This is a genomic window from Devosia insulae DS-56, assembly GCF_000970465.2.
GTDB classification, from domain to species: Bacteria; Pseudomonadota; Alphaproteobacteria; order Rhizobiales; family Devosiaceae; genus Devosia_A; species Devosia_A insulae.
In genome coordinates this window covers 1-53,673 of record NZ_LAJE02000158.1, presented here as the reverse complement: position 1 = coordinate 53,673, position 53,673 = coordinate 1, and the positions used below count along the sequence as shown (strand labels likewise).

64 protein-coding genes and 1 other RNA gene (1 of these 65 only partly in view) are annotated in these 53,673 nt (G+C 65.2%); 34 read left to right on the top strand and 31 right to left on the bottom strand.

All coding sequences use genetic code 11. The annotated features are described in order from the left end of the window. From VW23_RS09820 to VW23_RS09805, 4 genes are all read right to left on the bottom strand, one after another. On the bottom strand, positions 1-322 hold the start of the coding sequence (locus tag VW23_RS09820; RefSeq protein ID WP_069909388.1) for a 5-(carboxyamino)imidazole ribonucleotide synthase. Its footprint begins 767 nt before the window's first position; only the first 322 of its 1,089 coding nucleotides appear in the window; it begins with the start codon at positions 320-322; its stop codon lies beyond the left edge, outside the window. Beyond that, positions 315-779 carry a 5-(carboxyamino)imidazole ribonucleotide mutase gene (purE, locus tag VW23_RS09815; RefSeq protein WP_069909410.1) on the bottom strand — a complete coding sequence of 155 codons (465 nt, stop codon included), beginning with the start codon at positions 777-779 and terminating at the stop codon, positions 315-317. The genes VW23_RS09820 and purE overlap by 8 nt, the downstream gene beginning before the upstream one ends. A 175-nt stretch (positions 780-954) precedes the next feature. After that, entirely contained in the window at positions 955-1,671 is a 717-nt protein-coding gene (locus VW23_RS09810) for a TetR/AcrR family transcriptional regulator (protein ID WP_069909387.1), read from the bottom strand. A 141-nt stretch (positions 1,672-1,812) separates the two neighbouring features. Beyond that, positions 1,813-2,028 carry a YdcH family protein gene (locus VW23_RS09805; protein WP_055883069.1) on the bottom strand — a complete coding sequence of 72 codons (216 nt, stop codon included), beginning with the start codon at positions 2,026-2,028 and terminating at the stop codon, positions 1,813-1,815. Between the two features lie 178 nt (positions 2,029-2,206). Between VW23_RS09805 and VW23_RS09800 the strand changes: the two genes are divergently transcribed. Beyond that, positions 2,207-2,377 (top strand): YdcH family protein, encoded by a 171-nt coding sequence (locus VW23_RS09800; protein WP_069909386.1) that lies wholly within the window; start codon positions 2,207-2,209, stop codon positions 2,375-2,377. A gap of 136 nt (positions 2,378-2,513) precedes the next feature. Here the strand turns inward: VW23_RS09800 and VW23_RS09795 are convergent, their stop codons facing one another. From VW23_RS09795 to VW23_RS09775, 5 genes are all read right to left on the bottom strand, one after another. Beyond that, on the bottom strand, positions 2,514-2,900 hold the full coding sequence (locus VW23_RS09795; protein WP_069909385.1) for a VOC family protein: 387 nt from the start codon (positions 2,898-2,900) through the stop codon (positions 2,514-2,516). 17 nt (positions 2,901-2,917) lie between these two features. Then, on the bottom strand, positions 2,918-3,688 hold the full coding sequence (locus tag VW23_RS09790) for a sulfite exporter TauE/SafE family protein (RefSeq protein WP_069909384.1): 771 nt from the start codon (positions 3,686-3,688) through the stop codon (positions 2,918-2,920). A 38-nt stretch (positions 3,689-3,726) separates the two neighbouring features. Next, a complete protein-coding gene (locus tag VW23_RS09785) occupies positions 3,727-5,616 on the bottom strand; it encodes a monovalent cation:proton antiporter-2 (CPA2) family protein (protein WP_069909383.1) in 1,890 nt (629 codons plus the stop codon). 23 nt (positions 5,617-5,639) lie between these two features. Continuing rightward, the gene (locus tag VW23_RS09780) at positions 5,640-6,362 is read right to left on the bottom strand and encodes a DUF1013 domain-containing protein (protein ID WP_069909382.1); all 723 of its coding nucleotides are present in this window, start codon (positions 6,360-6,362) and stop codon (positions 5,640-5,642) included. A 95-nt stretch (positions 6,363-6,457) separates the two neighbouring features. Beyond that, complete coding sequence (locus VW23_RS09775; protein WP_084645862.1) at positions 6,458-7,483, bottom strand: NAD(P)H-quinone oxidoreductase; 1,026 nt, start codon at positions 7,481-7,483, stop codon at positions 6,458-6,460. A 184-nt stretch (positions 7,484-7,667) separates the two neighbouring features. On the opposite strand from VW23_RS09775, the gene VW23_RS09770 reads away from it, so the two are divergent. The 3 genes from VW23_RS09770 to VW23_RS09760 all read left to right on the top strand — a co-directional run bounded on the left by VW23_RS09770 (position 7,668) and on the right by VW23_RS09760 (position 9,132). Next, positions 7,668-7,853, top strand: a complete 186-nt coding sequence (locus tag VW23_RS09770; RefSeq protein ID WP_055883079.1) for a DUF1192 domain-containing protein — start codon at positions 7,668-7,670, stop codon at positions 7,851-7,853. Positions 7,854-8,150: 297 nt separating this feature from the next. Beyond that, the gene (rcdA, locus tag VW23_RS09765) at positions 8,151-8,675 is read left to right on the top strand and encodes a protease adaptor protein RcdA (protein ID WP_069909380.1); all 525 of its coding nucleotides are present in this window, start codon (positions 8,151-8,153) and stop codon (positions 8,673-8,675) included. A 43-nt stretch (positions 8,676-8,718) separates the two neighbouring features. Beyond that, positions 8,719-9,132 (top strand): GFA family protein, encoded by a 414-nt coding sequence (locus tag VW23_RS09760; RefSeq protein WP_069909379.1) that lies wholly within the window; start codon positions 8,719-8,721, stop codon positions 9,130-9,132. A gap of 103 nt (positions 9,133-9,235) precedes the next feature. Here VW23_RS09760 and rpmE read toward each other — a convergent pair whose 3' ends face one another. Continuing rightward, positions 9,236-9,457, bottom strand: coding sequence for a 50S ribosomal protein L31 (gene rpmE / locus VW23_RS09755; protein ID WP_055046196.1), 222 nt, complete (start codon positions 9,455-9,457; stop codon positions 9,236-9,238). Positions 9,458-9,627: 170 nt separating this feature from the next. Between rpmE and VW23_RS09750 the strand changes: the two genes are divergently transcribed. After that, entirely contained in the window at positions 9,628-11,472 is a 1,845-nt protein-coding gene (locus VW23_RS09750; protein ID WP_244513481.1) for an ABC transporter transmembrane domain-containing protein, read from the top strand. Here the strand turns inward: VW23_RS09750 and VW23_RS09745 are convergent, their stop codons facing one another. Then, a complete protein-coding gene (locus VW23_RS09745; protein ID WP_069909408.1) occupies positions 11,473-12,444 on the bottom strand; it encodes an AraC family transcriptional regulator in 972 nt (323 codons plus the stop codon). It lies immediately after the preceding gene. Between the two features lie 80 nt (positions 12,445-12,524). Here VW23_RS09745 and VW23_RS09740 point away from each other — a divergent pair, with 80 nt between their 5' ends. Beyond that, a complete protein-coding gene (locus tag VW23_RS09740; RefSeq protein WP_084645858.1) occupies positions 12,525-13,385 on the top strand; it encodes an NAD(P)H-binding protein in 861 nt (286 codons plus the stop codon). On the opposite strand, the gene VW23_RS09735 is transcribed toward VW23_RS09740, so the two are convergent. The 14 genes from VW23_RS09735 to tkt all read right to left on the bottom strand — a co-directional run bounded on the left by VW23_RS09735 (position 13,369) and on the right by tkt (position 26,857). Beyond that, entirely contained in the window at positions 13,369-14,394 is a 1,026-nt protein-coding gene (locus VW23_RS09735; RefSeq protein ID WP_069909378.1) for a peptidoglycan -binding protein, read from the bottom strand. The genes VW23_RS09740 and VW23_RS09735 overlap by 17 nt on opposite strands. Next, positions 14,394-15,389, bottom strand: coding sequence for a hypothetical protein (locus tag VW23_RS09730; RefSeq protein WP_055883090.1), 996 nt, complete (start codon positions 15,387-15,389; stop codon positions 14,394-14,396). The genes VW23_RS09735 and VW23_RS09730 overlap by 1 nt, the downstream gene beginning before the upstream one ends. Positions 15,390-15,674: 285 nt before the next feature. Continuing rightward, a complete protein-coding gene (locus tag VW23_RS09725; protein ID WP_055883092.1) occupies positions 15,675-16,466 on the bottom strand; it encodes an inositol monophosphatase family protein in 792 nt (263 codons plus the stop codon). Positions 16,467-16,578: 112 nt separating this feature from the next. Continuing rightward, a complete protein-coding gene (locus VW23_RS09720) occupies positions 16,579-17,694 on the bottom strand; it encodes a tetratricopeptide repeat protein (protein ID WP_069909377.1) in 1,116 nt (371 codons plus the stop codon). After that, complete coding sequence (locus VW23_RS09715; protein WP_069909376.1) at positions 17,691-18,245, bottom strand: thiamine phosphate synthase; 555 nt, start codon at positions 18,243-18,245, stop codon at positions 17,691-17,693. Before VW23_RS09715 ends, VW23_RS09720 begins: the two co-directional genes overlap by 4 nt. A gap of 345 nt (positions 18,246-18,590) precedes the next feature. Further along, the gene (locus tag VW23_RS09710) at positions 18,591-19,616 is read right to left on the bottom strand and encodes a class I fructose-bisphosphate aldolase (protein ID WP_069909375.1); all 1,026 of its coding nucleotides are present in this window, start codon (positions 19,614-19,616) and stop codon (positions 18,591-18,593) included. Positions 19,617-19,713: 97 nt separating this feature from the next. Further along, positions 19,714-20,106, bottom strand: coding sequence for a type II toxin-antitoxin system VapC family toxin (locus VW23_RS09705; RefSeq protein WP_069909374.1), 393 nt, complete (start codon positions 20,104-20,106; stop codon positions 19,714-19,716). After that, complete coding sequence (locus tag VW23_RS09700; protein ID WP_069909373.1) at positions 20,103-20,372, bottom strand: antitoxin; 270 nt, start codon at positions 20,370-20,372, stop codon at positions 20,103-20,105. Before VW23_RS09700 ends, VW23_RS09705 begins: the two co-directional genes overlap by 4 nt. A 61-nt stretch (positions 20,373-20,433) precedes the next feature. Then, entirely contained in the window at positions 20,434-21,633 is a 1,200-nt protein-coding gene (locus VW23_RS09695) for a phosphoglycerate kinase (RefSeq protein WP_069909372.1), read from the bottom strand. A 96-nt stretch (positions 21,634-21,729) separates the two neighbouring features. After that, positions 21,730-22,017, bottom strand: a complete 288-nt coding sequence (locus VW23_RS09690; protein WP_069909371.1) for a hypothetical protein — start codon at positions 22,015-22,017, stop codon at positions 21,730-21,732. A gap of 157 nt (positions 22,018-22,174) precedes the next feature. After that, entirely contained in the window at positions 22,175-23,062 is an 888-nt protein-coding gene (locus VW23_RS09685) for a hypothetical protein (protein WP_069909370.1), read from the bottom strand. A gap of 196 nt (positions 23,063-23,258) precedes the next feature. Then, positions 23,259-23,804: a putative glycolipid-binding domain-containing protein gene (locus tag VW23_RS09680; RefSeq protein ID WP_069909369.1), complete on the bottom strand. Its 546-nt coding sequence runs from the start codon at positions 23,802-23,804 to the stop codon at positions 23,259-23,261. Between the two features lie 17 nt (positions 23,805-23,821). After that, on the bottom strand, positions 23,822-24,829 hold the full coding sequence (gene gap / locus VW23_RS09675) for a type I glyceraldehyde-3-phosphate dehydrogenase (protein WP_069909368.1): 1,008 nt from the start codon (positions 24,827-24,829) through the stop codon (positions 23,822-23,824). Positions 24,830-24,877: 48 nt separating this feature from the next. After that, positions 24,878-26,857 (bottom strand): transketolase, encoded by a 1,980-nt coding sequence (gene tkt / locus VW23_RS09670; protein ID WP_069909367.1) that lies wholly within the window; start codon positions 26,855-26,857, stop codon positions 24,878-24,880. A gap of 194 nt (positions 26,858-27,051) precedes the next feature. Here tkt and VW23_RS09665 point away from each other — a divergent pair, with 194 nt between their 5' ends. Then, entirely contained in the window at positions 27,052-27,354 is a 303-nt protein-coding gene (locus tag VW23_RS09665; protein WP_069909366.1) for a DUF4164 family protein, read from the top strand. 5 nt (positions 27,355-27,359) lie between these two features. Next, a complete protein-coding gene (locus VW23_RS09660; RefSeq protein ID WP_069909365.1) occupies positions 27,360-27,737 on the top strand; it encodes a cell division protein ZapA in 378 nt (125 codons plus the stop codon). On the opposite strand, the gene VW23_RS09655 is transcribed toward VW23_RS09660, so the two are convergent. Further along, positions 27,734-28,663, bottom strand: a complete 930-nt coding sequence (locus VW23_RS09655; RefSeq protein ID WP_069909364.1) for a lytic transglycosylase domain-containing protein — start codon at positions 28,661-28,663, stop codon at positions 27,734-27,736. The genes VW23_RS09660 and VW23_RS09655 overlap by 4 nt on opposite strands. A 96-nt stretch (positions 28,664-28,759) precedes the next feature. Between VW23_RS09655 and VW23_RS09650 the strand changes: the two genes are divergently transcribed. Both VW23_RS09650 and VW23_RS09645 read left to right on the top strand, forming a co-directional pair. Continuing rightward, a complete protein-coding gene (locus VW23_RS09650) occupies positions 28,760-29,026 on the top strand; it encodes a type II toxin-antitoxin system ParD family antitoxin (protein WP_069909363.1) in 267 nt (88 codons plus the stop codon). After that, positions 29,013-29,303, top strand: coding sequence for a type II toxin-antitoxin system RelE/ParE family toxin (locus tag VW23_RS09645; protein ID WP_069909362.1), 291 nt, complete (start codon positions 29,013-29,015; stop codon positions 29,301-29,303). Before VW23_RS09650 ends, VW23_RS09645 begins: the two co-directional genes overlap by 14 nt. On the opposite strand, the gene VW23_RS09640 is transcribed toward VW23_RS09645, so the two are convergent. Continuing rightward, entirely contained in the window at positions 29,300-31,006 is a 1,707-nt protein-coding gene (locus tag VW23_RS09640; RefSeq protein ID WP_069909361.1) for a cation:proton antiporter, read from the bottom strand. The genes VW23_RS09645 and VW23_RS09640 overlap by 4 nt on opposite strands. A gap of 96 nt (positions 31,007-31,102) precedes the next feature. Here VW23_RS09640 and ssrS point away from each other — a divergent pair. The 3 genes from ssrS to VW23_RS09625 all read left to right on the top strand — a co-directional run bounded on the left by ssrS (position 31,103) and on the right by VW23_RS09625 (position 32,745). Next, a non-coding RNA gene (ssrS, locus tag VW23_RS09635) (6S RNA) lies at positions 31,103-31,259 on the top strand. Between the two features lie 77 nt (positions 31,260-31,336). Next, positions 31,337-31,933 (top strand): 5-formyltetrahydrofolate cyclo-ligase, encoded by a 597-nt coding sequence (locus tag VW23_RS09630; protein WP_069909360.1) that lies wholly within the window; start codon positions 31,337-31,339, stop codon positions 31,931-31,933. Next, complete coding sequence (locus tag VW23_RS09625) at positions 31,930-32,745, top strand: TIGR00282 family metallophosphoesterase (protein WP_069909359.1); 816 nt, start codon at positions 31,930-31,932, stop codon at positions 32,743-32,745. The genes VW23_RS09630 and VW23_RS09625 overlap by 4 nt, the downstream gene beginning before the upstream one ends. A 3-nt stretch (positions 32,746-32,748) precedes the next feature. On the opposite strand, the gene VW23_RS09620 is transcribed toward VW23_RS09625, so the two are convergent. Then, positions 32,749-33,576: a hypothetical protein gene (locus tag VW23_RS09620; RefSeq protein ID WP_069909358.1), complete on the bottom strand. Its 828-nt coding sequence runs from the start codon at positions 33,574-33,576 to the stop codon at positions 32,749-32,751. 253 nt (positions 33,577-33,829) lie between these two features. Here VW23_RS09620 and VW23_RS09615 point away from each other — a divergent pair, with 253 nt between their 5' ends. Together VW23_RS09615 and VW23_RS09610 are read left to right on the top strand one after the other, a co-directional pair. Continuing rightward, complete coding sequence (locus tag VW23_RS09615) at positions 33,830-34,579, top strand: YebC/PmpR family DNA-binding transcriptional regulator (protein WP_069909357.1); 750 nt, start codon at positions 33,830-33,832, stop codon at positions 34,577-34,579. 320 nt (positions 34,580-34,899) lie between these two features. Beyond that, a complete protein-coding gene (locus VW23_RS09610) occupies positions 34,900-35,271 on the top strand; it encodes a VOC family protein (RefSeq protein ID WP_069909406.1) in 372 nt (123 codons plus the stop codon). On the opposite strand, the gene VW23_RS09605 is transcribed toward VW23_RS09610, so the two are convergent. After that, complete coding sequence (locus VW23_RS09605; RefSeq protein WP_069909356.1) at positions 35,268-36,041, bottom strand: GGDEF domain-containing protein; 774 nt, start codon at positions 36,039-36,041, stop codon at positions 35,268-35,270. The genes VW23_RS09610 and VW23_RS09605 overlap by 4 nt on opposite strands. 111 nt (positions 36,042-36,152) lie before the next feature. After that, entirely contained in the window at positions 36,153-36,929 is a 777-nt protein-coding gene (locus VW23_RS09600; protein WP_069909355.1) for a GGDEF domain-containing protein, read from the bottom strand. Positions 36,930-37,084: 155 nt separating this feature from the next. Here VW23_RS09600 and ruvC point away from each other — a divergent pair, with 155 nt between their 5' ends. Genes ruvC through VW23_RS09555 form a run of 9 tightly spaced genes read left to right on the top strand, consistent with a single transcriptional unit; the run spans position 37,085 to position 41,547 of the window. After that, positions 37,085-37,588 carry a crossover junction endodeoxyribonuclease RuvC gene (gene ruvC / locus VW23_RS09595; protein WP_069909354.1) on the top strand — a complete coding sequence of 168 codons (504 nt, stop codon included), beginning with the start codon at positions 37,085-37,087 and terminating at the stop codon, positions 37,586-37,588. Continuing rightward, entirely contained in the window at positions 37,585-38,199 is a 615-nt protein-coding gene (gene ruvA, locus VW23_RS09590; RefSeq protein ID WP_069909353.1) for a Holliday junction branch migration protein RuvA, read from the top strand. Before ruvC ends, ruvA begins: the two co-directional genes overlap by 4 nt. Continuing rightward, positions 38,196-38,630 carry a hypothetical protein gene (locus VW23_RS09585; RefSeq protein WP_069909352.1) on the top strand — a complete coding sequence of 145 codons (435 nt, stop codon included), beginning with the start codon at positions 38,196-38,198 and terminating at the stop codon, positions 38,628-38,630. Before ruvA ends, VW23_RS09585 begins: the two co-directional genes overlap by 4 nt. A 34-nt stretch (positions 38,631-38,664) precedes the next feature. After that, complete coding sequence (locus VW23_RS09580) at positions 38,665-39,003, top strand: hypothetical protein (RefSeq protein ID WP_084645854.1); 339 nt, start codon at positions 38,665-38,667, stop codon at positions 39,001-39,003. Next, positions 39,000-40,040 carry a Holliday junction branch migration DNA helicase RuvB gene (ruvB, locus tag VW23_RS09575; protein WP_069909351.1) on the top strand — a complete coding sequence of 347 codons (1,041 nt, stop codon included), beginning with the start codon at positions 39,000-39,002 and terminating at the stop codon, positions 40,038-40,040. Before VW23_RS09580 ends, ruvB begins: the two co-directional genes overlap by 4 nt. Beyond that, positions 40,037-40,471, top strand: a complete 435-nt coding sequence (locus VW23_RS09570; RefSeq protein WP_201788032.1) for a VOC family protein — start codon at positions 40,037-40,039, stop codon at positions 40,469-40,471. Before ruvB ends, VW23_RS09570 begins: the two co-directional genes overlap by 4 nt. Then, the gene (locus VW23_RS09565; RefSeq protein ID WP_069909350.1) at positions 40,461-40,664 is read left to right on the top strand and encodes a helix-hairpin-helix domain-containing protein; all 204 of its coding nucleotides are present in this window, start codon (positions 40,461-40,463) and stop codon (positions 40,662-40,664) included. Before VW23_RS09570 ends, VW23_RS09565 begins: the two co-directional genes overlap by 11 nt. Next, complete coding sequence (locus VW23_RS09560; RefSeq protein ID WP_069909349.1) at positions 40,661-41,158, top strand: NUDIX hydrolase; 498 nt, start codon at positions 40,661-40,663, stop codon at positions 41,156-41,158. The genes VW23_RS09565 and VW23_RS09560 overlap by 4 nt, the downstream gene beginning before the upstream one ends. After that, positions 41,155-41,547, top strand: a complete 393-nt coding sequence (locus VW23_RS09555; protein WP_069909348.1) for a YbgC/FadM family acyl-CoA thioesterase — start codon at positions 41,155-41,157, stop codon at positions 41,545-41,547. Before VW23_RS09560 ends, VW23_RS09555 begins: the two co-directional genes overlap by 4 nt. Positions 41,548-41,599: 52 nt before the next feature. Here the strand turns inward: VW23_RS09555 and VW23_RS09550 are convergent, their stop codons facing one another. Continuing rightward, positions 41,600-42,040 carry a CHRD domain-containing protein gene (locus VW23_RS09550; protein WP_069909347.1) on the bottom strand — a complete coding sequence of 147 codons (441 nt, stop codon included), beginning with the start codon at positions 42,038-42,040 and terminating at the stop codon, positions 41,600-41,602. Between the two features lie 328 nt (positions 42,041-42,368). Between VW23_RS09550 and tolQ the strand changes: the two genes are divergently transcribed. The 10 genes from tolQ (at position 42,369) to glmM (ending at position 53,619) form a co-directional block, all read left to right on the top strand. Then, complete coding sequence (gene tolQ / locus VW23_RS09545; RefSeq protein ID WP_069909403.1) at positions 42,369-43,073, top strand: protein TolQ; 705 nt, start codon at positions 42,369-42,371, stop codon at positions 43,071-43,073. Continuing rightward, complete coding sequence (gene tolR / locus VW23_RS09540; RefSeq protein WP_069909346.1) at positions 43,073-43,537, top strand: protein TolR; 465 nt, start codon at positions 43,073-43,075, stop codon at positions 43,535-43,537. The genes tolQ and tolR overlap by 1 nt, the downstream gene beginning before the upstream one ends. 4 nt (positions 43,538-43,541) lie before the next feature. Continuing rightward, a complete protein-coding gene (locus VW23_RS09535) occupies positions 43,542-44,624 on the top strand; it encodes a hypothetical protein (RefSeq protein ID WP_069909345.1) in 1,083 nt (360 codons plus the stop codon). Positions 44,625-44,659: 35 nt separating this feature from the next. Then, on the top strand, positions 44,660-45,967 hold the full coding sequence (tolB, locus tag VW23_RS09530; RefSeq protein WP_069909344.1) for a Tol-Pal system beta propeller repeat protein TolB: 1,308 nt from the start codon (positions 44,660-44,662) through the stop codon (positions 45,965-45,967). A gap of 289 nt (positions 45,968-46,256) precedes the next feature. Further along, positions 46,257-46,748, top strand: coding sequence for a peptidoglycan-associated lipoprotein Pal (gene pal, locus VW23_RS09525; RefSeq protein ID WP_055999663.1), 492 nt, complete (start codon positions 46,257-46,259; stop codon positions 46,746-46,748). 212 nt (positions 46,749-46,960) lie between these two features. Then, complete coding sequence (gene ybgF / locus VW23_RS09520; protein WP_176730369.1) at positions 46,961-48,019, top strand: tol-pal system protein YbgF; 1,059 nt, start codon at positions 46,961-46,963, stop codon at positions 48,017-48,019. After that, positions 48,004-49,029 carry a tRNA lysidine(34) synthetase TilS gene (gene tilS, locus VW23_RS09515; RefSeq protein WP_069909342.1) on the top strand — a complete coding sequence of 342 codons (1,026 nt, stop codon included), beginning with the start codon at positions 48,004-48,006 and terminating at the stop codon, positions 49,027-49,029. Before ybgF ends, tilS begins: the two co-directional genes overlap by 16 nt. A 144-nt stretch (positions 49,030-49,173) precedes the next feature. Further along, positions 49,174-51,108 carry an ATP-dependent zinc metalloprotease FtsH gene (gene ftsH, locus VW23_RS09510; RefSeq protein ID WP_069909341.1) on the top strand — a complete coding sequence of 645 codons (1,935 nt, stop codon included), beginning with the start codon at positions 49,174-49,176 and terminating at the stop codon, positions 51,106-51,108. A gap of 176 nt (positions 51,109-51,284) precedes the next feature. Beyond that, on the top strand, positions 51,285-52,232 hold the full coding sequence (locus VW23_RS28185) for a class I SAM-dependent methyltransferase (protein ID WP_084645852.1): 948 nt from the start codon (positions 51,285-51,287) through the stop codon (positions 52,230-52,232). A gap of 43 nt (positions 52,233-52,275) precedes the next feature. Next, positions 52,276-53,619, top strand: coding sequence for a phosphoglucosamine mutase (gene glmM, locus VW23_RS09500; protein ID WP_069909339.1), 1,344 nt, complete (start codon positions 52,276-52,278; stop codon positions 53,617-53,619). Positions 53,620-53,673 lie beyond the last annotated feature (54 nt).

Genomic DNA, 53,673 nt, shown 5'->3' with positions numbered 1-53,673 from the left:
CCTGCGACACGGCCAGCGCATTGGCGCCGGGGCGCAGCGGCTTCAAATTGGCGAGGAAGGCGGCAGTCTTGGCCGGGACGTTCTCGAATTCATAGGTGACGACATCGACACCGGCGGCAAAAGCGGCGAGCGCCGCTTCGTCGTCATAGGCGGCGACGGTTTTCAGCGGCGTGACGTCGAAGGCCGGGCTGTCGGGATCCGGGCAGTAGATATGGGTCTTCATCCCCAGCCGGGCGGCGGCGAGCGCCAGCATGCGGCCGAGCTGGCCGCCGCCGAGGATACCGATGGTGCTGCCCTGTGGCAGCGGCGAGACGTCAGACATCGTCGGATGGAAACTCGGGGATGGAAGCGGTCTGGTCGGCGCGGAAATCGTCGAGTGCTGAAGCAATCTCGGGGTCGGAGAGCGCGAGGATGGCGGCGGCCAGCAGGGCGGCGTTGATGGCGCGGGCGCGGCCGATGGCCAGCGTGCCCACCGGGATACCGGGCGGCATCTGGACGATCGAGAGCAGGCTATCCTCACCGCCGAGCGCCGCGGTCTGCGCCGGCACGCCGAGCACGGGCAGGGGGGTCAGCGCGGCCACCATGCCGGGTAGATGCGCGGCACCACCGGCCGAGGCGATGATCACCTGAAAGCCCTCGGCCTTGGCACCCCTCGCGAATTCGTACATGCGGTCGGGCGTGCGATGCGCCGAGATGATGCGCGCTTCGTAGTCGATCTTCAGCGCGTCGAGCGTCTCGGCGGCATGGCGCAGGTTCGGCCAGTCCGACTGGCTGCCCATGATGATGGCGACGGGTGGCGAGGTCGGCACTTAGGTCCCCCGGAAGGCGCGGCTCATGCCTAGTTTTGTCGCGCAGTCGAACCGCAAAGCTTGCAACTTTTGCTGACTACGCTCCGAATTCTCACCCATATGTAAGAGCTCCGCTGAGCGCAAGCGGCTAGCCCTCGTGCTTTACTCAGGCAGCCGTCGGCGGCCGGTCGAGGGCACAGGCCAACGCATCGAGGGCGCTGCGGTCGGCCAGCTCGATCGAGCCCTCCGGCAGCCCAAGGATACGGTCGATGACGGTGCCCAGATACTCCATCTTGTCGAGCAGGCGCTGCGACAGCCGCTCGAAATGCAGCCGGTCGCGGGTCTGGTAGAGCTCGACGATCAGTTCCCGGTTCGAGGTCATCAGGTGCATGATGGTCTCGGCGGCGCTTTCCGGATCGGGCGTATCGAAGGTCTGCTCGGCAACCCCCTCAACGATAATGCGGGTCAGGATCGGCCGCACCACTTCGGTGACGGCGCGCTGGGTGCGCTCGAACAGTTGCAGGTTCTCGGCCCGGAACATCGGCTCGAACGTGGCGCGCAGTTCCGCCGCGGTCTCGGTCTTGTGACGGCGCATGGTGCCGAGAAAGCCGGCGAGCTTGGAGAAGGCATCGAGGGTCGGGTCGGAGAGTTCCGCTTCGGTCAGCGCTGCGGTCTGGCGCGCATAGCGGCAGGCGAGGGCCTCGACCAGGTCCTCCTTCGATTCGAAGTGGTGGTAGAAGGCGCCCTTCGAGACGCCGACGGCGGCGATGATCTGGCTGACCGAGGTCGAGTCGTAGCCGTTGCCGGCAAACAATCGCTGCGCCGCATCAAGGATTTCGTCGCGCCGCGCAGGGGCGCTCTTCACAATTCGAGGAAACGGCATTCCGCCCTCCCAAGGACAGTCGCACGCGTCAAAACCGAGGACCGACCAGCGGTCGGTCAGGTTGTGTAGCATGGTCGGCGATGAAAGGGGAGCGCGGCGCGCCGACGCAGGTGGGTGCTGATCCCGGCAGTCTGCGAATCGTCAGGCGATGATGTCAGGCAGCAGGATGTTCTCGAGCTGTACGATGCGATCCTTGAGGGTGAGCTTCCGCTTCTTCATGCGCTGAATCAGCATCTGGTCGGAGTAGCCGGACGATGAGAGGGTGTGAATGGCGGCGTCGAGGTCGGCATGTTCCTGGCGTTTTGCAGCCAGTTCCAGACCCAGCGCGGCTTCTTGTTCCTTGGTGAGCGGCAGCATCGCAGCGGTTGACGAGGTCCCTCAGCGAGGCGAAATGCCTGTGCGAAAAGGGTTAGCCGATCGGTCGGAGATTTGCACCTGATTTTGCACCGGCGACGATGTGTTGCAGTCTTGCACATCGACAGCGCGTGAAATTTTTGTGACGATCACTGCGTCGAAAAGCTGGAGAGGAGTTGTCATGACGACTGAAGGCCACGTCGAATCGCTCGAGCGGCGTCACCGGGAATTGGACCGGAAGATCGAGGATGAAATGAGCCACCCCAGCCACGATGATTTGTACGTCGCGGCACTGAAGCGCAAGAAACTGGAGATCAAGGACGAGCTGACGCGAATGCTCAGCGAGGCCTGAGGAAACAAACAGAATCCCATGCAGTTGTGAGGGCCACGGCAAGCGCCGCGGCCTTTTTTCATTTTGGGGAGCGAATGGCGAGTAGCGAGTAGCGAGTGGTTGGAGCGCTACTCGCTATTCGCCACTCACTGTTCGCTCATTTGAAATCGTTGATCTCGAACCAGTAGCCGTTCGGATCCTCTACGAACACGGCGCGCATGCCGTCGGGGCGGGTGTTTACCGCGCCCGGGTTGCCCTGCATGTCGGAGAACGGCGTGCCCCGTGCCCTGAGGTGCTCCAGCACGGCCTCGAAATCGGGAGCGGAGAGGGCGAAGTGGGTGCGCTTTTCCACATGGGTGCGGCTGATGTCGCCGGCCTGGATATGGAAGCGCTGGCTGTTGCCGAATTCGAACCAGCGGATATGAGTGCCGCCCATCGGATCGGGCACCTCGCGGATCTGCAGCACCTCGGTGAGGAACTTCGCCGTCTCGTCGAGGTCGCGAACCAGCAGCGCGATGTGGTCGAGGCGATAGTCGATGCTCATATTCTGCTTCTTGTGCCTCAGGCCACAGCGGCAGGGAAGAACACCCCGACCGCGCCATCATAAATCAGTTTCAGCGACAGCAGGAACACCAGCCAATACGTAAGCTGATAAAACCGCTTCACCGAAATCCGCCGCACCAGCCAGACGCCGACGATCACCCCGGCAATGGCGAGCGGGGCGAGAATCGCGGCCCGTTCCAGATTGGCAACGTTGAGCTGGCCGAGGAAGAAGTAGGGGACCAGCTTGGCCGTGTTGACGATGGCGAAGAAGAACGCGGTGGTGCCTGAAAAGATCACCGGCGTCAGCTTCTGCGGCAGCACGTAGATCTGGAAGGGCGGCCCACCGGTGTGACTGATGAAGCTGGTGAAGCCGGCCGCGCCGCCCCAGAACGTACCCCATGGCCGCGACGGCGGCAGCCCCTCGAGCTTCTTGCGCAGCGGCAGCAGCGCATCGAGGATGAACAGCAGCGTCAGAATACCGACGAACAGCAGCACCATGGCGTCGGAGACAAAGCTCCACAGCACCCAGCCGACGACGGTCCCCACGAAGGCGCCAGGCAGCATGATCCTGAGGATGCGCCAGTCGGCATCCTTGCGGTAGGTCCAGACGGCGATGGCGTCCATGACCAGCAGCAAAGGCAGCATCATCCCGGCGGCGTCGCGCGCCGGCATCACCAGGCTGAGGAGCGGCACCCCGACGAGCCCGAGACTGCCCACCAGCCCGGATTTGCTCAGGGCGACAATGAAGACCGCGAGGACTGCGACGGTCCAGAAATAGAGATCGGGCATGGGGAAAGGGGGTGACCGGTGGGGAAGAAGACTGGGCGCTACTCGGAGGCCCGTGGCGCCTTGTTGTCAATATCGCCTTCAGCAGAATGCCCCGGTTCCGGCTGCTGTTCGCGATCCGCCTTCATCACCGCGTCGAGCATTTCAGTGGAGCGGCGGACAAAGCCGATATAGGCGGCCTGGTCGTGCCGCACGACGTAGCTCTCGCGCAGCATGCGGGTGTCGTGCTGCTCGAACGCCTCAGCCACCCGGTGGGCCTCCGCTGCGTCGCGGCCGAGGGCGAGCAGCGCCTCTTCGCCGAGCTTGATGGCGGCGCGGAAGGTCTCGCGCTCGATCACCTGCACGCCGAGCGCCATCAGATCGTGGGCATGCGAGCGGTCGACGGCGCGGGCCGCGACAATGACGTTGGGGTAGTTACGGCGGATCAGCTCGGCGATCCCGAGGATGCGCTCGGCGCCGGCGACGGCAATGACGATCATCCGCGCCTTGTCGGCACCGGCCGCGCGGAGGATCTCGAGGCGGCCGCCATCGCCATAGAACACCTTGACGCCGAAGCGCTTGACCAGCTCGATCTGCGCCGGATCGTCGTCGATCAGCGTCATCTCGAAACCCTGGGCGCGCAGCAGCCGGGTGACGATCTGGCCGAAGCGGCCATAACCGAGGACGATCACCCGGTCATGCGGGTTGGGCACGTCGGGACCGGGCGGCAGCTCGGTTTCGTCGCTGCCATTGCGGTTGAGCCGCGGCGCCCAGAGCCGATCGTAGAGGAAGATCAGGAACGGCGTCGTTGCCATCGAGAGCGCCACCACCACGGTCAGCAGCTCCACCTCGGGCCCCGAGAGGTTGCCGGCAGTGCGGGCGAACTGCAGCACGACGAAGGCGAACTCGCCGGCCTGGCTGAGCAGCACCGCGAGCAGCAGCCGCTCGGCGACGTGCATCTTGAAGAAGGTGGCAAGGACGAACAGCACCAGCATCTTGAGGCTGATCAGTGCCACGACCAAGGCCAGCACGAGCAGCGGGTTCTCGATCACCACGTTGAAGGCGATCGACATGCCCACGGTGATGAAGAACAGCCCCAGCAGCAGGCCCTTGAATGGCTGCAGGTTGCTCTCGAGCTCGTGCCGGTACTCGCTGTCGGCCAACAGCACGCCACCGAAGAAAGCGCCAAGCGCCGGCGACAGCCCAAAACTCTCGGTGACCAGCGCGGCGCCGATCACCAGCGCCAGCGCGAAAGCGGTGAACGCTTCGGGGACGCGGGTGCGGGCGAGCCAGCTCATCAGTGGCCGGATGACGAAGCGCGAACCGAGCAGCGCCGCGGCAAAGGCGCCGACCACCACCAGGGCGATCCACCAGTCGATCGGGTTGTCCACCGCCTCGAGCACGTTCTCGCCGATCGCCTCGATGGGCGAGCCGCCCATGGCGCTGAGCAGCGGGATGATGGCGAGGATCGGGATCACCGCCACGTCCTGCACCAAGAGGATCGCCAGCGAAGCGCGACCGGTGTCGGTCTTGGTGATGTTGCGCTGATCCACCGACTGCATGGCGATGGCAGTGGAGCTCATCGCCAGCGCCAGGCCCACCACCACGGCGTCGGCCCAGACGAAGCCGATCAGCCGCGCCAGCACGGTGACGACGATGGTGGTCGCCGCCATCTGGGTGAGGCCGAGGCCGAACACCTTGTTGCGCATGCGCCAGAGTTCGCTGCCATCGACCTCGAGGCCGATCAGGAACAGCATCATGACGATGCCGAATTCGGCGATCTGGTGGATCAGGTCGGTGTCGGAAACCAGCGCCAGCCCGTAGGGGCCGATCAGCACACCGGCGGCGAGGTAGCCGAGGATGGTGCCGAGCCCGGCCCACTTGAACAGCGGGACGAGCAATACCGTGGCGGCGAGAAGAACAAAGATGGCGAGCAGCAGGTTGATTTCCATCTCTGCTGCCCGCGCTCGACGTCTTACTCTTCGGAATCGCCCTTCAGCGACTTCAGCTTGGCGAACACCGAGTCCGCGTCCAGCTCTTCTTCGCGCTCGGGGCGGCGTTCGGTGTGCTCGTCGTCCTCGGCATGGTCCATGCCGGCACGGCCATGGGCGCCGGCCAGCGCTTCCTCAGCGGTCAGCAGCATGGTGCCCTGTTCGGCGATATCGCCCGGCGCAGCGCCCTTCGAGGCACGGCTCACTTCCAGATCGAGGTCGATCTGGCTGGCGAGGCCGAGCGTCACCGGGTCCATTGGGGTGATGTTGGCATTGTTCCAATGGGTGCCTTCACGCACCGCGTCGATGGTCGACTTGGTGGTGCCGACGAGGCGCATGATCTGCGCGTCCTTCATCTCGGGGTGGTTGCGCAGCAGCCACTTGATGGCGTTGGGGCGCTCGTTGCGGCGCGAGATCGGGGTGTAACGCGGGCCCTTGCGCTTGGGCGCGGCGACGCGGACCTTGGGGTCCGAGATCTTCATGCGGTAGCTCGGGTCGCCTTCGGCCTTCTCGATCTCCTCGCGGGTCAGCTGGCCGTTCTGGATCGGGTTGACGCCCATGATGCCGCTGGCCACGTCGCCGTCAGCGACGCCCTGCACTTCAAGCGGGTGCAACCCGCAAAAAGCGGCGATCTGCTCGAACGAGAGCGCGGTGTTGTCGACCAGCCAGACGGCGGTTGCCTTGGGCATCAGTAGGGGCGTGGCCATGATAAATCTCTCCTTGAGGCGCGGCCGGGTTCTTCCGGTCCGCCCCGCCTCGTCGTCATCCTGAGGGGGAATAATGCGCCTATATACCTGCGGGCTCAGGCCGATTCAATCGGATTGTCGCTATCTTCAGCAGTCTCGCCCCATGGCGTAACGAGGATCAGCTTGCCGTAATTGCCGGGTTGCTCCAGTTCGACATGACCGCGAGCCGCCTCGGCGAGCGGCAGGGCCCGGATCCGCGGGCGGACGATGCGGCCATCGGCAAGCGCCGGCCAGGCCGATTTTGCGAGGCTGCGGGCGATTGCCGCCTTTACCTCGCGGCTCTGTGGCCTGAGCGTCGAGCCCGAGAGCGTCAGCTGCTTCATCAGGATCAGGCTGGCATTGATCTCGGATTTCGGCCCGCCGAGCGTCGAGACGATGACGATGTGGCCAAAGCGGGCCGCAGCTCGGATATTCTTTTCCAGCGTATCGCCGCCGACAATGTCGACGATGCGGTCGGCGCCTTTGCCGCCAGTGATCGACAGCGTCCGGGCGACGAAATCCTCGCTCGAGCGGTCGATGGTTTCGGCGGCGCCAAGCGCACGGGCATAGGAGGCTTTCTCCGGGCCGGAGACGATAGCGATGGGATTGGCGCCGTGCAGCCGGGCGATCTGGATCGCCGCCCCGCCAATGCCGCCGGCCGCGCCATGGATCAGCACCTGCATGCCCGGCGCCAGCCCGGCCCGCATGACCAGCGTCTGCTCGATGGTGAAGAAGGTCTCAGGCAGCGCCGCACCTGCGAGCATCGACCAGCCGGTGGGAACCGGCAGCACCTGCCCGGATGGCACCGCGACGTACTCGGCATAGCCTCCGCCATGAGTCAGCGCCACCACCGGATCGCCGAGCGACCAGCCGCGCACACCCCGGCCGATTGCCGCGATCTCGCCGCCGACCTCGAGACCGGGCAGCGGCGAGGCATCGGGCGGCGGGTTGTAAGTGCCGCGGCGCTGGCCGAGATCGGGCGCGTTGAGCCCGGCGGCCGCGACACGGATCAACACCTCGCCCGGTCCCGGTTGCGGCACTGGCAGGCGCACCGGCTGCAGCACCTCGGGGCCGCCGAACTCGGTGATGGAAATAGCGGTCATTTCTTGCGGGATTGGCATGGCCTTTAGCTAGGACCATGCTGCGGGCGCTGGCAATCGGCTAATCGTTGGGGGACGTCGAAGCCGACGCCCTGGGGAGACGTCAAAGGTGACGCTCCGGAGTCTCAGGGTTGCACGCCTCGGCAGGAGGTCTAAAATTCGGAAAAACCCAAGCCGGGAGAACATCATGTTCGACGACGACGCAGTCAAAAAGCCGAGAGGGCACGAGGTCGGCATGCTGATCGACACGATGTCGGTCGAGGAACTCGAGGAGCGGATTGGCCTGTTGAAGGCCGAGATCGCTCGCCTCGAGCAGGCAATCGCGGCGCGCAACAAAACCCGCTCGGAGGCGGAATCGCTGTTCAAGCTGTGAGGCGCCGCCGGGCGTCGCGCTGGTGACGGAATGGCAAGGTTAAGAAAGCGAGTCTCGTTAACCTCAAATTAACACATTGCCGTTAACTTAGATCGTATCCAGTTCTCTGGATTTTGCAGAGTGGTTTCTCCCTCTGTTTGACGCCTCCCTGTTAACTTTCGAGAGCCGTTTCGACGGCTCTTTTCTTTTGTGCCGTTGCCAATGGTCCGTTAAGCCAACGGCAAGGGGGCGAGCGCATAACGGGGTATCCGGCAGCAGGCGCCGGTCGCAATTTTCCGTTACCCGGGCAGCAACAGCGTGGACGACAGCAGGCAGAAGCAGAAGCCGGTGGCCATCGGGCCGCGCATCGTTGCGTCGGGCGGGTTCGACATGCTCTATCGCGAGGGCATGGTGCTGATCGAGGAGGTCGCCTCCTATCTCGACGGCGATGGCCGCGCGGAGAGTCGCGGCCTGCCGCGCGAAGCTTCGTTCCTCTATGCCTCCGAAAGCATGCGCCTCACCACCAGGCTGATGCAGCTTGCCTCATGGTTGCTGCTGCAGCGCGCTGTAAATGAAGGCGAGCTCACTGCCGAGAATGCCCGCACCGAAAAGGAGAAGGTTCGCTTCTCCGCCACGCCAAGCGATCGCGGCGGCCCCGGCTACACCGAGCTGCCGGATCGGCTCCGCGAGTTCATCGCCAAGGGCGATCGGCTGTTCGACCGGGTGCAGCAGTTCGACAAGCTCGAGCGCGGCGGCGTGCCGGAATATGCCCCAAGCGGCGAAGGCGGCATTGCCGATCAGCTGGCGCGGCTCAAGGCAGCATTCGGCCGGTTGAAGGAATAGGCCGCCAGTCGCTACCATCGGTCGATCTGACCGGGGTGGGACAATGACCGAGACATTGACAGGTGGGTGCCTCTGCGGCGCCGTTCGCTACACCTACCAGGGTGAAGTCGGCGCCGCCGGCTATTGCCATTGCGAGGATTGCCGCAGGGTTTCGGGCAGCGCCTTCGGCGTCAGCGTGCGGGTTGCTGCCGCCGGCTTCAGCATTAGCAAAGGCACGCCCAAGAGTTTCGTCAAGGCAGGCGACAGTGGCCGGCCAGTGGCGCGCTTTTTCTGCGGCGATTGCGGCTCGCCGCTCTACACCCTGCCACCTCTGCACCCCGAGGTGGTGTTCATCAAGGCCGGCAGCCTCGATGATCCCAGTGTGGTCAAGCCCAACCGCCAGGCCTGGATGCGCTCGCGCGTCGACTGGGCCGAGATCGATCCGTCGCTCACGGCGTACGAGACGAACCGGGTGTGAGGATCGTCGTGGCCTCGCCACGCTGGAGGATGCTGCACCTTCCAGGCGCAACAAAAAGCCCGGCGCAATGGCCGGGCTTTGGTCGTCGTCGGTGCCGTCAGGCTTAGAAGCCGAGGCCCTTAAACTTGTCCTTGAAGCGGGTGACGCGGCCACCGCGGTCCATCAGGTTGCCCTGCACGCCGGTCCAGGCCGGGTGGGTGGTCGGGTCGATGTCGAGCTGCAGGGTGTCGCCTTCCTTGCCGTAGGTCGAACGGGTCTGGTAGGTCGTGCCGTTGGTCATCGCCACGGTGATCATGTGGTAGTCGGGATGGATGTCGTTCTTCATGGCGCTGCCTCAAATCAAACGGGCGCCACGGCGCCCGGACGAAACGATTGATACGGATTGGCCGGGTACATAGAGAAAATCCCGCCCCTCTGCAAGCGAAAGCCGCGCGTTGTCGCGGGGCTGGCAATTCGGTTGCGGCGCGCGCGCTGCCTGCCTATATCGAGGGCACTTTGAAAAGCACCACGCGCAGCACCACCGGGGCGGCCCCGACCAGCAGGCTCGGCAGCAAGGGCGAAGCCCTGAGGACCGGGCCGCAGGACATCAAGCCGATCCGCCGGCTGATGCCGTTCGTACTGCGCTATCCGTGGCGCCTGACCTTCACCATCGGTTTCCTCCTCGTCTCGACCCTGTCGTCGCTGGTGATCCCGGCGCTGGCCGGCAAGATCATCGACAAGGGCTTCGTCGAGCAGAACCTGTCGATGGTCGGCCAGTACGGCATGATCGCCATCGGCGTGGCGCTGGTGATGGCGCTGGCCAGCGCCGGCCGCTTCTATTTCATTTCGGTGCTCGGCGAGCGCGTGCTCACCGACCTCCGCCGCAAGGTGTTCGACCACCTGTTGACCCTCGATTCGGCGTTCTTCGACCTGCACCGGGTGGGTGAACTCACCTCGCGGCTCAATGGCGACGTGGCGACAATCCGCGGCGCCATCGGCACGAGCCTCTCGATCATGCTGCGCGGCGCGGTGACGCTGATCGGCGCGGTGACGCTGATGTTCCTCACCAGCCCATACCTGGCGCTGACCATCGTCATCGTCGGGCCGGCCATCCTCATCCCGGTGATGCTCTATGCCCGCCGGCTGCGGCGGATGTCGCGGCGCACCCAGGATGCACTGGCCGACATGTCGGCGATGGCCACCGAGGCGCTGGGCGCCAGCAAGACCATCAAGAGCTTCGTGCAGGAGCCCGAGCAGTCGAGGCTCTACGGCTCGCGCGCCGAGGAATCGTTCGAGGCGGAAGTCAGCCGGGTGGGGGCGCGCGCCGCGCTGCTTGGCGGGCTGCTGTTTCTCTCCACCTCGGCGCTGGTGGTGCTGGTCTGGTGGGGCGCCAATGCGGTGTTCACCGGCGTCGTTACGGTCGGCGAGCTGGCGCAGTTCATGATCTACGCGCTGATGGCCAGCAATGCGCTGACCAACCTCTCCGAGATCATGGGCCTGCTGCACACGGTGTCGGGCGCCACCGAACGGCTGGTCGAGATCCTCGACACCGAGCCGGCGATCAAGCCGCCGGCCAACCCACAGGCGTTGCCGGTGCCGGCGCTCGGCACGGTCGCTTTCGAGGATGTCGGCTTCGCCTACGAGACCCGCGACAGCGAGACGGTGATCTCGGGCATGAGTTTTTCGATCGCGCATGGCGAGACGGTGGCGCTGGTCGGCGCGTCGGGCGCCGGCAAGTCGACGCTGTTCGCGCTGGTGCAGCGCTTCTATGACGTCACCGCCGGGCGTATCCTCGTCGATGGCCTCGATGTGCGGGATGTCGAGCCCGAGCAGCTCCGCCGCCGCTTCGCCTATGTCGAGCAGGAGCCGACGATCTTTGCCGGCACCATCGCCGACAATATCCGTTTCGGCCGGCCCGAAGCGACGTTCGCCGAGATCGAGGCCGCCGCCAGGGCGGCGCTGGTGCATGACTATGTCGCCGAGCTCAGCAATGGCTACGATTCGATCGTCGGCGAGCGCGGGGTGATGCTGTCGGGCGGACAGAAGCAGCGGCTGGCGATCGCCCGGGCCCTGCTCAAGGACGCGCCGATCCTGCTGCTGGACGAAGCCACCTCGGCTCTCGACGCCGAAAGCGAGCGGCTGGTGCAGCTGGCGCTGCAGCGCCTGATGACCGGGCGCACCACGCTGGTGATCGCCCACCGCCTCGCCACTATCCGCGACGCCGACCGCATCCTGGTGCTCGAGAAGGGCCGGCTGATCGACCAGGGCACGCACGACCAGTTGGTGCGGAAGGGCGGCAAGTACGCCGAACTGGCCAAGCTGCAGTTCCGCGCCGAGCTGCAGCGCGAAGTGGCGGAATAGTCAGCCGCTCTGCCGCGGCAGCGTGTTGCGGTTGGCGGCGCGCAACTGGCCGGGCGCGATGTTGCGGATACGCTTGAAAGCCTTGGCGAAGGCGAACTCGTTCTCGTAGCCGACCCGCGGCGCCACGGCCGCGATGCGGTGCCCCTGTTCGAGCAGGCTCGCCGCGACGGTCATCCGCCAGCGGGTGACATAGCTGAGCGGTGCTTCGCCGACCGCTTCGGAGAAGCGCCGGGCAAACACGGCGCGCGACAGCTTTGCCCTCGTGGCCAGCATGGCGACGGTCCAGGGATGCGCGGGATCGTCGTGGATGGCGCGCAAGGCTGGTGCTACCTGCGGATTGGCCAGAGCACCGAACCAACTGGACGACTGTGAACGACGCTGCGCTTCGAGCCAGGTGCGAAGCGTGTAGACGAAGATCAGGTCGACCAGCCGGTCGACGACCATAGCGGTACCCGACCCCCGGCTTTCCGCTTCGGCGGCGAGCAGCGCAATGGCGGCTTCAAGACCGGTCCCGCGGGTCTGGCTACCGGTGAGGTGGACGAGGCTGGGCAGGCCGCGGAGCAGCGGATTGGTGCCTGCAGCCGAGAAGGAATAGGAGCCGCAGAGCAGCACGGTGGTTTCGCCGTCCGTGCCAGCAGGGAACTCGATCGCCTCGCCCGGAGCGAGGCCGCCCAGCAGGCTCTCGAACTCGACGGCAGGCGTCTCAGGTGTATCACCCAGCGTGTGGCCGGAGCCGTGCGGGAACAGCACGATGTCGCCGGGCCCCAGGGCGACCGGGGTGTCACTGCCATCGACGCGGGCCCAGCAATGGCCGCTGACCACCACATGGAAACCGGCCCGGTGGCTGGTCTGGCCGGCATGCAGGGCCCACGGCGCGCGCAATTCGTTGCGTGAGGAGAGGACGCTGCCCAGCTGCACCGCATCCAGCACCTCGCTCAGCACATCGGCACGGGAATCGAGACGTTTGAACATGATATCGAGTGTTTCAACCATCGAAGAGATCGGATGAGAGCCGTAGGTCATGGCGCAGTCAAGGTCAAGGAAAGCTGCAAATGACACGCTCTGTTCTGGTTCTCGGTGCCACCGGCAAATCTGGTCGCCGTCTCGTCCCGTTGCTCAGGGAGCAGGAGGTGAAGGTCCGGGCCGCGAGCCGCCGCGGCATTGCCGGTACGGCCTATTTCGATTGGGACAAGCCCGACACATTTGAAGCAGCCCTGGCCGGCGTCGACGCGGTCTATCTGACGCCGCCAGAGCTGGTGGTGGACCCGACCGGGCACACTGGGCCGTTTCTTGCCGCCGCCGCTCAGGCAGGGGTCGAGCGGGTCGTCGCCGTAACTTCGATGGGGGTGGCGTTTCCCAACGAAGGGCCGGGGACGGGACGATATGAGCTCGAGCAGCAGGTGATGGCTTCCGGCCTCGAATGGACCATCCTCAGGCCATCGGGCTTCAACCAGAATTTCTCTGAGGACTTCTTTCTCCCCGGTATCCTCGGAGCCGACATGATCGCGACCGCCACCGGCGACGGCGCCGTCGGGTTCGTCGATGCCGAGGATATCGCCGCGGCGGCGGCAGCCGCGCTGCTCGACGAGGGACACACCGGCAAAATCTACGATGTGACGGGGCCCGAGGCGATGAGCTTTGCCGAGGCGGCAGCGATCATTGGGCAGGCCGCCGGACGGAGCATCGCGCACCGGCAGATCACCGGCGAAGAGTTCACGCAGCTCCTGGTCGGGGCGGGGTTGGCGCCGGACTACGCGGCGATCGTCGTCGGCAACCAGCTGGCGATCCGCGACGGATTTGGTTCGGCGATCAGCGATACGGTCCCGCGCCTTACCGGCCGGCCGGCGCGCACCTTTGCCGACTATGCCGCGAAGGCGGCGCCGAGCTGGGCGCGGCCTATTCCGTCAGCTTGAACTCGATGCGGCGGTTGCGGCGATAGGCTTCGTCGCTGTCGCCGGGATCGATCGGCGAGAATTCGCCGAAGCCGGCGGGGACGAGCCGGTTGGCCGGGACGCCCTGGGTGATCAGGTACTTGGCCACCGAAATGGCACGCGCCGCCGAGAGCTCCCAGTTCGAGGGGAATTCGGGCGTGTTGATCGGCCGCTTGTCGGTGTGCCCGTCGATGCGCAGCACCCAGTTTACATCGGCTGGGATCTGCGCCTGCAGCTCCTTGATGGCGGCGCCGAGCTTGGCCAATTCGGTCTGGCCTTCGGGCGAGATGGCCGCCTCGCCGGCGTCGAACAGCACTTCGGACTGGAAGACGAAGCGGTCGCCGACGACACGCACATCGGCGCGGCCTTCCAGCACCTGGCGCAGCTTGCCGAAGAAATCCGAGCGGTAGCGGCTCAAATCCTGCACGCGCTGGGCCAGCGCCAGGTTCAGCCGGCGGCCGAGATCGGCGATCTGGGTGCGGTTCTCGGTGTCGGTGGCCTCGGAGGCCTGCAGCGCCTGTTCAAGGGCGGCAAGCTGGGTGCGGAGCGCCGCGAGCTGCTGGTTGAGCAGCGCCACCTGCGCCGCTGCTTCGCGCGACAGGTCCTGCTGCGCCGTGAGATCGGATTCGAGTTGGGCGATAGTGGCATCCTTGCCGTCGCCGCCGGCGCCGAGGCCGGCCAGTTGCGCCGCCATCTGGTCGCGCTCGCTGGTGGCCGAGGTCAGCGTCGCCGAGAGCGTGGCGATGGTTGATTCGAGGTCGCTCGAGTTCACCTTCTCGAGCTGCAGCAGTTCGGTCAGTTCTGCGATCTGCGCGTTGAGCCGGCTCATCGCCGTGTCCTTGCCGCTGATTTCCTGGCCAAGGAAGAACTGGCTCAGCATGAACAGCGAGAGGAGGAAGATGATGACGAGCAACAGGCTCGACAGGGCGTCGACGAAGCCCGGCCAGTAATTGGTGACTTGCGAGCGGCGGGAGCGGGTGGAGCTCGCCATCAGTTCGGCCGCCGGTCGGATTCACCCTCGCGCAGCATGGCTTCCATCAGTTCGCGGAGCTTCTTGTTGGTTTCGCCCTGCTGGATGATGTGGCCGCGCAGGTCTTCCTGCTCGGCCTTGATGTGCTTGACCAGCCCATCGATGCCGCGGGCCAGCTCGGCCATGGCGCGGATGGCGTTCTGCGACGAGCCGGAATTCTGCAGGGTCGAGCCGAACTGCGCCAGCATCGCCGACATTTCATCACCGGAGACGCCGAGGCCGGTGGCCTGCATCTGGGTGACGGGGTGGTCGAGTTCGGTCATCGAGGTCATCCAGTCCTCGAGGTCGGTGTAGAAGGCGTTCTGCGCCTGGCTCGCCTGCAGGTCGAGGAAGCCGAGGATCAGCGAGCCGGACAGGCCAAGCAGCGAGGCGGAGAAGGCCGTGCCCATGCCGCCGAGCGGCGCGGCGAGGCCTTCCTTGAGGTTCGAGAACAGCGTCGCCGTGTCGCCGGCTGTGGCGTCCAGCGCCTGGATGGTCGAGGCGACGTGGGTCACCGTCTCGAGCAGGCCGTAAAAGGTGCCGAGGAGGCCGAGAAAAACCAGCAGGCCGGTCAGGTAGCGCGAGGTGTCCTTGGCTTCATCGAGGCGGTTGCCGACGGAATCGAGGATCGAGCGCATCGAAGACGGGGTGATCACCGCTTCGCCAAGCCGATCGCGCAACAGGTTCGCCACTGGCGCGAGCAAGCGCGGCTGCACCGCCGGCATGCGGCCTTCCTGCAGGGCGTTGACCCAGTTGATTTCGGGGAACAGCCGGATGACCTGGCGGAAACTGAGGATGATGCCGATGAAAAGCGTCAGCAGAATCAGCGAGTTGATGAAGGGGTTGGCCCAGAAGAAGATCAGCAGCTGGTTGGCGAGGATGGCGGCGACCAGCGCCACCAGCACCAGGAAGATGACGATCTTGACCAGATAGACCGCGGGGCTCGCCAGGCGATACGGGTCGTAAGTTTGCGACATGTCGCGGCCCCATGCTCAATGAAATCGGCCTGACAATAGTGCGCTTCGGCGAATCCGCGCAACGGTCGGCGACCCGCCATGCGGGTTAACCCCATGAAATCCCGACAATGCGACTGGAGGGTGACGGGTCGACCTGTCGTCCACCAGCGTCATTCCCGCGAAGGCGGGAACCTGGTGGGATGCTGCGGCACTCGCTGAGGCTGAGAGATCGCACTGGACACAACACCTTCGCGGGGATGACGCCGGTGGGTTGGACCGACGGATGCGCTTCGCTTCCGCTGCGGCTCAGTTTACGGCTTTGACGATCTTCAGCAGCTGGCTCTGGATGGTCTCGTTGCCGGCGATGACCTGGCCGTTCCAGACCGAGCCGGTGGTGCCGGCGTAATCGGTCATGGTGCCGCCGGCTTCGCGCAGCATCAGCAAGCCCGGCGCCACATCCCAGGGGGCGAGGCCGGCTTCCCAGTAGCCGTCGAAGCGGCCGGCGGCGAGCCAGGCAAGATCTGTCGAGGCCGAGCCGGTGCGGCGGATGCCGGAGACGGCGGGAACGACGTGCGCCAGTTGCTTCAGCTGCAGCAGGTCCAGCGCGCGACCGCGTGAGTTGATGCCGGTGACGACAACGGCGTCGGCGAGATGCTTGCGATTGGCGACGCGCAGGCGCTTGCGGTCGTTCAGCCAGGCGCCGCCGCCCTTTTCGGCAGTGAACAGCTCTTCCATCGCCGGGTTGTAGATCACCGAGGCGACAATCTCATTATTGCGCTCGAGCGCGATGGCGCAGGCGAACATCGGGATGCCGTGAAGGAAATTGGTGGTGCCATCGAGCGGGTCGACGATCCAGCGGTGCTGGCCATCGCTGCCCTTCACCTCGGTACCTTCCTCGCCGAGGAAGGAGTAGGTAGGGCGGGCCTTCTGCAACTCGTTGAAGACAATCTCTTCGGCGCGCTTGTCGGCGTTGGAGACGAAATCGGCCGGGCCCTTCACCGACACCTGCAGGTTCTCGACCTCGCCGAAATCCTTGGCGAGCGAGCGGCCGGCTTTGGTAGCGGCCTGGACCATGACGTTGAGAAGCGCCGAGCGCATGGGGAAAACTCCGCGCGAGAAACTGGAAACGTGGGAAGGGCCGCTATGTGCCCGAGAACGCCTGCAAGTGCAAGGTTGCTGTGGCTGCGTCGGCACAAGACGCCGAGTGGGCTCAGTTCGCCGGCTGCGCCGATGACTCCGTGGCAGGCGTCGGGGCAGTGTTTGCCGCGACCTTGGTCGGCGGCGGTGACGGCCAGAAGCGGGCGCGCTCCTCGGCCCGGGTGAGCTGCTCGGGCTTGATCGCGGCAAGCATCTTATCGAGCTGCGGATCCTTCAGCCCCTGCCGCCGCGCCAGGGCGCGGTACATGGCAGCATCCTCCAGATTGGCGGTCACGCCGGCGCCGGCAGCCAGCAGCTTGGCATAGCGGTTCTGCGCGACCGGGTTGCCGCCATCGGCGGCGCGCGCATACCAGCTGGCGGCGGCCGCCCGGTCCACCGGCACGCCTTTGCCGAGATAGAGAATGGTGGCGTATTCGACCTGCGCCGCGGCCAGCCCGTCTTCGGCAGCGAGCCGGAACTGCTCGGCGGCGGCTTTGGCGTCGGGGGCGATGCCGGCGCCTTCCGCCAGCATGCCGGCATAGTCGTAGCGGGCTTCGGTGATACCGGAATTGGCGGCTTCGCCGATCAGCGCCGCGGCCTTGGTGAGGCTCGGCTCGGCATAGACGCCTTCGACATGCAGCAGCCCGAGATTGTATTTGGCCGCCATGTTGCCGGCGTCGGCCGCGGTCTTGAACAGCTCGGAGGCGCGTTTGCGATCCTTCGGAACACCGCGGCCTTCCTGGCACAGCATGCCGAGCTCGAAGGTGGCGAGCGCATCGCCATGCGCGCTGGCCATACCGTACCAACTGGCGGCGGCGGCGAAATCCTCGGGCACGCCAAGGCCCTTGGCATAGATCTCGGCAATCAGCGTCTGCGCGTGCGCGTCGCCCTTTTCGGCGCGCGGCAGCGCCAGGTCGAGCGCGGTGAGGAAGAAGCCGCGCTGGTAGGCGCCATAGGCCGGATCGACCCGCTCGCCGAAGATGGAATCGCTGATGGTCAGGGCGTCGGGAGCCGGCTGGTTCAGGAACTCCTCAGGCACCGGCCCGATCGGCAGGTCTTCCATCCCCAGATTGTCCGGGAACTGCATGTCCTTGGGACGCAGGTCCTCGAAATCGGTGCGGCCGGCCTGCGCCAGCGCCGGCAGCGCCAGGCCGGCAAGCAGCAGCGCAAGCCCAAGGCGGCGCATCATTTTGCCGGCTCCGGCAGGGTCAGCGGCAGGCCGATGAACTCGCAGTCGCCGGCATCGTAGTTGGCGGGGCCGGCCTCAGGGTCTGACAGCACGCTCGGGATCTCCATGGTCTCAGCCCACCACTGCGCCATTTCGCGCTCAGGGGCGGATATGGAACCGGAAAGCGGCCCAAATAGGATGTAGTCGACCCCCGCCTCGCCTTTCAGCATGGCATCGTCGCGCGAGTGGATGTCACCGGCGCCGACGATCAGTTTCGGCTTCAGCGCGGCGACGGCTTCCCGCACCGCCTTGATGCCGCCAGGGACGTGCAGGCCATCGGCGCCAAGCAGCCGCACCAGTCCGGGCTCGCCCTCCACCAGCACGGCGGCGCCTTTCGCCTGCGCCAGCGGCACGATGCGCTTGGCGAGGTCCTTGTAGGCGTTCTCGCCCAGGTTGCCGCGCGGCAGCAACAGGGCGGCGACATCGTCGCGCTCCAGCGTCGTGGTCAGCGCGGCTACGAGCTGGTCGGGGTGAGTATCGGTGGGTGCGATGAGGAAGATTTCGGCTGACATGGCGGTGTTATAGCGGCCCCATCGCCGATGTGGAGCCGGATTCTGGCCGCAGCTGGGCAAGGGGTTACCGAAGCCGAAAAGAAAAAGGGGCGCGTGGAACGCGCTTAGTGGTCACCGAAGGGCGAGGTGCCGCTACACCCAAGCGACCCCACCCACCGGCGTCATCCCCGCGCAGGCGGGGAACCAGTGGGATGTTTCAGCCTCAGCGGGAACAGGAGCATCCCACTAGGTTCCCGCCTGCGCGGGAATGACGTCCGTGTTTGGTGAGGTGTTGAGGCGAAACACCCAGCTTGCAAGAAAAGGGGCGCCAAGGCGCCCCCAGTCGTCGGGAAGTTCGTTTGGAGGTCAGGCTGCCAGATCGAGTTCCGGCTTGTACTGGCCGAGCGCCGCCAGGGCGTTCATTTTGGCGCGGTGGGTGAAGGCTTTCTGCGCGGCCTTAACGTTCTGGTCCTCGCCGTTCCAGGTCACCAGCGCCGAAGTCTGCAGCGCCCGCCCATAGGAGAAGGTGAGGGCCCAGGGCAGGCCGCCGAGCTGGTTCATCGCCGACAGGTGCGCCGTCGCCTCCTCGTCGGACTGGCCGCCCGACAGGAAGGCGATGCCCGGCACGGCGGCCGGCACGAAGCGGCGGAGCGTCTCGACGGTGCGCTGCGCCACCTCCTCGGTGCTGACGCGGTCGCGCGAGCGAAGGCCCGGGGTCACCATGTTGGGCTTGAGCAGCATGCCCGAGAGGTCGACGCCGGCGAGCCGCAATTCCTTGAACACCGCCTCGAGCGTCTCACCGGTCACATCCTCGCAGCGCTGGATCGAGTGATCGCCCGGCTCGCCATCGGCCAGTACTTCCGGCTCAACCACCGGCACGATGCCGGCTTCCTGGCAATACATGGCGTAGCGGGCCAGCGCATGGGCGTTGGCACGGATGCCGTTGCGGGAGGGAGCATAGGAGGTGATGGCGATGACGCCGCGCCACTTGGCGAAGCCGGCGCCGAGCTTGGCATAGTGAGCGAGCCGCTGGCGCAGCCCATCGAGTCCCTCGGTGATCTTTTCGTCCTTGCTGCCGGGCATCGGCAGCGCGCCGCGATCGACCTTGATGCCGGGGATCACGTCGGTGGCATTGAACAGCTCGCGGAAGGGCGTCCCGTCCTTGGCCTTCTGCTCCAGCGTCTCCTCGGTGAGGATGACGCCGGAGATGTAGTCGGTCATCGCCTCGGTGGAGCGGAACAGCATCTCGCGATAATCGCGGCGGGTTTCCAGCGTCACCGGCAGGCCGATCAGCGCGAAGCGCTTGGCGATGGTGCCTTCGGATTCATCGGCGGCAAGGATGCCCTTGCCGCTGGCGACGAGCTTTTTGGCGATTGCATTGAGCGAGGCCATGGGCGGGAGGGTCTCCGTTTGTGCAATGGAGATACAATGCCAGACCCGCCCGCGCAGTGCGATTGGACGTTCAGGTATCAGACGAAGGGTTGAGCGTTCAGGCTTCCCAGTTCTCGACGCGCAGATCGGGAACGCGAAGGAACTCACGGGTGTTGCGGGTCACGAGGGTGAGGTCGCGGGCGAGCGCCTGGCCGGCGATGAGGGTGTCGATCGGACCGATCGGCGTTCCCAGCCGCTGCAGATATGCGCGCACTTCGGCTGCTCGCTGCGCATCGTGCGTTTCGAATGGCAGGGTCTCAAACGGCAGGCGATCGATGTTGCGCAGCGTCTCGTTGGTTCGTGTGCCCTTGTAGGCGCCAAAGAACAATTCGTGCATCACGAGCGTCGACAACAGGATACTTCCAACGCCCATGCGCCGCACTCTCTGAACGACCAATTGGTGGTTGGCAGAGAGTGCGATGACCGCGTTGCTATCCAGCAAATGGCTCACTTGAAGAAGTCGTCACGTTCAGGCCGTTCTTCAAACGGCCCTTCGTCCTCCTCAATTGCCGCGACCACATCAGGGTCGAACGGCTGCAGCTTATCCAGCCAGGCCCACTCGTCGTTTGTGTCATCTTCAGCCTTTGGAAGTTCGAGGATGACTGAATTGCCCTCGCGGCGAATGCTGACCTCGTCGCTGTCGAAGCGGAACTCCTTGGGGAGCCGCACCGCCTGAGAGCGGCCAGTCCAGAAGACCTTTGCTTTCGCAGTACTCATCGGCACCTCCATCGGTGATATATATCACCTGATATATATCACGGCCGGGGCGGCAGCAAGATCAGCGTTTCAGCGCCTCGACGCCGGGCAGGGGCTTGCCTTCCATCCATTCGAGGAAAGCGCCGCCGGCGGTGGAGACATAGGTGAACTGGTCCTTCACCCCGGCATGGGCGAGGGCGGAGACAGTATCGCCGCCGCCTGCCACCGAGACCACCTTGCCGGCCTTGGTGCGGGCCGCAACATACTGGGCGATCTCGACCGTGCCGTGGTCGAAGGGTTGCAGCTCGAAGGCGCCGAGCGGGCCGTTCCAGACGACGGTCTTGGCCTCATCGATGGCACCCTTGATGCGCTCGATCGAGCCCGGGCCGACATCGAGGATCATGCCTTCGGGATCCATCGCGTCGACGCCGTAGAAGCGGTGCGGGGCGTTGGCCTCGAAGTGCCAGGCGACGGTGGCGTCGATGGGCAGGATGATCGCGCAATGTGCGGCTTCCGCCTTGTCGCGGATATCATTGGCGGTTTCCGCCAGATCCTTCTCGGCCAGCGACTTGCCGACGCCCAGCCCCCCGGCATGGAGGAAGGTGTTGGCCATGGCGCCGCCGATCACCAGCCCGTCGACCTTCTTGATCAGGTTGCCGAGCAGGTCGAGCTTGGTCGACACCTTGGCGCCGCCGACGATGGCGATCACCGGACGTTCGGGGTTCCCGAGGCCCGCTTCGAGCGCCTTCAGTTCGGCTTCCATAGCGCGGCCGGCGGCCGAGGGCAGGAGGTGCGCGATCGCCTCGGTCGAGGCATGGGCGCGGTGTGCGGCGGAGAAGGCGTCATTGACGAAGATGTCGCCGAGCTCGGCCATGCGGGCGGCGAGCGCCGGATCGTTGTCCTCCTCGCCCGGATGGAAGCGGGTGTTCTCGAGCACGAGGATCGAGCCCGGAGGGGCCTCGTCGATCGCCTGTTTCGCCTTCGACACATCGGTCCAGTCGGTGGCGATGAAGCCGACCGGGTGGCCGGTCTCGTCGGCGACGGCCGGCACCACCAGCTCAAGCGAGAATTCCGGGTCGACCTTGCCCTTGGGGCGGCCGAAATGGCTGAGGATGATGGCCTTGCCGTCGACCTTGATGATTTCGCGAATGGTCGGCACCAGGCGCTCGATGCGGGTGGCGTCCGTCACCTTGCCGTCGGCGACCGGCACGTTGAGGTCGGCACGCACCAGCACGCGCTTACCCGAAAGGTCGAAATCGTCGAGGGTCTTGAAAGCCGGCATGGAACGCATCCGCTGCTAGGGAGAGGTGCCGCTGCTATAGCAAGGATTGCAGCAAGGGCAACAGCGGGGCTGTTGCGGCAAGAGCAACAGCCGGGCTCAGAGGCCGACGAGACCTGCCAGCGTGCCCGACAGGGCGAACAGCAGCGCGCCCAGCCCGATATGGCGCACCGCGAAGTAGAGGTTGGTGTTGAAGGTGAAGCGAGCGAAGCCCTCGCTCGGCCAGTGCCGCGGCCCGATGCGGCGGCGCAGCGCCCGGTCGGCCAGCACCACGTAAAGCCCGAAGGCGGCCAACGGGATCAGGAACCAGGTCGCGTCGTGCCGCACCCCCAGGGCAAGGCTACCCACGACATTGGCGACAACGAGAAGCCGTTCGATATCACGCACCGGCCGATCTCCGGATCAGGGATCAACTGGTCATGGATAATAGCGCGCCGACATAACGCTTTGGCGACGAAGAGGTTAACCGTGGATGACAGCCGTGCGGCCCAAAGCAAAGGGGCGCCCGTGGGGCGCCCCTGAGGTCCATAGGCCGACCGCTGAATCAGGGGCCGCCGATGCCGCCGAAGCCTCCGAAGAGGCTGCTCACACCCTGCACCGGACGGAGCGAAGCACCACTGCGATCACGATCGATCAGGGAGTCCTCGCCGAGCGCAAAGCGGGCACCGACCAGGAGGCGGTGATCGCCTATTGTGGGTTCGCCGCCGCCCATCGGTACGTCGAACGAGGAGGTCGAGTAGTCGTATGTCGCGAACAGTGAAACCGGGAGCGACTCGAGCTTGTATTCAATACCCGCACCGATGCTCACGGTGTCGAACGCCGCCGACAAGAGTTCGAGTTCCAGTGTGCTAAAGCCGGCACGCGCTTCGATCCGCAGATTGGGCGTCAGGAAGTAGCGTGCCTCGGCATTGGCGAACCAGCCGCTGAGGCCGATCGACATGGGACCGCTGCCTGAGTCGAATTGCTGCATGCCGGCCTGGCCGTACAGCGTGAGGTTGTCGAAGTACACCTGGGCTTCACCGCCGACATAGGCGCGATCGATGGTGCCTGCGCTGAGAGAGTCGTAGCTCACGTCGTCGCGACCGATCTGCACGAAGCCACCGACGAGGAACTTGTCGGCTTCGCGATAGAAGCCGTGCAGTGCTCCATCGAAGCTGTTCGTCGTTACGTCGTTGCCCGCTTCATCGAGCGTGCGCGAGGCGAACTGGATGTCGCCCTGGATGCCAAGCACCGGGGTGAGCATGATGGCCCCGCTGAGCAGTGCTTCGATGGCGTAACCATCGATGCTGTCGCTGCCGCCCGGGAACTCGATCTCGGTGCCGGCCGGTCCCGCGCCGATAGAGATGAAGCCGGTGGGGTCGGCCAAGGCTGGGGTGGCAAACGGGGCCGCAAGCAAAGCTGCGGCGCCAAGCGCAATGGCCTGGTTTTTCATGGTGGTTCTCCCGACGTGACGCAGCTGCTGACTGCTGAGGCTGGCATCCGGACCGATCCTGAGGATCGACCTTGGCAATGAATCGGATGTATCGAGAGTATGCGGCAGGCAATCGCCTGGCTCAACCCGCAAAATCGCCGGCAGTGTAAATAACCCATTGATAACACAAACGTTCTGGACCGGCAGTTATTGCCGGTCACACCCGGCTGAACAGCGTCGGGTAGTCCACCACGAACCCGTCTCCATCCACCGTCAGCACCTGCTCGAAGCTGCCGTCGGCGGCCTGGTAACGGTAGTGGGCGCGATCGAGCCGGGTGTAGATCTGGCCGTCGCGGAACGGCTCGAGACTGTCGAGCGGTATCCAGGCCATGGCGAATGGCTGCGGCACGCCATCGGCAAACTTCGCGCGACGGATCGGCAGGGTGTTGGTGAAGGGCGTGCCGGAGATGTCGATATCGACGCAGCCCTCGAGCTCGGGGGCGCGCTGGCCATTGCGCTTCCAGTCGCCGAGCCCGTTCGAGTTGAGCCGCAGCACGCGTCCATCCTGCAGGCGGAGGGTGAGGGAACGGAAGGTCCAGTCGAGAGCGAGCTGGATGTCGTACTGGGCGCCGTAGGCAAAGCCCTCGAACTCGCCGATCAGCACGCTGCGCACGTTGATGCCGTCGGGGGTCTCCCAGATACGGCAGTGTTCGAGCCCGACCTCACCGACTGGCTGCCAGCGAAGGTCGAGCTCGAGAGGCACTTAGAGGGTCTTGCTTGTCATAGAGTTTTGGCGAAGACGGCCGTGATATCGGCCATGCGGTTCGAGAAGCCCCACTCGTTGTCGTACCAACCCATGATGTTGACGAAGTTGTCGCCAATCACCTTGGTCTGGTCGAGCAGGATCGTGCACGAATGCGGATCGTGGTTGAGGTCGCTCGACACCAGCGGATGGGTGGTGAAGGTCATGATGCCCTTGAGCGGGCCATTGGCGGCGGCGATCAGCGCGTCGTTGACTTCCTGCGGCGTGGTGTTGCGCTTGGCGAGGAACTTCAGATCGACCAGCGAGACATTCGGGGTCGGCACGCGGACCGAGATGCCGTCCAGCTTACCCTTCAGCTCGGGCAGCACCAGGCCGATCGCCTTGGCGGCGCCGGTCGAGGTCGGGATCTGGCTCAGCGCCGCGGCGCGGCCGCGGTAGAGATCCTTGTGCATGGTGTCGAGCGTCGGCTGGTCGCCGGTGTAGCTGTGCACCGTGGTCATCATGCCCTTCTCGATGCCGACCAGGTCATTCATGATCTTGGCCATCGGGGCGAGGCAGTTGGTGGTGCACGAGCCGTTCGAGATCACCACGTGCTCTTTGCCGAGCAGGGCGTGGTTGATGCCGTAAACGACGGTCAGGTCGGCGTTCTCGGCCGGGGCCGAAACGATCACCTTCTTGGCGCCGGCGGCGAGGTGTGCGGCGGCCTTGTCGCGGCTGGTGAAGATGCCGGTGCACTCGAGCACGATCTCGACACCCAGCTCCTTGTGCGGCAGCTGCGCCGGATCCTTGACCGCGGTGACCTTGAACTTCTGGTTGCCGGCGGTGATCACATCACCATCGACCTTCACCTCGAACGGAAACTTGCCGTGCACGCTGTCATAGCGCAGCAGGTGGGCATTGGTTTCGACCGGACCGAGATCGTTGACGGCGACGACCTCGATGTCGTTGCGACCGCTTTCGACGATGGAGCGCAGGATATTGCGACCGATGCGGCCAAAGCCATTGATTGCGACGCGTACAGCCATGATGGCTCCTTCAGGGACTTCTAGGGAGAGAGAAGAAGAGCGCGGTTCTTACAACTGCGCCATGACAGCTTCAACTATGGCTTTCGACGTAATGCCAAAGTGCTCATACAGCGCCTCGGCCGGGGCGCTGGCGCCGAACGAGTGCATGCCGATGAACCGGCCCTTGTCGCCGAGCAGCTTCAGCCAGCTCATCTCGATGCCGGCTTCGATCGCCACCTTGGCCTTGGGCTTGCCGATGACGCTGTCGCGGTATTCCTGCGACTGGGCGTAGAACAACTCCTGGCTCGGGACCGAGACGACCTTGGCGGAGATGCCCTGTGCCTTCAGCAGCTCGAGGCTCTGCACGGCGATGGTCACTTCCGAGCCCGTGGCGAAGATCACCGCGTCGGCGTTCTGGTCGCCGGCGATGACATAGGCGCCCTTGGCCGACGGATTGCCGGTGACGGTTTCGGTGCGCAGCGCCGGCAGGTTCTGGCGGCTGAGCGCCAGGATCGAGGGCTGCTCGGCTTCGATGGCCAGCTGCCAGCATTCGAGCGTTTCGACCGCATCGGCCGGGCGGAAGACCAGCAGGTTCGGGATGGCGCGCAGCGTCGAGAGATGCTCGACCGGCTGATGGGTCGGGCCATCTTCGCCCAGCCCGATCGAGTCATGGGTCATCACGTAGATGACCTTCTGGCTCATGATCGCCGAGAGGCGGATGGCCGGGCGCGCATAGTCGGTGAACACCAGGAAAGTGCCGCCATAGGGGATGAGGCCCTTATGCAGCGCGATGCCGTTCATCGCCGCCGCCATCTCGTGCTCGCGGATACCGTAGCGCATGTAGCGGCCGGCACGGTCGGTGGCGGTGAAGGGTAGCGTCTCGGGCGTGTTGGTGAGGTTCGAGCCGGTCAGATCAGCCGAACCGCCGATGGTCTCGGGCAGCACCTTGTTGATCACCTCGAGCGCCAGCTGGCTCGATTTGCGGGTGGCAACCTTCGGCTTGTCGGCGACCAGCTTGGCCTTGAAGGCCTCGATGGTCTCGTTCCAGTTGGCAGGCAGCTTACCGGCGATGCGGCGCTCGAACTCGGCGCGCAGTTCGGGCTTGGCCGAGGCGAGGCGGCCTTCCCAATCGCCACGGGCGTTCTCGGAGCGGGTGCCGGCAGCGCGCCAGGCGTTGAGCGTGTGGCTCGGGATCTCGAACGCCGGGTAGTCGATGCCGAGCTGCTGCTTGGCGCCGGCGAGTTCAGCCGCGCCGAGCGGCGAGCCGTGCACGCCGTGCGAATCCGCCTTGGTCGGGGCGCCGAAGCCGATGATGGTCTTGGCGGCGATCAGGGTCGGCTTGTCTTTGGACTTCTTGGCGTCGAGCAGCGCCTTCTCGACCTGGGCCTGGTCGAGACCGTCGATCTCGATAGTGTTCCAGCCGCACGCCTTGAAGCGGGCGATCTGGTCGGTCGAGTCGGCGTTGGAAACCCGGCCGTCGATGGTGATGTTGTTGTTGTCCCAGATGACCACGAGCTTGTTGAGCTTCAGGTGTCCGGCGAGCGAGATCGCCTCCTGGCTCACGCCTTCCATCAGGCAGCCGTCACCGGCGATCACCCAGGTATAGTGGTCGACGAGGTCGGAGCCGAACTCGGCGGCGAGCTTGGCTTCGGCAACGGCGAAGCCGACCGAGTTGGCAATGCCCTGGCCGAGCGGGCCGGTGGTGGTCTCGATGCCCGGGGCGAAATGGTACTCCGGGTGGCCGGCGGTTTTCGAACCGAGCTGGCGGAACTGCTTCAGCTGGTCGATCGTCATGTCCTCGTAGCCGAGCAGGTACAGCGAAGCGTAGAGCAGCATGGAGCCGTGGCCGGCGGAGAGAATGAAGCGATCGCGATCGGCCCACCAGGGGTGCTTCGGATCGAACTTCATCACCTTGGTGAACAGCACCGTGGCGATGTCGGCCACGCCCATCGGCAGGCCGGGGTGACCGGAATTGGCTTTCTCCACCGCATCCATGGCGAGGGAACGGATGGCATTGGCCATCTCATTGGCTTGGGCGGAGTTGGTCATCAGGGGTGCTCTCGGCTAAGGGACAGAAGCCCGGAAATCCGGGCGCCTCGAACCCTCCTGCCGAGGCGGGTTGACGCTTAGCAGGTTCCTTTGACCTGTCAATGTCGCCTCCCGCAGGGGGGCGTTGCCATGCCGCGCAAGCTTTGCGCTATAGTACCAAGTGGAATCGCCCTTTTTCCACGACGGGGGTCGGGATGGCCGAGCAGCACGCCGAGGATGGATACGAAGCCGCCGCCAGCCGGCTCGACAAGGCGTTCGCGCGGCTCGAGGCGAGCGTACGCAGCCTCAATGGCCGGGTGCGGGCGCATAGCCGGATCGAATCCGATACACAGAAGCTGGTGAGCGAGCGGCAGCGCCTGGCGCAGGAGCTCGACAAGGTCAGCGCCAAGGCCAAGCGCCTCGACGACAGCTCGGCGGAAGTGGCGCGGCGGCTCGTCGTCGCCATGGAGTCGGTGCGCGAGGTGCTGGCGCAAGACGGTTCGGCGAAACAGGGATAGCTGAGATGCCCGAGGTCAATGTCGACATCAACGGCCGCAAGTACCGCATGGCCTGCGAAGAAGGCCAGGAGCAACATCTGCTTGGGCTCGCCGACCGCTTCAACCAGCATATCGACCAGTTCAAGGGCACGTTCGGCGAGATCGGCGACAACCGGCTGACGGTGATGGCCGGGATCGCGGTGCTCGACGAGCTGGCCGAGGCCGAACGCCGCATCACCGAACTGAAGCAGGATGTCGCCAACCTCACCCAGGTCGGCGAGGCGTTGACGCATGAGGCCGAGGAACTGGAACGCAAGTTCGCCAAGCGGCTCAACGAAGCGGCACGCAAGATCGAGGCCATATCGAGCGCCATCGACGAGACCGGCGCGGCAGCCGGGGCTTAGTTTTTTCTCACGATGCAGGAGCCGCCGGCCGCCAGTAGCTTGGCGCAGAGCGCATCGGCCTCGGCACGGTTGTCGCGGCCGATCATGGCGTAGTGCCTGAGCCGCGGTCCGAAATTGGGGTTGCGGGCCATCAGCAGCATCAGCTTCTCGCTGCCCAGGACCTTGGGGTAGTTCGCCTGCACCCGCTCGAAGCGCCGGATGACGACACCCTGCGAGAAGTTCTGCGCCAGCAGGACGCCCCACGGCTTCCACTCGCTTGGCTGCCGGTCGAGGCTGGGCACCTGCTCGGCCTCCGCCATCTTCACGCAGGCATCGATGAAGGGCTCGTCCTTGCCGATGGCGTAATCGACATCGGGCGGGACCTCGGCCAGCCAGGCATCCGGATCGCGGCCGGTGACGATCTCGACGTAGAAGCGGGTCTCGGCCGGCAGATAGTTGACACCCTTGAGGTAACCCGAGGTCCGTCCCTCGCCGCTGTTATAGGCGGCGGCCGCCAGCCCCAGGTTGCCGAACTTGTCAGTGAGAAAGCGCAGATACGTCGCCGATTTGGCCAGTGCCTCGCTTGGGTCGAACGCGTTGCGGAGCCCGCGGAGGCGGGCTGTCGAGGGAATGAACTGGGCGATCCCCTGCGCTCCGGCGGTGCTGAGAGCGAATGGATCGAAGCGGCTCTCCTGCCAGATCAGCCGGGCGAAATACCCAGCCGGCAGTTGCTCGCGCCAGGCGAACAGCTGGATTGCGCCGCAGGTATCGCGGAAGAACGTGTCCTGCCGGATGCACACCGCCGTCCAGGACGGTGCGGAGGGATCGGCGGCATAACAGGAGCGGGGCTTGGCCGATTCCGCGTCGCTTTCGACAGCGTGCACCGCGCCGCTCAAGGCCGCGATCGCCAGTGCCAGGCCGAGGCTGATCAGGAGTCTGCCACGCATAGGGGAAACTAGGCTGTGCTGCCGGGTTCCGGCAAGCGTCGGAGAATTGGCAAAGTTTGCCAATCTTTGCTAGATTGACGTCAAAGGAGCTTTGCCATGGCCACCATGAACATCTCACTGCCCGACAAGATGAAGCAATGGGTTGAGGAGCAGGTCGCGACCGGCCGGTATGCGAATGCCAGCGATCTGATGCGCGACGTCATCCGGGAGCGGCAGGAGAAGTCGGCTGCCATTGCGCGGCTGCAGGCCGAGATCGACAAGGGCCGCGCCAGCGGGATCAGCGACAAGTCAGTGGATGAGATTTTTGCTGAGGCCCGGAAGAAGGCGATAGCTGCTCTCAAGGCGCGCGATGCCGCCGCCTAGGATATCTCCTGCAGCGCAACAGGACATTGACGAGATCTACCTCTACGGCGTCCTGACCTACGGCCCGAAGCAGGCGGATAGCTACACCAACAGTTTGCGCGGCGCGGTACTTCTCATTGCCGAGCATCCCTTCATGGGAAGAGAGCGCGATGAAGTTCGGCCGCCGATCCGGCTGTGGCACCACGAGGCCCACCACCTGTTCTACGATCTGATCGATGGAACCGTCGTCGTGCAGCGTGTGCTGCATCATTCGGCCGACTGGACCGAGCTGTTCTAGCCGCTGAACCGCCCGGGTTCCCAATTCGCCAGCACGGCCTGCTGCAGGTCGATCTCTTCCATGATTTCGCGCAGCACTTCGTCGTCGAGCTTGCGCTCGTCGCGGGCGGCGACCAGGGCGGTGCGGCGGGCTTCCAGCACGGCGCGGCCGAGTTCCAGCACCATGGAGTCGTGCTCGCTATGTGACTGACGCTCCGCCGCGTCCTCGACGCTGGCGCGCTTCAACATCTGTTCGGCGGCGGCGCGGGCCCTCGCGTCGGTCTGGCCATCGCGGAAAGCGGTGATGGCGGCGCGGCCGGCGGCGTCGGCGATGTCGCGGGCGACAGCGTGCTGGCTGGCGCGATACTTGTCTTCAGCCGGGTCGGAAATGCCGAGCACGCTGATCAGCCAGGGGAGAGTGAGGCCCTGCACCAGCAGTGTGCCGATGGTCACCGCGAAGGCGACGAACTGGATGACCTCGCGGCCGGGAAAGGCGTCACCGGCGAGCGTCGTCAGCGGAATACCGGCAGCGGCGGCGAGGGTGACCACGCCGCGCATGCCGGTCCACGAGATCACCAGGTTCTCCTGCCAAGTGAACGGTTCGGGAACATCGTAGCCGCCCTGCCGCAGCACTTCGCGGCGGCGCTCGAAGCGACCATCGCGCCGGCCGAGCCGCCCCAGCCGTGGCGGTGGTTCCTCGCCGGCCTGCATGCGGGCGATGGACTCACGCACCCGGCGGGTCTGCCAGCGCGAGACGAAGCCGGTGCCGAATACCCAGGCGATGCGGACGAGGATCACCGCCACGAGAACGAGCAGCGACAGGCCGAGCAGCTCGATCAGGCTGAAGCCGGTGGCCGTCGCTTCCTCGATGACGAACTTCATCTGCAGGCCGATATAGGCGAAGACGAATGCCTCGAGCAGGGCATCGGCAGTGCGCCAGAACTGCCGCTCCTGGATACGCGCGGCATAGCCGGTTTCGGTGGAATTGTGCCCGAGCGAAAAGCCCGCCGCGACCACGGCGAGGACGCCTGAGGCGCCGACCTCCTCGGCCACCAGGTAGGCCGCGAACGGCACCAGCACGGAGAGCACGGTGACCAGCGAGGCGTTGGTCATGCGCAGCCGGGTGCGGTGGATGATGGCGCCGATCACCATGCCGATGACGATGCCGACGACCACGGCGTAAATGAAATAGAGAAAGCCATTGTCGATGAACAGGTGCCGGCCGGTTACCGTCGCCGTGGCGAAGGCGAAGAGGGTCAGCGCCGCTGCGTCGTTGATCAGGCTCTCGCCTTTCAGCACGGTCATCATCCGGCTGGGGAGTCCGAGTTTGCGGCCGACCGCCACGGCGGTCACCGCGTCGGGTGGCGAGACGACCGCCGCCAGCACCGTCGCCACCGCCAGCGTCATGCCGGGAATGATCGAAGCGGAAACCGCACCGACGACGAAGGTGGTCACCAGCACGAGGATGACGCCCAGGTTGATGATCGAGGGCAGCCGCCGGATGAAGCTGATGAACGAGAACTCGGTAGCGGCCGAAAAGAGCAAAGGCGGCAGCACCACGGTGAGGATGATCTCGGGCTCGAGCTCCAGCCGCGGCAGGCCGGGAATGAACGAGGCGGCGAGGCCCACCAGCGCGAGCAGCAGTGGCGCCTGGATGTTGCGCCGTTCCGCGAAGATGGTGACCGCAATGGCCGCGATCATCACCAGGAGGATCTGTGAAACCATGCGTCGCCCCTCATGCCCGATATGCGCACTGATATAGGCGGGGAGGTGGAAAAGGAAAGAAGCGCTTGGCGTTGGCGGTAGAGCGACCCTATATTGGCGACGCTGCCCGGTGCGTGTTGGATCTTATTTCCCTGGGGCCGTACTGATCCTAAAGGGAGCTGTACCTGACCGGACCCGTGGGTTCGGACATACGGCGCCCACCTACGTAAGTAGGTTCCCAGGATCTGTATCCCACGGCCAGGGCGGCACCTGAATTCCTCGGTTGGTCCGAGTTGCGGGATCGAACCGCAAAAGCCTGAAACTTTTCCGGATCCCGCTCCAGAAAGCCCGATGAGCGACGCAAAGATCGAAGAGGCGAAAGCGGCGCTCCGCGCTGCGGCGCACAAGAAGCGGGCGGCTTTCCACCCGTCGCTGCGCAACGACGCCGCCAAGGCGGCCGCGGCGCATTTCTTCGAGGGCGTCGCGCTCGACAAGGGCGAAGTGGTCGCGGGCTATTGGCCGATCCGCGACGAGATGGATGTGAAATCGGTAGTGGCGCGGCTGATGGATGCCGGCCAGCCGGTCTGCCTGCCGGTGGTGCTGGGCGATGAGCAGCCGCTCGAATTGCGCATCTGGGAAGACGGCGCGCCGCTCTACGAGGCCGGCTTCGGCACGCTCGCACCGCCCGAGGAAGCGCCACGCGCCGAACCCGATGTTATCATCATGCCGCTGCTCGGCTTCGACAAGCACGGCACCCGGCTCGGCTATGGCGGCGGCTACTACGACCGCACGCTGGCGACGCTCAAGAAACGCCCCCGGCTGATCGGCTTCGCCTTCGCCCTGCAGGAGATGGACCTGATCCCGCGCGAGGCGCACGATGTGCCGCTCGATGCCATCGTCACCGAGCATGGCGTGCGCAATTTCGAGAAAAAGGCGCCGGTTACGTGAGAGTTCTGTTCCTGGGCGACGTGGTCGGCAAGGCCGGCCGCGATGCCGTTTCCGACCGCCTGGCCGGGCTGGTCGACAAGCACAAGTTCGATTTCGTGGTGATCAACGGCGAGAATGCCAGCCATGGGCGGGGCCTCACCGAGGGGCATTTCGCTGAGATCAAGGCGGCCGGTGCCGACGTGGTGACGCTGGGCGACCACGCCTTCGATCAGCGCGACACGCTCACCTACATCGCCCGCGAGCCGACCCTGCTCAGGCCCATCAACCTGGCGCCCGGCACGCCGGGGCGCGGCGCCAACCTCTACGAGAGCCGCGCCGGGCACCGCGTGCTGGTGATCAATGCCCAGGGCCGGGTGTTCATGGATCCGGTCGACGACCCGTTCCGGGCGGTGGAAGCGGCGGTGGCGGCCTGTCCGCTGGGCGAGCAGGCCGACGCCATCATTCTTGATTTCCACACCGAGGCGACCTCCGAAATCCAGGCGATGGGGCACTTTCTCGACGGCAAGGTCAGCCTCGTCGTCGGGACTCACACCCACATTCCCACTGCCGACCACCGCGTGCTCAAAGGCGGTACGGCGCTGATGGCCGATGCCGGCATGTGCGGAGACTACGACTCGGTGATCGGGGTCGAAGTCGATGAGCCGCTCAACCGCTTCCTCACCGGCATCGCGACCGGACGCTTCACCCCGGCAGAGGGCGAGGCGACGCTGAGTGGAATAGCGATCGAGACCGATCCACGGACCGGTCTCGTTGCAAAGCTGTTTCCCGTGCGGGTCGGTGGATCGCTGGCCCAGGCCGAGCCGGCGTTCTGAACGTCACGGCACCTTTGACGGGTCGATCTGCGGTACCGATCCTTGTTCGTCGACCGCAGGTCCGTTGTAGCCGGTCTCAACCTTGACGTAGGGGCAACCTGGCCACTTTTCTGTCCAGATCTTCTCGAGAGCATCGGTGTACGTTATGTGCACCGACAAGTCAGTGTTCACTTCCCAGTCTTTCTCGAGAATTAGCGTGTACCACTGGCCATCAGGAAGCTGGAACACGATCTTGGTGCCGGCCGGGATGGCGGTTGCGCCATCGTTGAAGAGCCGGACCACCACCGCGTAATCGGTGATTACATTCAATTCGATGCAGCGGAAGGTCGCGGGTCCTTGCGCGTACCATGGGACTTCCCCCTCAGGTTGCGGCAGGCCGCGCTCGCCGGAGTCGGCTCGCTTCGCCATCACCTTGACCACGCACCTGGCGCCTAGCTCAAACTCGCCCGCCTTCACCGTCACGTCGATCTCGGTGCCGGAATACCAAGCAGTCTCGAGCTTGAAGGTCTTCTGCACGTTGCCCGGTTGAAGGTAGAGCGTCAGGACGGTTCCGGCAGGAATGGTCTTGCCGGTTTTGTTGATCACCGTGACCTCCCAGGAGCCGTTGCCGTCAGCATGCGCTTCGCATCCAGTTCCTGGCGATGGTTCGGGCAGCCGGCTGACTCGCTCAGGCTCCGCGCGGTCGCCACCGCCACTGTTCTCCGCCCGCTCGATCGCTGGCCGATCCGGTTCGGTTGGTCGGGTATCCCGCATCTGGCTGAAGGCCGGCGACGTGCCTGCCACCACTGCCGCTGCCACCAAGGCCAGCGAAAATCTTCTAAGTGCGTCCATCTCAAGCGTTTCCTGCTTGCGGCCCCAATGCCGCGTCGATGAACACCGATAGGGTTGTTGGACTGAATGTGTGCTGATATCCGTATTTATCGCGGGTTCATTTTTAATGATCCGTCAAAACAGCGGAATTTGCGTGAACATGATGCCGGGGTGTCGGGTCAGGCTGCTTCGTGTCACATGCACTTTATTTTCCGCCCCGCCGCCCCTATAACCGCCCACCACCATTGCCACATGCCAAGACAGGGGTGACCGCATGGCCGGCCATTCACACGCCAAGAACATCATGCACCGCAAGGGCAAGTCCGATGCGGCTCGCTCGAAGGTGTTTTCGAAACTCGCCCGCGAAATCACCGTCGCCGCCAAGCTCGGGATGCCCGATCCGGCGTTCAATTCCCGCCTGCGCCTGGCGGTGATCAACGCCCGGGCCCAGTCGATGCCGCGCGACAATATCGAGCGTGCCATCAAGAAGGCGAGCGGCGCCGACACCGAGAACTACGAAGAGATCCGCTACGAGGGCTATGGCCCGGGCGGCGTCGCCGTCATCGTCGAGGCGCTGACCGACAACCGCAACCGCACCGCCTCCAACGTGCGCTCGACCTTCTCCAAGAATGGCGGCGCGCTGGGCGAAACCAACTCGGTCGGCTTCATGTTTGATCGGGTCGGTGAGATCTTCTATCCGGCCAAGGCCGGTTCGGAAGACAAGGTGATGGAGGCGGCGATCGAGGCCGGCGCCGACGACGTCGAGAGCGATGAGGACGGCCACTGGATCTACACCTCGTTCGAACAGCTGAACGAAGTGGCGGCAGCGCTCGAGAAGGTGCTGGGCGAGGCGGAATCGGCCAAGTTCATCTTCAAGCCGCAGAACGAAGTGCCGGTGGACGCGGAGAAGGGTGCGACGCTGCTCAAGCTGATCGGCATCCTCGAAGAGGACGACGACGTGCAGAACGTCTACTCCAACTTCGATATTTCCGACGAAGACATGAGCAAGATCGAAGCCGCCTAAGGGCAGCTTCGACGTTGAGATCGACGCCGCATAAGGCGACCTCGCCTGCGCATTTGACAAATCCGGGCCCGGGCAATAGTTCGGGCTCGTTACGCCGAAAAAACGTAGGCCGGTTAAGGTGAGTCCGGCCCTCCCGCGAGGGAGATTGTCCCGCTTGCAGAGCGAAGGACCCACGGCAAGCCGACGAGCGTCCGACCCCGGGCGCCCGCTGCTTGTTGGGATATGGGTCGATGCAATCACCGCCAGCCACATGCCCTTATGCCGCGTGCGTCACGGATCCGGTCGCGCGACCGTTCCACCACATGCATCAGGACATCACCATGCAGTTCAATCATGCCAACTTCGCTGTCGCCGATGTGCGCGCGGCCGCTGAGTTCTTCACCCGGCATTTCGATTTCGCCGTCGTCGGCAAAGCGCACGACAATTTCGTCGTCCTCGCAGGAGAGGGCGGCTTCGTCCTCAACTTCATGGCGACCGGCAGGGCCGAGGCCAGCTATCACAAGAACTTCCATATCGGCTTCTTCGTCGGCAGCGTCGCCGAGGTGCGGTTGAAGCACGCCGAACTCGTCGCTGCCGCCTATGGTCCCGGCGAGGTGCAGCAGTTCAGCCGTGGCGGCAGCCGGACGACGACGTTCTACTGCACGGCGCCCGGCGACTTCCTCGTCGAGGTGGCCACCACCGCAGCGGACTAGGCGGCAGCGGCCGGCAGGGTTTCGTAGTGCGAGATGGACGCAACGGCGATGCGGTTGCGTCCATTCTGCTTGGCCGCGTAGAGCTGCTGGTCGGCGAGCCGGAACAGTTCGGTGAAGGGCAGGTGGCGGTCGTACACGGCGCCGCCGACGCTCACCGTCAGCTGGTGCGGCTTGCCCTCGGGCGCGAACTCGGCCCCGTAGACCGCCTGACGCAGGCGTTCGGCCACTGCCTCGGCGATCAACAGGGTGGTGCCGGGCAGGTAGACCGCGAACTCCTCTCCGCCGATCCGCCCGATCAGGTCGGCGGAGCGCAGGACACCACGGATCGAGCTGGCGATCAGCCGCAGCGCGGCGTCGCCCTGCTCGTGGCCATAGGTATCGTTGATCGCCTTGAAGTTATCGGCGTCGACCACCAGCAAGGTGCCGCGCATGCCGTCTTCGGCAAACCGCGCATCGGCCAGGGCTTCCTCGACTTCGCGGGTGAAGGCGCCGCGGTTCAACAGATCGGTGAGGGTATCGGTCGCCGCATGGCGGCGCAGCAGCTCGTGGGCGATCGCCAGCTCGCGCAATTTGCCGAGCAGGAAGAACAGGATCGGACCGGCAAGGCCGAGCGGCACCAGCACGTCGAGCATGATCGACCAGCGCAGGGCATCGGGGCCGAGGTTGTGGAAGTTGAACGAGTCGATGAACAGTGTGACGGCGGCGCAGCCGAACGCGCCAAGGGCAGTCCAGAGGATAGCGCGGCCCCATCCGGTGGGTGAAAAATCCAAGGCTCGCGTCCCTTCAGCACTTCTGCGCAGAGGGCCGGAACGATAGGCGGGGCGAGTTGAAATCGCCTCAAGCCACCGGATTGGATTTTATCTATTGCGCCTCGACGGCGGTCAGCCGATCGCGGCGCTCATTGCGGCAAGCTCGGAATCCCCGGCCGTCCGGCCGAGTTCGACCCGGTTGCGGCCGGCGTGCTTGGCCTCATAGAGGCGACGGTCGGCGATCTGGAACAGCTCCGAGAAACCGGAGTCGCCGGCGCAGACCGCTCCGCCAATGCTGACCGAAAGCCGCTGCGCGATGCCCTCGGAAGTGACGAACAAGGCGTTCACCGCGGCGCGGATGCGCTCGGCGGCGGCGTTGGCAATGTCGTCGCCCGCATCCTGCAGGAACACCCCGAACTCCTCGCCGCCGATGCGGCCGACGAGGTCACCGCCGCGCACGCTGTCGCGAATGGCGCCGGCGATCAGCTGCAGCACCTCGTCGCCGCGCTCATGGCCGAAGCGGTCGTTGATGGTCTTGAAGTGGTCGGCATCGATCACCAGCAGCGTGCCGTGGCCGCCGGTCTGGCCGAGGCTCGAGGTGACGCGCGAAGTGAAGGCGCGGCGATTGAGGCAATCGGTCAGCCAATCGGTGGAGGCGAGGGTTTCGAGCTTGCGGTTGGCCTCGCGCAGCTGCGCCGAGCGCACCTGCAGGAACAACAGGATCGGGCCGCCCAACGCGGTCGGCATGCCAAGCGCCAGCACGGTACCCACCGCGTTCATCCCTTCATCGAGGGACATCATGACCAGATTGGACATTACCCAGGAGCCAGCTGTGGATGCGGCGAGGATCAGAGCCGTGCGCTGCCAGACGATGCGCCATTCGGAAGGTGGCAGTGCAAGCTTGTTCATTTCCGCGTCCCCCGGAGTGAATGCCTTGGGCTTACGGGAGCAATGCTTGAATGCTGATTAATGCGTCGGCATGGATCGCAGCTAATTCGGTGTAGCGTTTCCGTTTCGTTCACAAAGCGCTTGGTAGGCTTCGGCTCCTGACCTAAAGCTTCACCATGGCTGAAACAGTGCGAATCATCGGCATCGATCCGGGGCTGCGGCGCTGCGGCTGGGGCATTATCGAGAGCAACGGCAACCGGCTGAGTTTTATCGCCTGCGGCACCATCACGCCGCCGGTGGAGGGGCTACTGGCCGACCGGCTGGTGGCGCTGCATCGCGGCATTGCTGCCGTGCTCGACGAATATGCACCTGAGGAAGCCGCCGTGGAGGAGACCTTTGTTTCGGCTGGAGCGCGCTCGGCGCTGCAACTGGGCCAGGCCCGCGGCGTCGTGCTGATGACGCCCGCTTTACGCGGCCTGCCGGTGGGTGAATACGCCGCCAACCTGGTCAAGAAGTCGGTGGTCGGCACCGGTCATGCCGAGAAGGCGCAGATCCAGGTGATGATCAAGATCCTGCTGCCCGCTGCGACGTTCAAGGGCGCCGATGCGGCCGACGCGCTGGCCATCGCGGTCTGCCATGCCCACCATCGCGCCATCCGCAAGCTGAGTGTTCCTGCATGATCGGCAAACTCAAGGGCATGGTCGACAGCTTCGGCGACGATTTTGCGCATCTCGACGTCAACGGCGTGGTCTACCAGGTGTTCTGCTCGGCCAAGACTTTGGCGGCGCTGCCGCAGGTCGGCCATGCGGCGGTCGTCCATACCGAGATGATCGTCCGCGAGGACCTGATCCGGCTCTACGGCTTTTTCACCGAAGGCGAGAAAGCCTGGTTCTCGACGCTGATGACGGTGCAGGGCGTCGGCAGCCGGGTGGCGCTGGCCATCCTTTCCGTCCTTACCCCGTCCGAACTCGCCAGCGCCATTGCGCTGCAGGACAAGGCAATGGTCGGCCGCGCCAACGGCGTCGGCCCCAAGCTGGCGGTCCGTATCGTCACCGAACTCAAGGGCAAGGCGCCAGCGGGCGCCATTGATGCCGGCGTTCTCGGTCTCCAAGCTGCCTTGGGTGAAGGTGTGGCGGCAGGCAATGTTGCCGACGCGGTCTCGGCGCTCACCAATCTCGGCTACTCGAGCGCCCAGGCCTCGGCCGCGGTGGCGCGGGTGGTCGGTCGCGAGGGCGACGACGTGCCGACCGACAAACTGATCCGGCTGGGGCTCAGGGAACTCAGTTCGTGATCGGCAGTGCAGCACCGCGCGATCGCCTGGTTGGCATCCTCGTCCTGTTTGCCTTGCTACTGGTGACGGGGCCAACCATTTTGTACTTCGTCGATCTGGTGATCCATGGTCCGACGGCTTCGGCGCTGTCGTTTCTCTTGCCAAGCTCGGTGCTTTACGCGTTCTGGTGCCTTGCTGTTCTTCTACGTTCCGCGTTTCGGGCACCGATTGGCCTATGGGAGCACCTGGTCCTGCTGCCACTGAGCTTGGCAGTGTTTGTCGGCACAGCCTCAGTCTCGTGGGGCTGGTTCGATTGGTTGCCGTCGGGCCCCTCATTCAAACAAGACGGGCTTCGCTTCTTCGAACTGGTAACCACCTTTCCCTGGCTGGCCATTCAATACATAGCGATAATGGTCATCGCCTCCCGGGTCGGAACGCGAGACAAGATTTGAACGGCGGCCTAGACCCCGCCTATGGGTGAGTAAAATGCCTTCCGCCATGGAGAATCTCGAAAAGCTAAAACTCCCGAAGGTGGATCCTCTAGTGATTCCCGGCGCGGTGATGCTTGTCGCAAACGAACTAGGGCTGGTGGTGACGCTTACCTGCAGGGATGCGCCGGAGCAGTATGCAATCACCAAGGGCGGTGTGCCATGCGGTTACGTCCGCGTGCGGTGGGGTGGCATGTCCGTCAGCTACCCCGAAGCAGGTGATGAGGACTTGTTTCGCGGCTCCGTCGATGGCTTCGGCGGTTTCACCGACCACGAGCGGGAAGCGAAGCTGCTCCTAGCTTTGGGCCTGATTGCGGCGCGGATACTGAAGCCTTGACCGATCTAACCTCCGCCCAAGCCGGTCGCGATGACCCGCTCGATGTTTCGCTGCGCCCGTCCGGCTTTTCCGAGTTCATCGGGCAGGCCGAGGCGCGGGCCAATCTCGAGGTGTTCATCCAGGCCGCGAAGCAGCGCGGCGCGGCGCTCGATCACGTGCTGTTCGTCGGCCCGCCGGGGCTCGGCAAAACCACGCTGGCGCAGATCGTGGCGCGTGAACTCGGCGTCGGCTTCCGCGCCACCTCCGGTCCGGTCATCGCCAAGGCCGGCGACCTCGCGGCGCTGCTCACCAATCTCGAAGAACGCGATGTGCTGTTCATCGACGAGATTCACCGGCTCAACCCGGCGATCGAGGAAATTCTCTATCCGGCGATGGAGGATTACCAGCTCGACCTGATCATCGGCGAAGGCCCGGCGGCGCGCTCGGTGCGCATCGATCTCGCCAAGTTCACGCTGGTCGGCGCCACCACCCGCGCCGGGCTCTTGACCACACCGCTGCGCGACCGTTTCGGCATCCCTATCCGGCTCAACTTCTATACCCCCGAAGAGCTGGTGAAGATCGTCGAGCGCGGGGCCCGGCTGCTCGGCATCGGCATGGCGCCGGATGGAGCGATGGAAGTTGCCCGCCGCTCGCGCGGCACGCCACGTATCGCCGGCCGGCTGCTGCGCCGGGTCACCGATTTCGCGCTGGTCGATGGCGCCAAGGAGATTACCCGCTCGGTCGCCGACAAGGCGCTGCTGCGGCTCGACGTCGATGTGCGCGGGCTCGACCAGCTCGACCGGCGCTACCTTAAGGTGATCGCCGATTTCTATGGCGGCGGCCCGGTGGGCATCGAGACCATCGCCGCGGCGCTGTCCGAGCCGCGCGATGCGCTCGAGGAGATCGTCGAGCCCTACCTGATCCAGCAGGGCTTCATCCAGCGCACCCCGCGTGGCCGGATGCTGACCGCGCTGGCGTTCCAGCACATGGGCATCAGCGTGCCGCAGGGCTTTGTCGGCATGCAGGGCAGCCTGTTCGAGGAGCCGGGCGAGGAGTGAGCGATCCGGTGTTTCGGCCCCGCGTCCACATCATCCTGCTCGGCGTCGCGGACGTTGCCCGATCGGCGGCGTTCTACGAAGCGCTCGGCTGGCAGCGGGCGCCAACCAGCCATGCCGGTTTCGTCAAGTTCGACCTGGGCGGCATGGCTCTGGCGCTGATCTCCAAAACCGACCTGGCCAAGGATGCTGTAGGCCAGCCGGGTGATCCCGGTGCTTCATCCGATCTGGCGCTGATCTACTGCGCCGAGCATCCCGATGACGTCGCCCGGTTGTTGGCGAAGGCGGAGCGGGCAGGCGGCAGCATCGTCAAGCCGGCAACCAGGACCCAGTGGGGCACCGCCGGCTATTTCCGCGATCCCGATGGCCATCTGTTCGAGATCGACCACGAAGAGGTCTGGGTGTTTGACCGGGAGCATCACCTTGTCGTCTGACCGACCAATCCCGAACATCGGCCGGCCCGCCACACAGGCGCTAGAGCTTGCCGGCATCACCACGCTTGGACAGGTCGCCCGCCGCCACGAACGCGAACTGCTGGCGCTGCACGGAGTGGGCCCCAAGGCCATCCGCATCCTCAGGGCCGAACTCGAGGCGCATGGCATGCAGTTCGCCGAGCCCGCGAAATGACCGACGGTCGCCGGATGATCGCCTTCGATCACGGCACAACGCGGTTCCAGTTCCGTGCTGCCGCCATCATCCGTCGCGAGGGCTACGTGCTCATCCACCGCGCGACCACTGAGGACTCGTGGGCACTGCCCGGCGGCCGGGTCGAGATGGGCGAAGTCAGCACCGAGGCCCTGGTTCGGGAGCTCGAGGAAGAGCTGGGTGTCGCGGCCGAGATCGGCCCACTGGCCATCGTCATGGAGGATCTGTTCCGCTACGGCGGAAAGGTGATCCACGAGATGGGTTTCTACTACCCGGTCGAGATACCCTTGAGTTTCCCGTTCTCCACTGACGCCGTCTGCCATACGGTTGCCGATGGTGGCGCAATGCTCGAATTCAAGTGGGTTCGCAACGATGTCGGCACGCTCGCTGCGATGCCGTTGTTCCCGGCCGAACTGCGCGGCAGCATGGCGGAGCTGGGGCCGCATCCGATCCATGTCGTCGTGAACGAGCTATGACCAGCAGCCATTTCACCGCCCGCGTCTATTACGAAGACACCGACTTTTCCGGCAATGTCTACCACGCGGCGTACCTGCATTTCTTCGAGCGGGCGCGCACCGAATTCCTTCGCGAGAGAGGCGTGCATCACTCGGAACTGGTGAAGGACGGCATCGCCTTTGCGGTGCGCAGCATGAGCATCGACTTCAAGGCGGCCGCGCATATCGACGACCTCCTCGAGGTGACGACCGAGGTCGGCTCGCTCACTGCGGCGCGGCTCAACCTGGTGCAGTCGATCAGCCTCGATGGCGTCGAGATCACCCGGGCCGAGGTGCAGGTGGTGGCGATCAAGACCAGCGGCGGGGTGGCGCGGATGCCGCGCGAACTGCTGGATCTGCTCAAGGCATAGCAAAGGGCCGCCAGCGAACCGGCGACCCAAGGATTTGCTTCAGAGCCGCGTCTTACATCGCAGCGGGCTTTACCTGTCCGCGGATTTCGCCATCCGGGAACTTCGCCGTGTGCAGATTGAAGTACCACGAGCCGCCCTGCAGCTGGGTGGCCTGTTCGTCGGTCAGCGTGGCATTGCCGTTGATCGGGCTCGCCAGCGGATCGGCAATCGGGACCACCGGGCCGGCGTTGGCGCCCTCGGCGGCCGGGCCGTGGAAGTGCGCCGCTACCGCGTCGCCGCTCAGGCCATCATAGGTGATGGTCCAGGTGAACACCTTGGAGTCGGTATCGTACGTGGCTTCCACCTTGCCGGTGCCGGTCGAATCCGTGGGCGGGACCTCGGCGGCGCCGGTGAGCTCGGCGGTGAACTTCTGCTGCTCGGCGAAAGCCGGCATGGCCGAGAAGGCGAGCACCGCCGTGGCGGCGAGCAGCGTGCGTGTCAGGTCGAGATGCATGGGGATCTCCCTTTGGTTGTTGCTATTGTCGTGGGACGACCGCGAACCCCCGAACGGGCAGTCGAGACGACAACGCGCATCACCCCGGAGGGTTGCACGGCACGCCTGTGGCATTGCCCGCCGCGCCGATCTGCCGCGATCACGCAAACGCGAGGAATCGCTTTGTTAACGTTTGCTTGACCATAAGTAAGGCAGTGCACGAGCAGCGCTGCCAAAGGTCCGGAAAACCGGGCTTTTCTCTTAAATTTGACAAATTTGAACCGCATCGACCCGACGATCAGGTTTCGGTCGTCGGGGCCGGACTGAGAAGGACCCTTACATGGAAGCCATGGATGCAGTCGGCACGGTCGCTCCGCATGCCGACCTCTCGATCTGGGCGCTGTTCTGGCAGGCCGATCTCGTCGTCAAGACGGTGATGATCGGGCTGCTCGCGGCCTCGGTATGGTGCTGGGCGATCATCGTCGACAAATCCATGCTGTATGCGCGCGCCAAGGCCGAGATGAACCGCTTCGAGCGGGTGTTCTGGTCGGGCCAGTCGCTGGAAGAACTCTACCAGCAGATGAGCGAGAAGCCCTCGATGGGGCTGGGCGCCGTGTTCGTTGCGGCGATGAAGGAGTGGAAGCGCAGCCACGAGCAGAACGCCTCGTCGTTCGTCGGCGTGCAGGGGCGTCTCGACAAGGTGCTGGACGTGGCGATCAGCCGTGAGAGCGAGAACCTCGAGAAGCGCCTAGGCTTCCTCGCCACCGTCGGCTCGGCCTCGCCCTTCATTGGCCTCTTTGGCACGGTATGGGGGATCATGAACGCATTTACGGCCATCTCGGCCGCATCGAGCACCAATCTCAGCGTGGTCGCCGGGCCGATCGCCGAAGCGCTGTTCGCCACTGCGCTCGGCCTGCTCGCCGCTATCCCGGCGGTTATCGCCTATAACAAGCTCTCGGGTGATGCCAACAAGCTGATCGGCCGGCTCGAAGGCTTTGCCGACGAGTTCTCCACCATCCTCAGCCGGCAGCTCGAAGCGCGGGGTGCCCGCTGATGGCCATGGCAGTATCGGGCGGCGGGGGCGGCGGACGCCGTCGTGGCCGGCGGCGGGGCGGCGGCAACAAGCCGATGAGCGAGATCAACGTCACGCCGATGGTCGACGTGATGCTGGTGCTGTTGATCATCTTCATGGTGGCGGCGCCGCTGATGACGGTCGGCGTGCCGATCGAGCTGCCGCAGACGCAGGCCAAGCAACTCAACACCGAGCAGAAGCCGATCACCATCTCGGTCACCAACGAAGGCGCGATTTTTCTCGGCGACACTCCGGTGGCGCTCGAAGACCTGACGACGCAGGTTGCAGCGGCCGCCGTCAACGGCACCGAGGATCGCATCTATGTGCGCGGCGATCTGGCGGCGAATTACGGGTCGGTGATGCAGGTTATGGGGGCGCTGTCGGGCGCCGGCTATGCCAAGATCGGCCTCATCACGGAACAGGCCGCGCAGCAACAGGACCAGTGAGCTGATGCGCACCGGGTTCACGGTTTCCACCATCGGGCATGTCGGACTGATCGTTCTCGCGGTCGTCGGCATCGGCATGGGGCGGCCAATGGATCCGGAGCCGGTGGAGTCGATCGCCGTCGACCTGATCCCGGTCAGCGAGTTCTCCAATATCCGCATGGGGTCGCTCGACAGCACGGTGGTCGAGACCGAGGCGCCCTCGGCGGTCGAAGCCGAGAAGCCGGCCGAACTGGCGCAGCCGACCGGCAACACTGAGGAAGACCAGCCGACGCCGATGGACAATCCGGACCCGACCCCGGCGCCGACCGAGCAGACGGCGCCGGCGCCCGAGGCGGCGGCCGAACCGGAGGTCGAGCCGGAGCCGGAAGTCGCACCGACCCCGGAGCCGCGTCCGGTGGTCGAACCCCAACCCGAACCGGTCCCCGAGCCGGTCGAGGAACCGACGCCGGCGGAACCCACGCCCGTCGCGACGCCGGAAGCGCCAAATCCCGCCGACCGCGCCCCCAAGCCGAGGACGCATACCGCTTCGCTCGACCAGAAGCGCGCCGAGTTCAAGAAGCAGCAGCAGGCGGAAAAGCAGCAGCAGGCTGACGAAAAGGCCAAGGCCGAAGCCGACAAGAAGAAGGCCGAGGAAGAAAAGAAGCGCAAGGCCGCCGAGGAAAAGCAGCGGATCGAGCAAGCCAAGGCCGACGAAGCCAAGCAGGTCGCCGATGAAGTCGCCAACCTGATCAACAACGAGGCATCACGCGGCGCCACCACCGGCGAGGGCGGCTCCACGACGCTCGGTCGGGAGGATGGCCGCTCGGCGACGCTCAGCCAGTCCGAGATCGGCGCGCTGGTCGCCGCGATCCGCGCCTGCATCACCCTGCCGGCCGGCGCCGAGGATGCCGATGCGCGCGCCGAGTTCACCTTCTCGATCGGTGCCGACGGTATGGTCAGCGGGCGCCCGCAGATGCTGAGCACGCCGAGCAGCCAGATCGAAGATGCCTATGCCCGAGCGGTGTCGCGCGCACTGCAGCGTTGCGGCCCGTTCACCGTGGCCGCCGGGCAGGACGTACGAGCCCAGTTTGCAGCGCGGGAGTTCTGAGTGACCCCGACGCCCGAGAAAGATGGAGACGTAAGATGACCCTGATCACCCGGCGCAACGCGCTGAAACTCGGCCTTGCGGGCGGCGCGTTCGCCCTCGCCACCCCGTCGCAGGCACTGGTCGAGATCGTCGTCACCGGCGGCAACTTCACGCCCCTGCCGATCGCCATTCCGGATTTCGCCTCGTCCGATCCGGCCTTCGGCGCCGAGATCGCGCAGATCGTGCGCGACAACCTGAAGCGCTCGGGACTGTTTGTGCCGCTCGATCCTGCATCGCTGCCGATCCGCGTCGGCGACGTCACCAACGAGCCGGATTTCGCCGCCTGGCGCGCCGCCACTGTCGATGCGCTGGTGATGGGCTCGGTGGAGCGTGGGGCGGAAGTCGGCTCGCAGGTGCGCGTCTGGGACACCCAGGCTTCGGCCCAGGTGGTCGGCAAATCGTACAAGACCGATGCGCAGAACTATCGCCGCATCGCCCATATCGTCTCGGACGCCATCTATGCCTCGCTGTCGGGCGGCACCGGCTATTTCGATACCCGTATCCTCTACGTCGCCGAGAGCGGCCCCAAGGCCAATCGTGTCAAGCGCCTCGCCATCATGGACCAGGACGGCTTCAACGTGCAGTACCTGAGCTCGGGCAAGGCGCTCACACTGTCGCCGCGGCTGTCGCCGGATGGCGCTTCGGTGACCTTCACCTCGTATGAGGATGGCAACCCGCAGGTTTACGTCGCCGGTCTCGGCGGCGCATCCAAGAAGCTGATCAATGGCGCGCCGATGTCGTTCGCGCCGCGCTACTCGCCCGATGGCGGCACCGTGGTGTTCTCGGTGTCGAATGGCGGCACCACCAATATCTACGCGGCCGGCGCCGGCGGCGGCAATCCGACCCAACTGACCAGCGGCGCGGCGATCGACACCTCGCCCTGCTACTCCCCGGACGGTTCGCGCATCGTGTTCGAAAGCGATCGCGGCGGCAGCCCGCAGCTCTACATCATGGGTGCCGGCGGCGGCGGGGCGCAGCGCATCTCCTACGGCGAGGGCAGCTATTCCACCCCGGTCTGGTCGCCGGCCGGCGACCTCATCGCCTATACGCGGCAATCGGGCGGCCAGTTCCATATCGGCATCATGAAGCCAGATGGGTCGGGCGAAAGGATCCTCTCGTCCTCCGGGCAGGTGCAGGAAGGTCCGACTTGGGCGCCGAACAGCCGCGTCCTCGGCTTCTTCCGTGATCCGGGTGGCGATGCCGGCCCAAGCCTCCACTCGATCGACATCTGGGGCCGGAACGAGCTCAACCTCAAGACCGAGAGCTTTGCGTCGGACCCGGCTTGGTCGCCGCTCAGGGGCTGAGTGAATGGTGAATGGCGAATGGCGAATAGCGAATAGCGAATAGAAGAGGGGGTTGCCGAGGCATGTGGCTCAGCTAGTCCCTTTCGCTACTCGCTACTCGCTACTCGCTACTCGCTACTCGCTACTCGCTCACCATTCCGTGTCTTCACGGCAACATCACGGAAAAGCCCGGATTCCGGCCACATTGGCGCCCGAATGACCAACAATTAACCAACGACGACAACCCCGCCTTAAGATTACCAACGGTAAAAAAGGCGTCTCAAATCCTTCCGATTAGGAGTCAACCCGGATGCGTTCAGTAACGCCCCTTCTCGCCGTGCTGCGTGCTGCCGCGCTGGTGGTTCTCGTGGTCGCCGTGGCGGCCTGTTCGCGCAATGGCGCCGGCGGCACCGGCGTCGGCAATCTCGGGCCCGGCGGCGGCGCCCCCGGCAGCCAGCAGGAATTCCTGGTGAGCGTCGGCGACCGCGTGTTCTTCGAGACCGACTCCTCGAACCTCACCCCGACCGCCATCGCGACGCTGGACAAGCAGGCGGCTTGGCTCAACCAGTACCGCAACTACCGCATCCTGATCGAAGGCCATGCCGACGAGCGCGGCACCCGCGAGTACAACATCGCGCTGGGCGCCCGCCGCGGTTCGATCGTGGTGAACTACCTGGTGTCGAAGGGCGTCGACCAGCGCCGCATCACTACCAAGTCGTTCGGCAAGGAACGTCCTGTGGCCATTTGCAACGATATCTCGTGCTGGTCACAAAACCGCCGTGCTGTGACGGTGGTACAGTAAGCGTTGAGCGAGCTTCGGGGCGGAGGTCGCGGCCACGCGATGTCTCGCGCGTAATCCCCGAAGCTTTATCGACTGGAGGCATAAGCGCCGGGCGCCGCGTAATTGGGCCCGGCGCTTTCTTTTTGTCGAAATCCTGCGCTAATCCAAGCTGGTGCGGTCGACGGCCGCTCGTGCCCCACTGACCCCTCCCCGGACCCGACGGAGCTTTGATGGTGAAACTGCCCCCAATTCGTGGATCGGCCTTCCGACCCGCGATCTATGCTGCCCTGCTGGCCTCGGTGCTGAGCGCGCCGGCGGTTGCCGCCAGCAGCCCGCTGCCGACCGAGGCGCTGCTGCCACCCAAGGCAATCGCCGAGACGCGCATCCATGTGGCGCAGAACCAGCAGTCGAGCGCGCAGTTGCTCGTCCGCATCCAGGAGCTCGAGGACCTGATCCGCACGCTGACCGGTCGCGTCGAAGGGCTGGAGTTCCAGCTCACGCAGATGCAGACGCAGCTCGCCAAGCAGGCCGAGGACAACGAGTTCCGCTTCCAGGAACTGGAAGGCGGTGCTGGGGGAAAACCACAAGCGGCAGCGCCAACTGACGGCGTGACGCCGTCCGATACGCTGCCGCAGACTTCGACCCAGGTTCCGGCTGTAGAGACGCCGGCCGAGGAAGCTCCTGCCGTCGCCGCCACGCCGGAGGCGCCGGCCGCCGCCGCGCCGATGGACGATCTGCCATTGGCAGATCTCAACGGCGAGCCGATGGATAGTCTCGGCGACTCGGCCGACCCGCTGCTGAAGGGCGGCATCGATCAGCTGGGCACCATGTCCGGAGAGGATCCGCTCGGTGGGCGCCCACTCGATCTGTCGCTGGGTGACGGCGGGGGAATTTCGAGCGGTGACGCCAAGGCGCAGTACGACGCGGGCTACGACGCCATGACCCGCGGCGACTATGCCTTCGCCTCGGACCAGTTCCAGCAGTTCGTCGCCCTCTATCCCGACGATCCGCAGACCCCCGATGCCATCAACTGGCTTGGCGAAGCGCTGATCCAGCAGGGCCAGTTCACCGATGCGGCGCAGGTGCTGGCCGACGGCTACACCAAGCACAAGGAATCGAAGCGCGCGCCGGACATGATGCTGAAGCTCGGGGTGGCGCTGATCGGTGCAGACCAGGTGGATGTGGGGTGCCGCACCTTCTACACGCTGAAGCAGCGCTACCCGCAGCTCAGCGCGGCGTTCACGCAGCGCCTCGATGAGGAAGCGCAAAAGGCGAAATGCCCGGTGACGTGATCGACAGCGAGGCGATCTTCGCCCCGCTCGCCGAGTTTCGGCGGGTCGGGCTCGCCGTTTCCGGCGGGCCCGACAGCCTGGCGCTGTTGCTGCTGGCGGCCGAGTTCGCCGGCCGGCATGCCGCGCACGACCGCTTCGTCGTCTACTCCGTCGATCATCAGCTGCGGCCCGAGGCGGCGGGGGAGGTGGCCTCTGTCGCCGCCGCGGCCCGCAAGCTCGGGCTTGCCGCCCACACCCTACGGTGGGATGGGCCTAAGCCGGCGACCGGCATGCAGCAGGCAGCCCGCACCGCACGCTATCGGCTGATCGCCGACGCGATGCTGGCCGACGGCGCGGACGTCCTCGTCACCGCGCATCACCTTGCCGATCAGGCCGAGACCGTGCTGATGCGGTTGGCGCATGGCAGCGGCATCGAGGGGCTGCGCGGCATGGATTATCTCGCCGAGATCGGCGGATTGATCGTGGTGCGACCGCTGCTCGGCGTCGATCCAGCGGACCTCGCGAGCCTGGTTGCCGCGTCTGATCTGGTGCCGGCGCAGGATCCCAGCAATTCCGATACCGACTATGAGCGCGTCCGCTGGCGCCAGATGCTGCCGCAATTGGCCGCTTTGGGCCTCGACGCCCACCGCCTGTCGCGCTTCGCCGGCCGGATGCGCGATGCCGACCAGGCGCTCGCCGACATGGCGGCAATGGCGGCGACCACCCTCGATCCGGCGACCGGCTCGAGCAGCATGGCGCACGCCACGCTGGTCAAGCTGCCGCGCGCCGTGGCGATCCGGGTGGTGGCCAAGCTGCTCGACCAGGTCGGGGGCTGGCAGAAGCCACATGATCTCGCGCCGGTCGAGGCGCTGGCCGATCGATTGCGGCTGCAGCCAGCCCTGAAGCGGACAAGTTTGCATGGTTGTCTGATCGGCAGCGACGGCGTGACCATCACCGTCGTGCGGGAGGCTGGCCGGCAGGCAGCGCGTCAATCCCGCGTGAGGCCTGATAGCTCCGTGACACGGAATTAACCGGAAAAGCGCAAGCTCTCTCGACTTTTCGGTGAAACCGCCGCACCAGTTTCGGCCCGCCGATACCTTGTAAGGCCCAGGAGCGAGGCCTACATTCGCCCCAACTATCCGGCCTCTCCCGTGCCGGACTTCAGGACAGGATTGATGAACGTCAATTTCCGGAATTTCGCCATCTGGCTGGTAATTCTGTTCATGCTGATGGGCCTGTTTCAGGTCTTTCAGTCGTCGACCCGCTCGATTGCGACGACGGACAAGAGCTACAGCCAGTTCGTCTCCGATGTGGATGCAGGCAGCGTCCAGTCGGTGACCATCACCAACGACGTGGTTTCGGGCGTGCTGAACAACGGCACCAAGTTCGAGACGGTGTTGCCGCCGCAGGGCTCCGACATCATCTCGCGGCTCGAGCAGCGCGGCGTGCAGATTACCGCGCAGCAGCCGGAATCGAGCCCGTTCTGGGGCATGCTGCTGACCTCGTGGCTGCCGTTCCTCGTCATCATCGGCGTGTGGTTCTTCTTCATCCGGCAGATGCAGGGTGGGGGCCGTGGCGGCGCCATGGGTTTTGGCAAGAGCCGCGCCAAGCTTTTGACCGAGACGCAGGGTAAGATCACCTTCGAGGATGTCGCCGGTGTCGACGAGGCCAAGCAGGACCTCGAAGAGATCGTCGAGTTCCTGCGCGATCCGGGCAAGTTCCAGCGCCTGGGCGGCAAGATCCCGCGCGGCGTGCTGCTGGTCGGCCCGCCGGGTACCGGTAAGACGCTCATTGCCCGCGCCGTCGCCGGCGAAGCCAATGTGCCGTTCTTCACCATTTCGGGTTCGGACTTCGTGGAAATGTTCGTCGGCGTGGGCGCTTCGCGTGTCCGCGACATGTTCGAGCAGGCCAAGAAGAACGCTCCGTGCATCATCTTCATCGACGAAATCGACGCAGTCGGCCGTCACCGTGGCGCAGGCCTCGGCGGTGGTAACGACGAGCGCGAGCAGACGCTGAACCAGCTGCTGGTCGAGATGGACGGCTTCGAGGCGAACGAGGGTATCATCCTCATCGCCGCGACCAACCGCCCCGACGTGCTGGATCCGGCGCTGCTGCGTCCGGGCCGCTTCGACCGTCAGGTCGTGGTGCCGAACCCCGACGTGCAGGGCCGCGAGAAGATCCTCAAGGTGCATGTGCGCAAGGTGCCGCTGGCTCCCGATGTGGACCTCAAGGTGCTGGCCCGCGGTACGCCCGGGTTCTCCGGTGCGGACCTGATGAACCTCGTCAACGAGGGCGCTCTCCTCGCGGCTCGCCGCAACAAGCGCTTCGTCACGATGAGCGAGTTCGAGGATGCCAAGGACAAGCTGATGATGGGCGCCGAGCGCCGCACCCTCAGCCTGACCGAGGAAGACAAGAAGCTCACCGCCTATCACGAAGCCGGGCACGCGCTGCTCGCTATCAAGATGGACGCGTCCGATCCGATCCATAAGGCCACCATCATCCCGCGCGGTCGTGCGCTGGGCATGGTGATGCGCCTGCCGGAGCGCGATCAGGTGTCGCTGACCCGCCGCAAGGCCTATGCCGACCTCGCCGTCGCCATGGGTGGCCGCGTCGCCGAGGAGGAAATCTTCGGCTATGACAAGGTGACCTCGGGCGCTTCGGCCGACATCAAGATGGCAACGAGCCTGGCTCGTGCCATGGCGACCGAATGGGGCATGTCCGACAAGCTCGGCCCGCTGCTCTACGGCGATGCGCAGGACGAAGTGTTCCTCGGCCGCTCGATGATGCAGCGCAACACGCATATGTCGGACGAGACGCAGAAGGTGATCGACGAGGAAGTGAAGCGCTTCGTCGAGGAAGGCTACCAGACGGCGCAGAAGGTGATCCGCGAGTATATCGACGATCTCCACACCATCGCCCAGGCGCTGCTCGAGTTCGAGACGCTGACCGGTGACGAGATCCGCGGCCTGATGGAGGGCAAGACGCCGCTCCGTCCGTCCGACATCGATCCGCCGGTGAAGTCGACCGGTGTGCCGACCGCCGGCAAGTCGGGCAAGAAGCGCCCGGATGCCGAGCCGGGCGCCGCACCCGAGCCGCAGCCGGGCAGCTGACGTTTCCCAAAATCCACACCAGGGCCGCCCTTCGGGGCGGCCCTTTTGTTTCTGGATGTTTCCGGTTGTCTTTTGCGCGCGGCTGTCCCAAACCGCTCCAGATCCTTTGATCTGGTCAGGCTTTCAAACCCGAGAACCTGCAACACTTCCTGAACGCGCTCCAGGAGCCACCGCGCTTGAAGACGACCAAGAAGCACGCCGACCTCGACCTGTTCGCCCGCATGCTGAAGGTGTTCGCCGATACGCCGTGGCTGCACTACGGGCTGTGGCTGGCGGGCGAGACGCCGAGCTTCCCCAGGGTCCGGCAGGCGCAAGAGCGCTACGTCGACAAGCTCCTGGCGCTGCTGCCGCCGGCGCCGGCAAGCATCCTCGATATCGGTGGCGGCACCGGCGCCATGGCTGGGCGGCTGGCCTCACTCGGTTACACGGTGGAGATGCTGACCCCCAGCGAAGTGCAAGTCGGCATTGCCCGGGAAACGCTCGATGGCGCCGCCACGGTGCACCTGTCGCGGCTCGAGGACTTTGCGCCAGGCAAACGCTTCGACGTCTGCCTGTTCTCCGAAAGCTACCAGTACATCCCGCTTGCCGCCTCCTTCGCCAAGCTCGGCGAATTGCTGGCGCCGGGTGGACGGGTGGTGATCGCCGACTGCTTCCGTTCCGAGGGCTTTAAGGGGGGCAGGGCGATCGGCGGTGGCACCGCTACAGCTCCTTTCTCAAAGCTGTCGAGAGTTCCGGCTTTACCATCACCAGCAATGAAGATGTCACCGTGCTCGCCGCGCCCTCGATCGAGATCGACCGCATGCTCTATCGCGACGTGCTGTCGCCGGTGTGACCCAGCTCGGCGGCCTCCTGGAGGACAAGCGTCCTCTCACGCACTGGCTGGCGAGGCAGGCCTACGGGCTGTTCGTCGGCGCCGGGGAACGCCAGCGCATTGCCGACCGGCTGAAGGCCGAGTACCCCACGCCGGAGCTGTTTATCGCCAACAACACCTACCGGTTCCTGACGCTGGAACGCCGGGCGGATTGAGCTGCCGCTGCAACACTCCACGTCATTCGGACGATCAGCCCAACATCCGCCGGGATCGGCCGGTTAACGAAACGGCACCAATCTATTTCGTATGCTGAGGGCGTGGCGCTAGATTGGCGTCATCCCAATCGAGGGCTTGATATGGCGCGCAGGTATTTCGGCACGGACGGCATTCGCGGGCTGGCGAACGGCGAAAAACTGACCCCCGAGCTGGCGATGAAGGTCGGCATGGCGGCGGGGCTCAAGTTCGTCAACGGCGACCATCGCAACCGCGTCGTCATCGGCAAGGATACGCGCCGCTCCGGCTATATGATCGAAAGCGCGCTGACCGCCGGCTTCACCGCCGTCGGGATGGACGTTTACCTGCTCGGCCCGATGCCGACCCCGGCCGTCGCCATGCTGACGCGTTCGCTGCGCGCCGACCTCGGGGTGATGATCTCGGCTTCGCACAACCCGTTCGACGACAACGGCATCAAGCTGTTCCGCCACGATGGCTACAAGCTCTCCGACGCGCTCGAGGACGATATCGAGCAGCTGATGGATTCCAACATGCTGGGCCAGCTGAGCGTCGGCCGCGACATCGGCCGGGCGCATCGCGACGAGGCAGCCCAGACCCGCTATATCGAGTACGCCAAGCGCACCATGCCCAAGGGCGTTGATCTCAGCGGCCTGCGTGTGGTGCTCGATTGCGCCAATGGCGCGGCCTACAAGGTGGCGCCGACGGCGCTGTGGGAGCTGGGCGCCGAAGTCTTCGTCATCGGCAATGAGCCCGATGGCTTCAACATCAACGACAAGGTCGGCTCGACCGCCCCCGAGGCGCTGATCGCCAAGGTCAAGGAGCTGCGCGCCGATATCGGCATCGCGCTCGATGGCGACGCCGACCGCGTCATCATCGTCGACGAGAAGGGCGAGATCGTCGATGGCGACCAGTTCATGGCAGTGATCGCGCAGTCCTGGCATGCTCGCGGTGAGCTGAAGGGCGGCGGGCTCGTCGCCACGGTGATGAGCAATCTCGGGCTCGAGCGCTATCTGGGTGGCATCGGGCTCAGCCTCGAGCGCACCCAGGTGGGCGATCGCTACGTGCTCGAAGCGATGCGCGCCAAGGGCTTCAATGTCGGTGGTGAGCAGAGCGGGCACATTATCCTCTCCGATTTCACCACCACGGGCGATGGTCTCATCGCCGGCCTGCAACTGCTTGCCGTGGCCAAGCAGGCGGGACGCGCCGTGTCCGAGATCTGCAAGCGCTTCGACAAGGTGCCGCAGCTGTTACAGTCGGTGCGCTACAAAGAGGGCAAACCGCTCGAGCACAAGCTGGTGCAGCAGGCGATCAAGGAAAGCCAGGCCCGCCTCGGCGATACCGGGCGGCTGGTCATTCGCCCGTCCGGCACCGAGCCGGTGATTCGGGTGATGGCCGAGAGCGACGACGAGGGGCTGGTGCTCGCCGTGGTCAGTGAGATCGCCGCGACGATCAAGAAGGTCGCTTAAGGGCGGCGTTCCCTGTTCTGGCGCCGGCGCGGGCTGACCCCCACCCCTGTCCCC

Excerpts from the sequence above, each read along its gene's own strand:
- ruvC (WP_069909354.1), top strand. The coding sequence starts at position 37,085 with ATGGCTGAAACAGTGCGAATCATCGGCATCGATCCGGGGCTGCGGCGC.
- VW23_RS09735 (WP_069909378.1), bottom strand. The coding sequence starts at position 14,394 with ATGGCGAGCTCCACCCGCTCCCGCCGCTCGCAAGTCACCAATTACTGG.
- VW23_RS09660 (WP_069909365.1), top strand. The coding sequence starts at position 27,360 with ATGCCCGAGGTCAATGTCGACATCAACGGCCGCAAGTACCGCATGGCC.
- VW23_RS09685 (WP_069909370.1), bottom strand. The coding sequence starts at position 23,062 with ATGAAAAACCAGGCCATTGCGCTTGGCGCCGCAGCTTTGCTTGCGGCC.
- rpmE (WP_055046196.1), bottom strand. The coding sequence starts at position 9,457 with ATGAAGAACGACATCCATCCCGACTACCACATGATCACCGTGGCGATG.
- VW23_RS09770 (WP_055883079.1), top strand. The coding sequence starts at position 7,668 with ATGTTCGACGACGACGCAGTCAAAAAGCCGAGAGGGCACGAGGTCGGC.
- VW23_RS09550 (WP_069909347.1), bottom strand. The coding sequence starts at position 42,040 with ATGCATCTCGACCTGACACGCACGCTGCTCGCCGCCACGGCGGTGCTC.
- tkt (WP_069909367.1), bottom strand. The coding sequence starts at position 26,857 with ATGACCAACTCCGCCCAAGCCAATGAGATGGCCAATGCCATCCGTTCC.
- VW23_RS09810 (WP_069909387.1), bottom strand. The coding sequence starts at position 1,671 with ATGCCGTTTCCTCGAATTGTGAAGAGCGCCCCTGCGCGGCGCGACGAA.
- VW23_RS09555 (WP_069909348.1), top strand. The coding sequence starts at position 41,155 with ATGACCAGCAGCCATTTCACCGCCCGCGTCTATTACGAAGACACCGAC.
- tolB (WP_069909344.1), top strand. The coding sequence starts at position 44,660 with ATGACCCTGATCACCCGGCGCAACGCGCTGAAACTCGGCCTTGCGGGC.
- VW23_RS09620 (WP_069909358.1), bottom strand. The coding sequence starts at position 33,576 with ATGGACGCACTTAGAAGATTTTCGCTGGCCTTGGTGGCAGCGGCAGTG.
- VW23_RS09535 (WP_069909345.1), top strand. The coding sequence starts at position 43,542 with ATGCGCACCGGGTTCACGGTTTCCACCATCGGGCATGTCGGACTGATC.
- pal (WP_055999663.1), top strand. The coding sequence starts at position 46,257 with ATGCGTTCAGTAACGCCCCTTCTCGCCGTGCTGCGTGCTGCCGCGCTG.
- VW23_RS09800 (WP_069909386.1), top strand. The coding sequence starts at position 2,207 with ATGACGACTGAAGGCCACGTCGAATCGCTCGAGCGGCGTCACCGGGAA.
- VW23_RS09610 (WP_069909406.1), top strand. The coding sequence starts at position 34,900 with ATGCAGTTCAATCATGCCAACTTCGCTGTCGCCGATGTGCGCGCGGCC.
- VW23_RS09650 (WP_069909363.1), top strand. The coding sequence starts at position 28,760 with ATGGCCACCATGAACATCTCACTGCCCGACAAGATGAAGCAATGGGTT.
- VW23_RS09560 (WP_069909349.1), top strand. The coding sequence starts at position 40,661 with ATGACCGACGGTCGCCGGATGATCGCCTTCGATCACGGCACAACGCGG.
- VW23_RS09775 (WP_084645862.1), bottom strand. The coding sequence starts at position 7,483 with ATGACCGCTATTTCCATCACCGAGTTCGGCGGCCCCGAGGTGCTGCAG.
- VW23_RS09730 (WP_055883090.1), bottom strand. The coding sequence starts at position 15,389 with ATGTCGCAAACTTACGACCCGTATCGCCTGGCGAGCCCCGCGGTCTAT.
- tilS (WP_069909342.1), top strand. The coding sequence starts at position 48,004 with ATGCCCGGTGACGTGATCGACAGCGAGGCGATCTTCGCCCCGCTCGCC.
- tolR (WP_069909346.1), top strand. The coding sequence starts at position 43,073 with ATGGCCATGGCAGTATCGGGCGGCGGGGGCGGCGGACGCCGTCGTGGC.
- VW23_RS09695 (WP_069909372.1), bottom strand. The coding sequence starts at position 21,633 with ATGCCGGCTTTCAAGACCCTCGACGATTTCGACCTTTCGGGTAAGCGC.
- ftsH (WP_069909341.1), top strand. The coding sequence starts at position 49,174 with ATGAACGTCAATTTCCGGAATTTCGCCATCTGGCTGGTAATTCTGTTC.
- VW23_RS09655 (WP_069909364.1), bottom strand. The coding sequence starts at position 28,663 with ATGCGTGGCAGACTCCTGATCAGCCTCGGCCTGGCACTGGCGATCGCG.
- VW23_RS09760 (WP_069909379.1), top strand. The coding sequence starts at position 8,719 with ATGACCGAGACATTGACAGGTGGGTGCCTCTGCGGCGCCGTTCGCTAC.
- VW23_RS09740 (WP_084645858.1), top strand. The coding sequence starts at position 12,525 with ATGACACGCTCTGTTCTGGTTCTCGGTGCCACCGGCAAATCTGGTCGC.
- glmM (WP_069909339.1), top strand. The coding sequence starts at position 52,276 with ATGGCGCGCAGGTATTTCGGCACGGACGGCATTCGCGGGCTGGCGAAC.
- VW23_RS09725 (WP_055883092.1), bottom strand. The coding sequence starts at position 16,466 with ATGCGCTCGGCGCTTCTCAACGTCATGGTCCAGGCCGCTACCAAAGCC.
- VW23_RS09640 (WP_069909361.1), bottom strand. The coding sequence starts at position 31,006 with ATGGTTTCACAGATCCTCCTGGTGATGATCGCGGCCATTGCGGTCACC.
- VW23_RS09580 (WP_084645854.1), top strand. The coding sequence starts at position 38,665 with ATGCCTTCCGCCATGGAGAATCTCGAAAAGCTAAAACTCCCGAAGGTG.
- tolQ (WP_069909403.1), top strand. The coding sequence starts at position 42,369 with ATGGATGCAGTCGGCACGGTCGCTCCGCATGCCGACCTCTCGATCTGG.
- VW23_RS09785 (WP_069909383.1), bottom strand. The coding sequence starts at position 5,616 with ATGGAAATCAACCTGCTGCTCGCCATCTTTGTTCTTCTCGCCGCCACG.
- VW23_RS09790 (WP_069909384.1), bottom strand. The coding sequence starts at position 3,688 with ATGCCCGATCTCTATTTCTGGACCGTCGCAGTCCTCGCGGTCTTCATT.
- purE (WP_069909410.1), bottom strand. The coding sequence starts at position 779 with ATGGGCAGCCAGTCGGACTGGCCGAACCTGCGCCATGCCGCCGAGACG.
- gap (WP_069909368.1), bottom strand. The coding sequence starts at position 24,829 with ATGGCTGTACGCGTCGCAATCAATGGCTTTGGCCGCATCGGTCGCAAT.
- VW23_RS09645 (WP_069909362.1), top strand. The coding sequence starts at position 29,013 with ATGCCGCCGCCTAGGATATCTCCTGCAGCGCAACAGGACATTGACGAG.
- VW23_RS09600 (WP_069909355.1), bottom strand. The coding sequence starts at position 36,929 with ATGAACAAGCTTGCACTGCCACCTTCCGAATGGCGCATCGTCTGGCAG.
- VW23_RS09710 (WP_069909375.1), bottom strand. The coding sequence starts at position 19,616 with ATGGCCTCGCTCAATGCAATCGCCAAAAAGCTCGTCGCCAGCGGCAAG.
- VW23_RS09795 (WP_069909385.1), bottom strand. The coding sequence starts at position 2,900 with ATGAGCATCGACTATCGCCTCGACCACATCGCGCTGCTGGTTCGCGAC.
- VW23_RS09745 (WP_069909408.1), bottom strand. The coding sequence starts at position 12,444 with ATGTTCAAACGTCTCGATTCCCGTGCCGATGTGCTGAGCGAGGTGCTG.
- VW23_RS09720 (WP_069909377.1), bottom strand. The coding sequence starts at position 17,694 with ATGATGCGCCGCCTTGGGCTTGCGCTGCTGCTTGCCGGCCTGGCGCTG.
- ruvA (WP_069909353.1), top strand. The coding sequence starts at position 37,585 with ATGATCGGCAAACTCAAGGGCATGGTCGACAGCTTCGGCGACGATTTT.
- VW23_RS09780 (WP_069909382.1), bottom strand. The coding sequence starts at position 6,362 with ATGGCCACGCCCCTACTGATGCCCAAGGCAACCGCCGTCTGGCTGGTC.
- VW23_RS09715 (WP_069909376.1), bottom strand. The coding sequence starts at position 18,245 with ATGTCAGCCGAAATCTTCCTCATCGCACCCACCGATACTCACCCCGAC.
- VW23_RS09805 (WP_055883069.1), bottom strand. The coding sequence starts at position 2,028 with ATGCTGCCGCTCACCAAGGAACAAGAAGCCGCGCTGGGTCTGGAACTG.
- VW23_RS09665 (WP_069909366.1), top strand. The coding sequence starts at position 27,052 with ATGGCCGAGCAGCACGCCGAGGATGGATACGAAGCCGCCGCCAGCCGG.
- VW23_RS09700 (WP_069909373.1), bottom strand. The coding sequence starts at position 20,372 with ATGAGTACTGCGAAAGCAAAGGTCTTCTGGACTGGCCGCTCTCAGGCG.
- VW23_RS09615 (WP_069909357.1), top strand. The coding sequence starts at position 33,830 with ATGGCCGGCCATTCACACGCCAAGAACATCATGCACCGCAAGGGCAAG.
- VW23_RS09630 (WP_069909360.1), top strand. The coding sequence starts at position 31,337 with ATGAGCGACGCAAAGATCGAAGAGGCGAAAGCGGCGCTCCGCGCTGCG.